We start from the raw sequence: 57671 nt of genomic DNA, 5'->3' as shown, positions 1-57671 counted from the left end.
GCTGGAGCACGACGGGTACTGGGTTAAACAGTCTTTTAAAGTAAACCTTACTAAGCAAGAAAAGCGTGATATTGGTAAGCACTCAATTCCACGACCAGAAGTTGACATTCTTGCCTTTAAACAAGAAAAAAATGAGATCATTGCCTTCGAGGCCAAGTCACACCTCGACTCTCCAGGCGTCAAATTGAGCGAGCTATAGAGCTTCAGCAGAAACACGAAATTCCCGAAGGTAGGTATAAGCTATTCACTTGCGATAACTATCGAAACATTGTTTTTTCACGTATGAAGCAGGACTTAATTGACTTAGGAATGGGTACAAATGAAACAGAAATTACTCTAGGATTAGCCGCGGGCAATGTATATCAATCTAAGTCCAAAGAAATACGTGAATTCTTAAATTCAAAAGGGTGGCATTTCTTGTCGCCAGAGGATATCCGCGAGAAAGTAACTGACTTGGCCTCAAAGGGCTATGAAAATGAGCCTTCAATCATCACTGCTAAGATACTTATGCGGTGATGCAGGTAACGAGTTAATCAACCACGTCCTTAAGGCACCGGGGTTATTTGGTCCCTTCCCTAAAATAAGACAGACTTAATAAGAAATTAATTATCGAATAGGGACCGACAATGCCTCCTCGTATACTTTTTCAACCTCGGCAAACTGAGTTGCGCCCTCAAGGCGCGATAACGTTGTAAGTTTCATTGAATTTTTCATTGGCCGATGTGGAACATTGGTTACCGGTGTCTGTAGCAAGAGCGGCTTGCCTAGTTCGAATAAATAGTACAAATCAGCTGAGTCTGACTGTTTACCTGCTTGATCCTCGGTAATGGTATAACGAGGTACGAGCGACGCTCGTTTCACCGGCCAAAGTTTGTCAATTTTCTTGGTTGAGCTTTGCATCTCTGAAGTCGTTGCCAACGCTAAATACCTAATCTCCTCTGCGATGTGCTGCTTGAACTTGTTAAGAAATGTGCTTTTCGGAAGGTGATACCACTCTGCTGTGCCTTGCTCAAATTTTTCAAAATAGCCTTTATCTCGGCCACGTTGTCCACTCAAAGACGCTGACATAGTTAGATCAGGATAAAGTACTTGTCGCATGCCGTAATACGGTATGCGTGCAGCCTCTTGTACATAGAGTTTTTCAGCCAGACTGGCCAACGGATAATTTATCTTATTGCCTCGCCCTATCGCCGTACTCGGAGCTCTTCCAATCTGAGCTTGCAAGAACTCTAACAACCACTGGTGGCCAGAATACCCGCTCTCATCCTGGCTCGGTAGTAATGCAAATGCGCCAATACCCACTTCTTCTATTGCGGTTGCGTAAGGATTAGGTGTTATGGATTGATCAAAAAATCCGGGGTATAAAGCGAACGCTCCAAAAACAGGACGGCTTTTCTTACTAGGTTGTCCTACAATGGAACCTGAAGCAGAATGCGGCACGCGTGGCTCTGATAAACGTATCAGCGCATCACGATAACGGTGCATTTGGTTAATGGCATCATCTGGGACGTAATCGGTACCTTCAATATCTTCATCACTATCATCAAAGCGACTTCTATCGGTTTTAATACGGTACTTGGCATCAAACAGCCAAACAAACTGCCTTTGTTCCGATGAACCTACAGCTGAGCTCGCGTCTTTTGGCAAAGTGACTTCCAAAACGATATCCGGCTCTTGGTTAACTAAGTAGGAACGAATGGTTTTACCTTTTTTGGTAAATTTAGGCTCGTGCGCCAACCTAGCAGTGACGCCATCACTTCGTTTAAAACTAAAAGCGCCGGCAAAACCATCCTTTAGCTGGTACTCAAAAAAATCATTCTGAGCAAGCTTCGTCGCGTTGTTTTCCACCATCTCAAAGCCAAGGTCGTGCTCTAAAATCTGTTTCAAACACAAAAAGCACCACACTTCGTAAATCTCAGCCACCGATTTAATCGAAATACTCGATTGATTACCAAGCACATCTAAATAAAATTTCAGCTCTTGCCAAACACGATAGGCCGCGCTGTAACCTGTTTTTTGCTGCAGAACTAACGACTCGCTGCTTAACCCAGAGTACGCACCAACCTCTTTTAGAAAACTTTGGCCCAACACTTTTTGCAGCGGTTGCTGCCAACTATGAAGTTCGCTCAGAAATGAATCCGACAACCGTTGCCGCTCTGGCGATTCATTAGTTTCCCTAAGCTTTTGCTCGAACGCTGCTAATTGCCGTTTGCTTTTACTCACCGCCATTTTGATAAAACGGTTTTCTGGGGTGTCGACACTCAGCTGCTTTTTCTCGATCGAGTAGCGCTTATCGTACTGGCCGTTCGCAAAGTCTTGCTTCACTCGCTCGGCTAATTTATGTGACAAACGACCTTTTAACTTGGCGGCCTTTATCTGGGCCACCGTGGGTTGTAAGCGACTATGAGGCGCGGCACAAATCACCTTTAAACCTTGCTCAAAGCGCTCCCTTAATGAGGCAAAATTCGCCAACCACATGAGTGGAAAATTCCCGCGTTGTTGGCTAGCCGCAGCGTCTTGCTGTGTTTTCTCTACTAAACTAAAGCGCCAAAGTGGGTAAACTCTGTCGATGGTTTCGTACATAGCAGGCAAGTCTTGGTGCATTGCCATTTTGGTTGGTAGTACTTCAAACGCTATGTGTTGGGTTTGCGTTTCTCCATTCAACTCAAAAGTAACTGGTAAACTTAACCACCCCACATCGTTGCCAGTATTGATGGTACCGGTTAAACGCGCACTTAATCCGTCTTCACTAGATGTAAAGATAAATGAATCACAAACCGACTTAGAGCGATGATTTAGTCTCGCGCGTTGAGCGTCTTGCAGAAATATCCACTCAATCTGATAAAGCGTATTCTCAAAAAATATAGGAGTATCTATATTCACTTGATCGCAATGATTTAGATCTTCCACTGCGCGCAAAAGCGAACACGCCCCATCGCAAAAACCTCTTGGTGCTTCGCTTAGTTTTAGTGCAGGCTCAACTCTAATAAATACTTCAGAGCCTCCAGAACGGCGTGTGTGCATTGTTCTATTGAAAGTTTGGCTTTTATTTTCAATAGACTTCGATTTGACGGTGAATAAAAATTCGTCTGTTTTAAGCCTTAATAACTCCGGCATCTATTCACCCTCCCCTAGCCAATTGTTTAAGGCCAGAAACTGGTAAACGTGGCACTAGCTAATCGATCACTCATCCACTCCAACTTTGCTTTCGAACGGCAAGTTATGCGAAGTACGTTTTCCTCATCCGTAGCACCATCGGCCACGATTTTCTCGCGATATAAGTCGGGGCGCCAATTCACCTCGTCCGTTTCAGATGTTTCCCAAATCAGAGCTAACTGAGTAGCTAGCACAGTATTAAGCTCTTCCAATAAACCCTTACCATCTGATGTGGTGAGCTTGTCGGTATCACCTTCTATACGCGGTAAAACTTTACACATCATAAAGTCATCCCACACGGCTTTTAGGGCCGCATCATCTTGTGGTTGACTACTGGCAACAGCCAGAAGGAGTTCATTTAAAGCACGGAATGCCAATTCAAAGGGTGTGTTTTTAAGCACTGCATTGACAGCCGATAAAAACACCACCGTTTTTGTACCATCAGTGTCGAAGGTATTGGCTAAGTCTGCTTTATTAGCATTTGACCAAATGGGATAACTTAGACGCTTATTACAACTAGTCGGAGTGAAAAAGTCGTTATAATCGTTCGGGAAAAAGGCACCGAAATCAAAGCTCAGCGCACGATCAATTACTTTTCGTGAGAAGCCATGTGTGGTTTCATCCATATTTACCGTGCCAGCGACAAGCAGGTTAAACGGTATACCTAAACCATACAGGCAAATATGCCCCCACAGCTCATCGTATTGTGTACCTTTAAAGCCTAGCGCTTCGCGTAGCTTTTCTTTATCAGCGACCTCGTTGATAGTGGCAGGTTTTAATAAGGCATCACTGCCGTAGGTGAAGCTCTCGTCGGTCCAACGCCATTCGCGGGTTTCCATTACCGATAAATAGTCAGCGAAATACTGTTCAACGGGGGCAAGATTCATTTCGTCCAAGCACAACCAATAAGGCAATACCCTATTTAATTCATTCCGTTCGCCTGCCACTACTAAACGCTTACCTTGGCCCTCTCTCTCCTGTACTTCAACGGCTAAGCCGCTATCAGTAATGGCACGCCAAGCTTTGGCGATAAACTGCAATACATCGGTGGTAATGTATTCAGCAGCGCCATTTAGGCGCGATATGTAACCAAGTAAATCACTCGGCTCATTCCAGTCGGGTCGTACAGAAGTTAAACAATAGGTTTCAGTAAATTTGCCTGAAGCTTTTGCTTGCTCACGTACAAAGCGGGTTTTACCCGTGCCTGAGATACCAGCGAGTAGGAGAAATGGTTTGGATAAGGTCGTAAATGAACTCGAATACTCTTCATCCAAGAATTCAGCTAGCTTTTTGCAAGCGGCACTATACATTCGATTACCACTTTCATCAGCTTGCATCCATTCAGCTACCTGCTCAAGTTCACCTAAAGCGGCTAATACTTGTTCAGAGTTTAATTGATAAAAACTACGTACATTGGCAGTGATATTACTTGTGAACTTATCGCAGTAGGCGATTCCGGATCCAGAATACGATGATGCGGTTGCTTCAGACAAACCTTTACTTAACATCCATAAGCTAAATTTCTCTTTTATCGCATTAACAATCACATCAAGTTTAACGCTTGGCCTTGCGTATTCAGAAGACAAGTCGAATTTCTCTATAAAGTCAAAGTCATAAATTGATATTATCTTTTTTATTTCCCTAGCTGCATACAAGGTCTGCCCAAAAGGCCCAGCACTCAAATCTCCGGCTTTTTTCTTTACAAAAGTACCATCGAATTTGATGGTTAATGCTTCTTGTGTCCCCCCATAATTACTTAAAAAATCAGCTGCTGTTACGTTGCTGGGTTGATTGAATTCTGATTCATCGAGATCTACTATGAATAGTGACTCTAAAATATCGTTTGGAATTAAACTGGCTTTGGATTCAAGCTCGACAAAGCTGTCTCGCCAAAAAAGTGACTGCATAACTTTATTTGCCGAAACTTTATTTCCTTTGAGAAAGTGATCTCTGACTTGATCAACCCAGTCATTTGTGAGTAATGCAAACCAGTACCTAGCTGAGTACGACGACGGTGCATTAGATAAGTAGAAAGCATCATCCGCAAGCTTTGAAAACCGATTCATATCTGACTTTAGATAAGAACCATTTCTCTTTCTCTCTACGACACATATCAAAAACAACACTAATCCCATAAAGGTCTCGGGCTGTCTTATGTTTTGTTCAACATAGGTTCTTGCGTCTTGGATTTTAGATAAAGACAAGTACGCCATAATAATCAGTCCTTAATTTTTATAATATTCCCAATAATTGCTTGGACAACGTTTAGAGTCACGGAGTTACCTAGTTGCTTATATGCTTGAGCTTTGGAAACTCTAAAATGAAATTCATCAGGAAAGCCTTGGAGACGCAACGATTCTGTTACAGATAGCTTTCGTTGAATATCCCATAATTTCGGGACTCGATTGGCAATAATAGTAGGCGCATACGTTTCTAAGCTAGCGTAAAACGCTTCTTGTATCTGAGTTTTTGCAACGTCTCCAACATGAAACCTAAGAGCGCCATCAGGCTTCAAAAATGAAAATACTCCATGTCTTCCTTTCTTCGTATGAGGTTCATACATTGAGTTGTCATGCTGAACTCTTTCCTGTTTTTCATAATTATCAAAATGATACTTAATTCTATTTTTCTCAAAATTCGTAATTGATAAAGACTCATCATCATCGCTTAAGTCGACTATGTCTTTAAGTTTAGTTTTTCTATCTTTAAAGTCTGGAAATGAAAAATCAGTAATACCGAGATCCTTTCGAATAGCTACGCAGTACCACCTTTCTCGATATTGCGGCACACCATAATCGTAGCTATTCAGAATAGTCCAATGAGGGACATAACCTGCTTCATCTAACGCTTTAAGCGCTATAAACATAGTCTCCCCGTTGTTATGGGATTTAAAACCTTTCACGTTCTCTAAAAGTGCAAACTTTGGTTTTTTTTGCTCCAATATTCTAAGAACATCAAAAAATAATGTGCCTCTCGTTTTATCCTCAAAACCTTCACAGCGCCCTGAATAGCTGAATGGTTGACAGGGGAATCCCGCTAATAAAAGATCGTGATCTGGAATGTTCTTTTCCCGAATGTTTGTTATGTCACCAAATGGGTACTCGCCATGGTTACATGAATAGGTATTTTGAGCGAACGTATCGAACTCCGAAGAAAATACACAAGCCCCACCGTTAGATTGAGCGCCTAATCTGATCCCACCTATTCCCGCAAATAGGTCGATAAAACGAAATTTAGTATCAAATTCAGGCTTCAAATTTAAGCCACCGAAAACATCGTCAAAGAATGTGTCTCGCTTTGTATATAAACCATTATGTTGTAACTGAGTTATTACACTTTTCTTTAGCTGTGCTGGTTTGCAGACATCAGGATTACAGTAAAACTGGCTATCAGTCGCAATGGCGTGCAGCCATTGATCAACTACTGCTGCGACGTTACTGGCTTGTGGCACATGCTCTAGTGCTAAAGGTTTAATAATTTCTTCCGCTTGCAGAAGGATGTCGTTCTTATTTCTCATCATTAACTACTATTAAAAAATTTTGATGGTTGACTGTAGGGCGAAGCATGTTTTTTGTACTTTGCATTTCAACTAAGTTGTACTTGCTCAATGTTTTCAATGTTCTCGACACATTACTAACCGCTCTGCCTGTAAGCGTGGCCAGCTCAGTTACCGACTGCGGCTGTTTCTCAGCAATTATTTTTAACAACTGTCGGTTTTCTCTCGACAGCACATTGGCCACCGATTTCAGCGAATCGAACCAGATATCGATGGGATAATCTGGGTCGGGGCTTTGTCCCTTAATCCCGATTACACAGCGCGATTGTTTAGCGTTTTTCATTGAGTAACTCGTATTGCTTGCTCGAATTATTTGCTTGCTCGCTACTCTCTAAATTCCCTTCCGATGCTCAAAGTGACAAAGCAACAGAGCGAGTGTAAAACAGCGTTTGCTCATTCGAAACAACTGTATGCCTATACATGCCTTCCATATCTTATCAACAACTGATAATAGCGCAAGGATATTTTTCGCCTAGGAAGACAATAAGCCGCGTTTTCATAGGTCACGCTACACGCACTTTAGCCGTATTGTTCGCCTTAGGCTTTAAACTTCTATTGGCTGTCGGTACGCTATGAGCCTACAATCCCACGCTATTTTATTCGCGCTGCTAGCCATCCTTGCCACACTAAAATAACCTGCAAACAACGTAGATATCAAATCCATTACACCCACTCCCTCACCAACAACCGATCCTTCACTCCTCGAACCTGAACCGTCATGGCTTCATACACCTCATCAAAGCTATTCACTTCACCACTTAACCCCGGCAGCGCCATCGCACTTTGAATCATAAAAGTCGATTTGGTTGAGCTGTTATCCCAGGCATCCTGCCACCAGCTGATCACTTGGGCCTTTGCCTTAATGAGCTTAGCCTGACTCGGCACCTTATCGCTCTTACTCAGGTTCTCCTTGGCGGTGGTTGGAAGTAAATTCCAAAGATCATTACTGGGCCAGTGAGCAAAAGGAACACAATGGTCCATATGGTAGTTATCGCTTACTAACTTACCACTCCATACCGATCGGAGATCGTAGCCGTCTTTACGCAATTCGTCGGCGCGTTTTCGTGCCTGAGAGGTATCGTGGTCAGCATCAATCCAAGCCAAGGCGGCGCGGTAGTGTTCCTGGCTGAGTTGTCGTTTAGCGTTAAGCGGGTAGCTTTGCATGAGGGCCACCCATTGATTAACAATCAGCGGTTCAATCCAGCTGCCGAATACCTTAAAGCACTGCCAGAGGGATTCATCCAAGATGAACTCACCAAAGCTTTCGAAGTAGGTTTTATCAAGCACCACTGAATCGGCCTTTCTAACGGAGCGGCGATTCACTTCAAACAGGTAGTTGGTCTTTTCCTTGTGCCACAGGTGCTTAACGGGCATCTCTTTAATAGTTTTTGCGCTGTCACTGAGTAAGGAGCTAATTGCTTTGGCTTCTTCTGCCAGAAAAACTCCCCCAATGTGTAGGTCATCCGCCTGAAGATGGCCTAGAGTACGCCAACCTTCCTTCACAAAACCCAAACCTCGGCTGGTATTCGTGGCCTGTTGAATACCCCAATGGCACGGATCAACCTCGTTGGCATTCACTGGTTTTTGAATGGGGAACTGTAAGAGCTTTTTGTACTGTTTCGCCCAGTACAACGCCACCAAGCCCAGCGGAATAGCTACCCTGCCGTCTGACTTATCTACCACGCAACCCGCATGGGTATCAGCAATACGAACTAGTGATCTGAGTAAGGCCAGCTTATAGGTAGCGGACTTACTGTCGTTCACCAATGCATGACGGACCTTAAGTAGCTCACCTGAGCCGTCGTCCGGTAGTTGCAACACCACCGTCTCCCACCACACATTACCGCGCTTTAGCTGATCCCCATCTGTGCCTACGTGCTTAACCAGCATACCGTGGTGTTTGGCAAAGGCCTCCAGCTCGCTAACGCTTACCCCATGGGTAGTTCTGCCATCAGTGAACTCACCATGACGAAGCGTAATCACTAACTTACCGTTGGGTGCTAAGAGGTTAGTGAGCTTACGAAAAGCACGCTGACGTTCACCCTTGGGAATGTGCATCCACACGGCACTAACAAGAATGAGATCGAAGCGCAGTCCAAGCTGATGAGTTGTGGCCAAACCAGGTAAGGCATCATCCAGCCAAGTTACGTGGGTAGTGGAATTGAGGTATTGCGTGTATTGCTTACCAATTGCGCGCATCGCCTGCGCTGGTTCTACGGCATACACTTCAGCGCCAAGCTCGGCCAACCATTTGGCATCGCGACCGGTACCCGCACCAACGTCCAGCGCGGTAATAGGCTGGTCTTGTGTTGGCCAGTAGTCCTTCCAGCTGTCGTGAACCGAGGGCGCCGCAATCGCATTGTATTGCGCCGCCAGCTCTTCGGCTTGGCTTTCGTAGAAATCGGTCAAACTACGTCAATTCCCTTTTTAGGTAGTTTTTGGTGTTAAGTTCAGTTTGGCACAGATCTCCCAAGATTGAACTGGTTTTAATGGAGCCGTGATATGGCCGTTGTATAAGACAACCTGCTACTGCTCGTGAACATCCATTGATTTAGGAGTGGGAATGAGGCCAATAAAGCGAGCTAAGCTCAGCAACGTCATAAACAAACCAATCATTGCCTGACCTATAACCAGTGAATATGCGAGAACACCAAGCGGGGTGACGTTGTAGTAGCCGAAGCTTGTCATCACCACAAAGCTTGTGTAAACAGCACCTAACACGCTCTCATGAGAACCCTCCACCGCGAATGAAAACATCCCTTGAAAGACAATATATTGCGCCGCGAACCAGAAAATAATTTCGAAATAGTTCTGCATGAGCAAAATAACAATGCGGCGGTAACCTTTTAGCGCATATTCTTTAGAGGCTTTGGTTGCGCGATATTCATCGAAGAGCAGCACGTTGGTTTGATAAACCACCACTTCGAAAACACGTATTAGCGCATAAATAGATATTGCGATGCCAGCCGTCCGATTCTCGATGTACAACACCGCTGGAACTGCTGCAATTGATAGAAAGACATGGCCTAGGGCCCAGACCTCGGAAAAGAACCCCGTTCGAGCTTTTGGAAATATCTTCCTCACCAAGGTGAATAACGATAATTTACCAAGCGCGCTAAATACCAAGGCCCAAAAGTCGACAATGAAAGAATCATTTTTCTTTAGGCGATCCATCTTTAGCGAAAAACTCGAAGCGCCGACCACGCTTTTCGAATTATTTTTCTTCATTATGCGCTCCATGCATAAATTGTCGTTACGGCGCTAGCTATTACTTATTAAGTAAATCTAACCTAAACCTACCCATTTGTGTAGGGGGTACAGCCCGCACGCTCAATACACTCTCAACGCTCATCCATCCGCCCAACTTGACACCAAGCGCTCAACACCGAATAGTCATGTTTAAACATCATAATAACAACAGAATAAGCGCGCCTTCCGTAGGCAAGCATGACAGAGAATATTCGATGACAGCCACCACACCCCCAGTATCATCACGCCTATTCAAGTTACTGCGGTGGCCACTGGCGGCCATCGCTACGCTGGCGCTGTCAGCGCTATTGCTCAGCATTTACATAAAAGACGGCTTGGGTAATACAGCCATTATGAACGGCAACTGGGCCACCCATATGAACATCGGCTCGGAAGAAGCCGGCCCAAGACTGAAAGCCTTGGTTGCTATTGCCGGCTTACTGGCATCCACCCGCGAAGACTCCATCTATTATTCGCTGAAATCACTCAACGGTGAGCCGCTTAAACTAAATTGCCGCTATACCATCACCGGCGATGACTATGATGCAGATTGGTGGAGCATTACCGCCTACGGCTGGGACTTCTATCTCATCCCCAATGAACAAAAGCGCTACTCATTCAACAATGAGAACCTTATTCGCAATGCCAATAACTCTTGGGAAATTACCGTTAGCGCAGCGGCCGCCGAGGGCAATTGGCTACCTATAGGTCCGTCTGGAGGGAGGGCCGAGGATAAGTCCGTGGATAACGATTTTGATCTACTGCTTAGGCTCTACACCCCCGGTGATGACTACCTGCAGCGCCCAGAGTCTGCCTCGCTTCCTCACGTTAAGTTGGAGGGTTGCGCATGATGTATCTACGTTGGATAGTAGCCATCCTGGCACTGGGTTGGTTAGGGCAATTCCCGCTGGCGATGCTAGTACCCCACCTCATCATGGAACGTCTTTATAGCAAAGCTGGCGAAACCATGAGCTACAACACCCTGCATGTTCGCGCCAAGCCCGACGAAAACTTTCGCACTATTGTGCGGCCAAGTCCCGATCTGCTGTACGCATTGTGCATTTATGACCTTGATGAGGGCCCCATTACCATCCGCGCCGAAGTACCGGAGCGCTATTGGTCAATGCAGTTCTATCAAATGGACACCAGCAACTTTGCCGGCCTGACTAACCAGCGTGAACAGCGTTTCCGCATTGGCACTCAGGTTAATGTCACCTTGGTTGGACCTAACAGTAATGTGCACAGCCAAGCGGGCGAAGTGATTCAATCGCCTACCTCTAGAGGGGTTATGTTATTGCGAGTGTCGGCTATTGGTGATGACGAGAATGCCGCAGCCGCCTTGGCAAATAGTAGCTGTGAGGTGGAGGTTTAGGGCCATAATTTGCGAGGTCACCGTCCCATACCGTGGGAAGTGACCACTTTAACCCATACCTCTAGTCTACGGAGCCTCCGACCACTTGCACTAAGTGCTCGGTCGGGGAACCTATACCGCCTGCAATCCCAAATGCTTCACAAACGGCTCGAAATCGCGATCAGAAAATAACAGCGGTACGCCATACTCAATACAATACGTGGCGATAATGACGTCATTTGATTTTCGAACCGTTATTCCTTTCTTGCGGAGATAGCGAAAATTCTCGGAAGCCTTAAGCGCTAATCGGTAATTCAGAAACTCATGTTGCGCTAGTTGCAGCAGACGCTCACGCGCAAGGTTATAGTGACGGTCGTTATTAAACCCTTGAAGAATTTCGAGGAGAATCAGGTCGCCCATCGCCACCACATCATGATCAAGCCTTCGATCTAATTCGTTAACTTGAGGTGAACTTACCCCGTTAAAGTAATCAACCCAAACGCTGGTATCAACAAATATCATTCGGCGCTGCGGAGTTCATTTAGGTCACCCTGCCAATCAAGCTTCCCACGGAGGGATTTGATTGACTGTTGCTGGCGTTGGCGCACGATGAGTTTTAACGCTTCCTCAACCACCTCGCGCTTAGTGCGCAGACCGGTTGCTTTTAGCGCGTTGGCCATGAGTTGATCGTCGATAACAATGTTAGTTCGCATAACCCCAGCCTATACACATAAATTATTAGTTTATACACATTGTAGTTGGATTTAGTGCGCTGAGCAATCACACGAAATAATGGGAAATTGGGCGTTGGGCTTTGCCGCGGGGTTCAATCTATCAATCGGTCCCGACCACGCATGCAGTGCGCGCGTGGAGGTCAATTGGCTGCCTATCGGTCCGTCTGGAGGGAGGGTCGAGGATGAGGGGTTATGTTATTGCGAGTGTCGGCTATTGGTGATGACGAGAATGCCGCAGCCGCCTTGGCGAATAGTAGCTGTGAGGTAGGGGAATTACCTCACAGTTAATAGGTGGGACTCAACGAGCGCTATTCACTTCAATCCAATAGCCGTCGGGGTCTTGAATGAATACCTGCTGCACACCGTCGGCTCGTTGATTAATTCTGCCCTCTTCGCCCGGCCAATCGGAGTAAACAATGCCGTTGGCATCTAGGCGATCGATAAAGGCGTCGAAGTTGGTGGCGGTCAGCGCAAAGTGAACCGCCTTGTTTACCTTAACTTCGTCATTTAACAACGAAATTAGGTGCAATTCTCGGCCATCGAAAAAACGGAACCATCGAATGCCCGCTATCTGTGTTCGATTATTGATTTCCTCAAGCCCTAGTATGTTGTGGTAAAACTCGGCGGAGGCATCGACATCAGCCACCGATAATGCCACGTGATCTAGCTGGAACTCGGGCGCGGGCTCTGCACGGGTGTTTAAACTCGTTAAGATGGTTACTAGGCTAAGCAACAGCGCGACGAGTGATTTGGTCAATCGAAATGCTTTCATGTAAGTGCCTTATAGATTCAGAAATGTATGTTCAAGACCGCGCTATTCAATTTCCACCACCTGACCATCGAGACGTTTGATTCGGACGACGAGTCGTGGCTGCGCTGATTCTTTTACCTCGAGATCTACCCCGAGAATAGCGAGCTTTTCGGTCATCTCGTTAGGATTAGGATGATAGATCGCAAAGCTCACCAACTCGCCTGCAAGCGGAGCACCCGTTGAGGGATGAGGCGTATTACCCCAATCGATGAGTGCAGGAATTGCCCCGCTTGGAGATAAAGCATACGGATCGGAAAGTGCCCAGTGAAGCACCGTACCGTCGGGCTGTTCACGAACACCCGAAGATACTGCACCAATGCCGGCACCGTCATACTTAGCTTCTTGGTTAGCGAGATCATCCACCTGCATAACCCAAGCAATCAGGCGCGAACTATCTAGGCTGTCTATATCGAAGAGCATGCCGCGAATCGGCGGTGATGCCTCAGGGTCGGCCGCAATCACTTCGAAATATTGTCCGTTGCCTAACGACAACAGCGCGTTGTGCGTGCCGTATTGAGGATGCTTACCGCCAATGGCTGGTCTCACCCCAAGTAGCTGTTCGATTTCATCCATACCGGTTTCGAGGTCGGGCGCGGCATAGAGTATGTGATCGACCTGTTTGACGACCGGCGCTGAGTTATCGGATTGCTCTTCGGCAACTGTTAGAGAAGAAGCCGTAAAACCAACCAGGAAGAGCCCGCTGAGTAGTTTTTTAGCCGTAAGCGTTAATCTGTCTTTTGCTTTCATCGTTTCGCTCCCTGAGTGGCAAGATTGCGTTACTTCTTCACCCTATCTTAGTTACCAGCATTTTTCCAACGCCGCTGGTGACTTTAGATTACCCTGCCAACCTGCCAACCTGTCATAAAAACTAGCTATTGGTGCGATCCCGAAACTATACGTATAATGCGTAGAGTGATTTAATGAACTGGCTATTTATTGAATCTACGATTTTTATGAGAATGCGTCGCTCTTATCTGAACGACGGGGAATTTAATGAGCTCCAAAACTTGCTGTTAATGTACCCGCTTACGGGAGATGTTATCCAAGGTACGGGAGGTCTGCGAAAGCTTCGTTTCAAGCGTGGCACATCGGGTAAACGGGGTGGTCTTCGAGTGATCTACTGCCATAGGCATTGCGCTGAAACCATTTACCTACTAGCGATCTATCGTAAAGGCGAAATGAGCGATTTATCGCCTGTGCAGAAGCAGCAAATAAAACGATTTATGGAGGCTTGGCTAGATGAACAAACGTGATTTATTCAACGAGCTGACAAATTCTCTCAACGAAGTAAAGCAGCACAGCGAAGGCAAAATAACCTTGCGCAGCTTGGGTGTTTCAACATTGCCTCAACTTGAAATTGCACCCTACGAAATCATGGATCTTCGCGAGCGCTTGAATATATCGCGGAGCGTTTTTGCGCATTTGCTACGCACTTCGCCTCGCACCCTTGAGAACTGGGAGCAAGGGCGCAGCGTACCCAATGGGCCTGCGCTCACCCTGTTAAAATTAGTGCAACAGCATCCCGAGACGCTGGAGAAAATTAGTTCGCTCTAACGGCTAGATCTAGCGTTCCAATGGAAACAACAGCGAGTCTTCCCCGGCCAATTAGCTATTGAATTGATAGACACTCACGTTCGCGTTGGTCGAACCTTCTAATCGCAGTGAACACTCTCCCCAACTACTTGGGATGGTGAAGGCACCTTGACCGGTATAATCGTAGCGTTTGAATTTACCGCTGCAGCGCAGTTCAAAGGCCGATACTTCACCCTCATTAACCGCTAGCTCAAACACGGGACGAGCCAGTTTTTTCGACCACGCCCCGCGTTCGCCCAAGCTTGCGTTAGCCACCACATACTCGCGCTGTTCAAGCTGAGCATTAATCTGATCACCCAGTGCAATCACTTCCATAATCTGTGGTACTTCCCGCCATTCCTCAGGAATACCCGCTGCCCAATCCACGGCGCCAACATAATCTTCGGTATCTAAGAGCAACGCAAAGCCCTGTTTAACCACCACTGCGGCATTATCCATGGATAAGCGTTCAACCCCCCAATTTACCGCCTTCTGGTATGCCTTCAACGCTTCCGTTGGCTCATTTCTTAATTCCAAATCTAAGCCGTTTAGCATTTGGAAGTTAGCCTCTTCGTAGAAACTACCGCGAGAGATCTCTGCCAGCTCGGCTACCGCCGCGCTAAACTCAGTCCAATTCGCTTGCTGATAGGCCTCCACGGCGGCGTTGTTCGCTGTTCGATAACGACGGGAGCCACCATCGTTCGATGGGCTGCCATCACTATTTTGAAACTCGAAGGTGAACATATTAGCGTTATCACAGGACTCAATGGCTTCACCATTTAGTGTTGCCGGTTCGTATTTCGCCTTAAGCGCCGCGGCAATGGCCGCACGCTCGAAATAACGACTGCCACTTGAATCATCAATGACGGCATTGACCACATTCCCCTGTGTATCCACAACGTAACTGACAACGGCCCACCCTTCGCGACCCTCCCTTAATTCCTGCCGGGGAAACTGCGGTGCAAATTTTTGTATCGCAACCGGTGCCACAAATTCACTTTGAGCGGAAAGCTGGACAACATGCTCACTTGGCGTGGTGGAGATTGACTCATCCTGTTTAAGTTCAACTGGATTAGTGGCTGCGGTAGCCAATGAAAAAATAAGGCTAGTTAACATAGAAGTCCTTTTCTGTGGACATCCATTCTGGTGGAAGTCCTTTTCTGGATAGACCGAACAGGATAATAACCCTGCTGCGTTGCCGATGATTAGTTAAAACAATAAACCACTATCTTACTAAGCCAGTGATTGACTGCGCAAGCGCCGCTATTTGCGTCTCGATCTTTCTATGGAGGAACGCCTCCAGCTCGGCACCCCGCCGAGTCGCGCTAACCGGTGTCGTGCCCTGACATCAACATGAACATCGTTAGGTTTGGCAAAGAACTACCTATTTGGGTAGTTACTAGTTAAGCCAATGGGCAGATCATCATGTTATACCCCCCGCGCCGTATGACGAACCAGCCATCGAGCAATCGCCACCTGATGACAAAAGGCACACATACGTGTATGATAAGCTGCACATGAAGCTATTCAACTGGAATGCAGTAAAGAACCAATCACTCATTGAAACCCGCGGAGTTTCATTTGAGGAAGTGCTGTTTTTTCTGCAAAACGGTGGCCTATTAGATGACCTTAGGTACCCCAACAGCCAAGACTACCCCAACCAAAGTGTGTTCGTGGTTGCACTGAATGACTATGCTTACCTTGTCCCTTACGTTGAGTCTGATAGCGAAATTTTCTTAAAAACTATTATACCTAGTCGCAAGCTCACCAAACGTTACCTACGGAGTTCGGAGTCATGAAAGACCAACTGCTTAGCAATGAAGAACAGTCGCTACTGGACGAAGTAGAAGCTGGTAACTTTGAATCCAAACTGTCGGAAGCTCGTCAACAGGAGCTCTCCACTGCCGTGGAGAACACCTTTAAGAAGGATAAGCGCATCAATATCCGTATTTCTAGCCGAGATCTACAGGCCATTCAGTCTCGCTCTCTTCAAGAGGGCATTCCATATCAAACACTGATCTCCAGCGTTCTTCACAAATACGTTTCGGGATCATTACTTGATGTCACCGCCAGCAAAGTGAAATCTTCAGATTCATAACCTAAACACTTCACGGAGAGCTCATTCTCGGTGGCCCTCGTCCAAGAACCAAAAATTCCCGCACCTGAGAGGGCACGGTAGTATCGCGAATCTTCGCCTGTCGCCCTTACCCCCAGCAAACACCTAACAACCCTGTGGGTAACTTCCCGATAGCCGGTATTCACGGGCGTTGGGAGCAATGGTTGGCGAATGACCAGTGATTAAAAAGCAGCCTAAAACTTGAATTAAACGCCAACAGTCAAGCATTTTATTGCGCTATTTCAGCATCAATTGCCTGTTGTACAGCGCGATAAAATGCTAGCCGTTCCGGAATTTGCGTGCGATCACTGGCGACTTCCCAGTTACCGTTTGAGGCAATAACTAGATTTCGCGCTGGATCAATGAAGATCCCTTGGCCGAAGATACCGCGAGCCATGTAAGCACCGTTATCAAGCGTCCACCACTGGTAGCCGTACCCGGTTTCAGCCGTATCGCTTCCCACCTGATTGGTGGTAGCGTTAACAATCCAACCGTCCGGTAGAATGGATTCGCCCTGAACTTCACCCCCGCCTAGCATAAATAAGCCCATCCTAGCGAAATCTCGCACCGTTGCTTGGATACAACAACCGCTAATCTCCTGCCCAGAGGAACTGAGTAGCCAGCTTGCATCCGCTTCCATGCCGAATGGCGCCCAGATTTTTTCCGAAAGATACTCGGCAAGGGTTTTGTTAGTTGCCGTGCTAACAAGCAGACCAATAAGGTTGGTTTCACCCGTTTTATACACCCACTTTTCCCCCGCCGGGGCTTCGCGCTCAAGACTGCGCATATAAGAGATTGTGGTATCCACACCCGGTTCAGGCACGTGGTTATTAAACTTGGCCACATCGGACTCAGGATCACCATAGTCTTCATTCCAGCGGACACCCGAGGTCATGGTCAGCAGTTGGCGAATTGATACGCCGTCGTAAACTGAGCCCGCCAATCCCGGTAGATAGATGGCTATATTGTCATCAATGCTGTCAATATAGCCGTCTTCAATGGCTGCACCCACGAGCGTTGAGGTAAATGACTTGGCTACCGAGAAACTGGTCCAACGCCCATCGGCGGTGAACGCATTTTGATAGCTTTCATAGCGAACCGCACCCTTGTGGATAATCACCATACCGGCGGCACGCTGAGCCGCCATGTAGGCGTCCACGTCCACATCCAATGCCAATGGCTCGCCTTCAGGCAGCGCCAAGACATTGTCTCCGCTTGCTATCACACGGGACTTGGCTAACAGTGGTACTTTGTCCAAGGCTCGGAAGGCATAATCGCGCTGTTCGTTTGTCCAGAACAGCAGGTCTTTGTTGGTTGGGAAGGTCAAGATCAGACTGCGAACATCGCGATCAATAGTTTGCCAATAGTAGGTACCAGACCCCAATATCACTACTAGTACTGCTAGAAACCATTTTTTCATGTTTGTTACTCATTATTATTTGAACGCTTACGTTACACCCTAGCTAGGCCTGGAGCAATTTGCGGAAAGACGAGAGTAGGCCCCACGGGCTAACCTCACTGCTCCTAATATCACTTAGCTTACCGTCTTGCGCTCTGTTCCAGTGAGCTCGTTACAAGACACTGTCACCTGCGTTACTAGCTATTTACCTATCCTTACCGCACACTTTAAACACTAACTAATCACGGAGTTTGCAATGAATAATTTCTTTAGTGTGGCGGGAAAAGTAGCAGTAGTAACCGGCGGTTCACGCGGTATCGGTGAGATGATAGCCACCGGCTTACTTCAGTCTGGCGCCAAGGTTTACATCACTGCACGTCGTGCCGAGGAACTCAATGCCACCGCCTCCCGCCTTAGTGAATTCGGTGAATGCATTGCCATTGCCTCTGACCTCTCAACAACGCAAGGTATCAGTCAATTCGTTGCGGCGGTGAGTCAGCGCGAGACCAGCATTGATATTCTCGTGAACAACGCTGGGGCGGCTTGGGGCGACACCATAGATAACTTCGCCGAGGAAGGTTTTGATAAAGTCATGGACCTCAACGTGAAATCAATCTTCTTCCTAGTTCAGAAATTCCACCAGCAACTCAAACAAAGCGCTACCCAAGCGGACCCTGCTAGGGTGATTAACATTGGATCCATCAACGGTTTAACCAACCCGAAGATGAACAATTACAGCTATTCAGCCAGTAAGGCCGCAGTTCACCAGCTAACACGTCACTTGGCCGCTGATCTGGCCGAAGAGTTCATCACGGTCAACGCCATTGCGCCGGGGTACTTCCCGAGCAAAATGACGGCACACATTATTGAAGCCGATGACGCCCTCAAGGAATCGGTGCCGCTCAAACGTCTGGGGAGTTACGAAGACGCAGCAGGTACCGTGATCTATTTGTCTTCACGCGCCGGTGCTTACGTAACTGGGCATACGCTCACTGTGGATGGTGGCATGGTGGCCGCTGCAGGTTAACCGAGTAGCTCAATATTGAGTTGAAATTGCTCTGAGGCCTGTACCGATACTCGCCACTCAAAGCGATCTATTTTTGTGCCCACGGTGAGATAACTCAGTGTATGATGAAGCTGAACTTAAAGGCGTACCGACTATGTTTGAAGAACTGGATTATCAGGAAACACCGCTTGGCTCTATTAGCCTGCGACGTCGTAGCGAACCACGGTTGAATAATCGTATTGTCTACGAGGTGAAGATGAATGATGAGTTTCTGATGTCTAGCCTTTTCTATGAGGCCGAGTTACAACTTTCCTATCTTGGCTTAGCGGCACTGGATCGCGATGAACTTAATGTGGTGGTGGGCGGCCTAGGGCTTGGCTACACCGCCGGTGCGGCGCTGGAAGATGATCGTGTTGCACAGCTGCGAGTCATTGATGTCATGGCGCCAGTAATTAGCTGGCATCAACGCGGCCTAGTCCCGATGGCCAAAGCGCTAACTTACGACGAGCGCTGTGAATTGGTGCTCGATGACTTCTTTGCCTGGGCACTGGATGGCGAACGCGATCAGGCCTGTCTAGACGCGGTATTGCTGGACATTGATCACACCCCTGCACATTGGCTAACGGCCAGTAATGAAGGTTTCTACAGTGTGCAAGGGTTACGCGCTATTGCCGATAAGCTAAAACCTGGTGGCGTTTTCGCACTTTGGTCAGACGATGATCCCGACCCTGAATTTATGGCGCTGTTAGAAACGGTATTCAGCCGTGTAGAGGGCACTCGGATTACCTTCCCGAATCCCTACCAAGAGCTCGATGCCTCAAATGGTGTTTACGTAGCCATTAAATAGCCTTTGATAGCGGCTAAAGTCCGACTAAAGGCTATTTACACCACATCACAACCTTGCTTAATTTAGCGAATCAGCCCAGCTTCGTCACCGACATCGGTGCCAAAACGAATAATAGGGAAATGAAGAGGTAATGATAGACAGTAAACGGAGGCAATGTCGAGCGCTAGCCGAATGATCTCGGCTAACGCTCACAACGGAGCTGAGGATTAGCTCACTAGCAGTAATACGATGGCGGCGCCAACTGCACCACCCGCCAATACGCCGCCAATTAACTGGGCGAAACTATAGCTTTGAACCACTTCGACCACCTCAAAAGCTTGATCCGAAATGATGGTGCTCGCATCAATATCCAGCGCTGCCGCAATACACAAAACGGATTCACTTGCGCCGGTGCCATAGCGTTCAATTCGCTGGATAGTTCGCAAACTAAGCCCCGACGTATCAGCAAGCTGCTGTTGCGTCCAAGCTTTCGCGGAGCGAAGTGCTTTAAGTTGTTGAGCGTCGATATTCATCCCAACGCTCCCTACTTAAATAACAATTCAAAGATCATTACACCGCTAAAGCCTACTGCAGCGCCTGCCAACAAACCGGTGGCCAATTTTTTCCAGTCAAACTTACCATTCTCGTCACGATAGTAGTTGAAGGTGACCGTTTTCAAGTGGGCGCCATCTTTAACCACGCTCACCGAGACATCACTCTTGTAAGCTTTGGTGATATCTAGCTCAACCTCATAATCAACGCCGTCTACGCAAAAGGTGTGCACGGTTTTAAAACGCAAACTCAGCTTTTTCGAAACTAGTTTTCCGTCTAACCACACTTTCTCCATACCGGTCCAGCTAGAGCCCCATACAATCAGCTCTTGGCCATCAATATTAAAGTGTGCGGTAACGCCATTAAGTACTGAAACTGATAATGGCTTATTGGTTATTTCCTGTGACATGTTTTTCTCCTTGATGAAAGTACGATGCCAGATTCACATAACGCTGTCATGTCCGAAACGACACCAATATGCCTGTCACAAGGCTGACAGATAGCTGTCACCTCACTGTCAGCGCCAATTTCGCTGTGACAGTGAGGTGTCACATTGCCTAGAGCCATTGATTTTATTGACCTAGCGTTATTTCTCTAGCGTCCGGCAGATGAGGCTTCGGCTTCAGCTCATTCAGCGTTGAGGCCAACAGAAGTCATCGGGACTTAGCTGAACTTCTCCTTTCGGGCGCTCTGTGCCCAAAAAACTCTTGCTCTCAAGGTGTAATTTATCCATATTCTATAGTTGCATAGGCAAACATATTGAGTCTTCCATGAGGAAATTGGTAGTCTGCTGCGATGGCACGTGGAACGATGCTACCCAAAAAGGTAGTAATGAGTTTGAAACTACCAACGTTGCCCGCTTCTACAACCTACTAGATCAGGGTCAAGCCAACCAACGGTGCTTTTATCAGCCGGGCGTGGGCACGGGTGGCTTTTTTGATCGGCATATTGGCGGCATGTATGGCCGAGGTTTGGGTAAACAAATCATGGCTTGCTACCAGTGGTTAGTCACCGAATACCAACCGGGCGACATCATCTATCTCATCGGGTTCAGCCGCGGTGCCTTTTGTGCTCGAAGTTTGGCCGGACTCATCAACCGCTATGGGATATTATGTAATCGGTTTGACTCGGCCAAGGCACTTTCAAAAGCCGTGAAAACGCTCTATCGCAAGGGCTATCAGTACGGACTTGAGGACTACCAACTGCCGAGGCCGATGGATTTTCACCCTCACTCTACCGCTATTGGTTTTGTAGGCGTTTGGGACACTGTAGGCGCTTTAGGCATTCCCGATGACCTAGTTCTCTTCGATCTTTTTGATGCCCCGAGGCGTTATCGCTTCCACGATGTTGAACTCAGTCCAGCCGTACTGAATGGCAGGCACGCCCTTGCCATCGACGAACAACGCTCTAGTTTCTTTCCTACCCTTTGGAGTAATAAACATCATCCGTCCGTGAAACAGGTTTGGTTTGCGGGCGCACATGGGGATGTGGGTGGCGGCTATGCCGAACGCGGGAGCGCCGACATTAGCTTGGCATGGATGATTGACGAGGCTTGCAGCCCCCACCTAAATGGGGAGGTTCCCGCTTTAAGTTTCAGCCATGACGTTACCGCGATATTAGCACCGAACCCCGAAGCGCCTATCCATAACACCTACCAAGGCATCATGCGCTTTCTGTTACCCCATCCACGCAGCATTCCCAATCTTGCCGATGAAGTAACCGTTCATGACTCGGTGAGACAGCGTCAGAATGCCGACCTACATCCTATTTACCGCCCCGAATGCGGTGTTTGTACCAGCGGCGTAAGTCTAACTATTTCGGCCAATGAAGCCTGGAACTGGACCGGCGTTTACATTCAAGCGGGTGTTAGCTATCGCATTCAATGCGCCGATGAATGGGTAGATGCGCCCTTAGAGGTAGCATCAAATGGGATTAGGTTGCCGCAGATGCGGCTACGTATTTTGCTCCAACTTGGCGGTTCACTGATTGACCATCTTGAATGGGCGGTTAAACGCATCATCAACAAACAGCGTGCCGACTTGTTCCTCTCTCGCCGTATTCCCAAGGAACCTTGGTTTTGTGTGATGGCCGCCATTGCTGACGCCCCCAATCCAAGCCACGATGGCACGCCTCCTCATCATAAGGTACTTAGAGTTGGCAAGTCGCTAACATGGACCGCCGCTAGCAGCGGCTATCTCTATCTCTTCGCCAATGATGCCTGGGCTCATTATGGTCACAATAGTGGGTCACTTGAGGTAAATGTGGAACAGCTTTCTGATACTGAGTCCGCCGTGTTTGGCGAGTCTGCTGCACCTTCTGCGTCTGCCGAGTCAGCCGGTTCTGCTGATACTCTTGAGACTGTTGATACTGTTGATACTGTTGATACTGTTGAGGCTCTTGATACTCTTGATACTCTTGAGGCTGTTGATACTGTTGAGACTCTTGATACTCTTGATACTCTTGAGGCTGTTGAGGCGGCTGAATCCACTGAGACGATCAAAGAGAGCGAGACTAAGACGGAAACTAACAATAGGTTGTGAGTAACTCTTCAGCGCGCTCCTTCTCCGTGAGTTTATTATGCACAGGCTGATATCCCACTGTTGATTATCTAATCATTCTGCACCCTATTCGATCAACTTTAGGGCCTCGTTTCTTCGCTGGTCAAAAGCTAACCGCTAGCGCCAAGCCCTGACATAGCTTACTGAGGAAGACATATCCTTGAGTTACACACAGCTCTTTACACACTTAATGTGGATTAAAGTTTCTAGCGGTTACTATTTCTTGGCAAACGAAAGCGCTTCTACGTTAGACTAAATTTAAAGGTTGCTCTGTCAGGCAAATACTTCCTAATAGAATAGGTCAACTACTATGGAACATCGCTCCGAGCTCAAACTAAAACGAAACATCGGGACAGGTTTACTGACGCTTTATGGTCTTGGGACTATTCTGGGCGCAGGTATTTACATCTTAGTTGGGAAGGTAGCGGGTTACGCTGGTATCTACGCGCCAGCGGCCTTTCTTTTAGCAGCACTTTTAGCAACCTTGAGTGGCTATAGCTACGCCAAACTCAGTGCCCGCTACCCCAAAAGCGCAGGCGAGGTGGTTTACGTTCAGAACGCCTTCCACCTTAGCGCCCTGTCTCGAGCGGTAGGCTGGTTAGTGGTCCTCACTGGCGTGGTGAGCGCCGCTACAATCACTCGAGGCTTCGTTGGCTACTTACAGGTGTTTATTGACGTGCCTTACGTATTAGCCATCACCGGGTTGGTACTAATCATGACTTTGCTCGCTATCTGGGGGGCCGCCGAATCAGTGATTGCCACGTCGATAGCCACCATACTGGGGCTGATTGGGCTGGCTATTGTTTTGTTTTATAGTGCACCACACCTCATTAACCACCCTGAATCGTTCGCTCAGCTCATCCCCCCTGCCCATGACTCCAGTTTGTGGTTTGGTATCGTATTGGGTGCATTTCTCGCTTTCTATGCGTTTATTGGCTTCGAAGATATCGTCAATATGGCAGAGGAAGTGAAAGAACCGGAAAAAGCCATGCCAACCGCTATCATGCTAGCCATTATTGTTAGCAGTTTGCTCTATGTCTTGGTTGCCATTGCCGCTGTGAGTCAGCTGAGTATTGAGGCGCTTAGAACTAGCAGTGCGCCGCTAGCGGATGTGATGCAGCAACACAGCCCCACCGCTGCACGTGTGGTCAGTTTGATTAGTTTAGCGGCCATCATCAACGGCGCTTTGGTGCAGATTATTATGGGCTCTAGGGTTCTATTTGGTATGGCATCTCAAGGATTAGCTCCCCAGCAGTTTGCTGTCATCCATGCTTCACGTCGTACACCTTATGTCTCCACCGCTGTGATCGGTTCCGTTGTCTGGGTTTTGGCATCGGGATTTGAGCTCACCCTGCTCGCTAAAATCACTAGTTTTATCATTATTGTGATCTTCTTTTTGGTTAACGTGTCATTGCTACGCCTAATCAAGCGCGACCCTAGCCTAGAGGCTAACCCTCTGATTCCAGCACTTGGCGCACTAATTTGTATCGGCTTTCTCGCCAGCCAAATTTACCAACTTTTCACCACTGGCTTCATGGTCTCGCATTAGCCGATTTTCAGACTTGGGATTCGTTGCCAAGCCACGTTGATAATTCGCCGCAACGGTAAACAATAGGCGGAATAGCCTGCGAATCGTTTTACATACATGCGTTCTGGCTAAATAATTCGCGCCAAATGTGATATTTCTAAACTTATATCGCTATACTCCCGCTACCCCAATCACCCCGAGAACGCACATGTCATTTTCTGAACTAGGCCTAAAGTCTTCCATCGCTTCCGCTGTAACCGAGAAGGGCTACAACACACCAACGCCTATTCAAGCCAAGACCATTCCGGTGATTCTAAAAGGGCGTGACGTGATTGCTGCGGCACAAACTGGCACCGGTAAGACTGCTGGATTCGTGCTACCTATTCTCCAGCAGCTGGATAACGGTCATAAGCTAAGAGGTAAGCGCATTCGCTCGCTAATCTTGGTCCCCACCCGTGAATTAGCCATTCAAGTTCATGATAACGTTGTTGCTTACGCCAAAAACCTAAGCTTAACGTCAATGGCGATGTACGGTGGAACCGACATTGACGCACAGAAACAGCGCCTTATAGAAGGTGTAGATGTGTTAGTGGCCACACCTGGTCGTTTATTAGATATGGCTCATCAGCGTGCTTTGCATTTTGATGAGCTTAAGATCTTAGTGCTGGATGAAGCAGACCGAATGCTGGACATGGGCTTCAGCAAAGATATCTATGACATCATTGACCGCCTACCACAGCAACGCCAGAACCTGCTGTTTTCAGCCACCATGTCAGATGACGTTCAGAACTTAGGTGATGACCTCACTCACTACGGTACTAATGGTGACGTGATTGAAATTCGTATGTCCGCCAAGAATGAGGCCGCGAGTAGTATTGAGCAATGGCTCATCACGGTAGATAAAGACACCCGATCTGCGTTACTGAGCCACCTTATTAAGGGGGGCAACTGGGATCAGGCACTCATCTTTACTGAACAAAAGCATGTTGCCGCCAAGCTCGTTGCTCAGTTAGGGAAACGCGGCATAGAAGCCGATTGTATTCATGCAGATCGCAGTCAGGCACAGCGCGAAAAGGTACTTGCGCAGTTCAAATCAGGAAAACTTAAGTATTTGGTAGCCACTGGTGTCGCCGCGAGGGGCATTGATATTGGCAAGCTATCGAGAGTAGTTAACTATGATTTACCTTTTAAGCCCGAAGAATACATTCATCGAATTGGCCGAACTGGTCGAGCAGGTGCCGCGGGTGAAGCCATTTCACTGGTCACATGGGGTGACTTCAAGAAACTCTGCGCAATAGAAAGCAGTCTTGGCCATCTTATCGAACGCAGAGAGGTGGAAGCGTTCCCGGTTCGCAAAACGGTACCGATCTCCATCCTTAATTACGTACCCAAGAACCAACGTCGCTAATTGCCGCTGTCATGAACCCCGCTATGCTAGTTGGCGCAGTCTACTCTGTGCCAACTGGGGCCCCGGTGCAATTTAAAGCCACCTCTTTGAGGTTTAATTCTACTACCCTCTATTGCGCTAGTTTTGAGATGGCCTGCGCGAACTAATATCATGCATTGAACTTGCGCTAGCGCTAGCTTGACTATACTCAGGCTATTCCAATTAAAAATGAGCTAGTTGCTAATGCCTCGCAGAATATCGAAGAGTTATTTGATGGTCGCTATGATATTGTCGATCTCGGCGTGCGATAACAGTGCGTCCTCTCATGCTCCGGCAGATCAAGAGGTCGTATCAACACCCGAACTAAAAGGTGGCAGTATTTCTCCGTTGCCCACTGCACACTTCCAGGACGAAGACTTAGCTGCACTCGGCCAGCAACTATTTCATGACACCGCATTAAGCTCTTCCGGCACTATCTCCTGCGCTAGTTGTCATGATATTGATCGTGGTGGAGTTGATCGACTTCCTAGATCTCCGGGAGTCACTGGTGAGCTATCGCAGGTTAATTCACCAACCGTTTTAAATTCTGGTTTTAATTTTCGACAGTTCTGGGATGGCCGAGCTGAGTCTCTTGAAGAGCAGGCCCACGGGCCGTTAACCAACCCAATTGAAATGAACAATACTTGGGACAACATTCTGGCCTATCTTGAAAAAGACGGCGACTACGTTCAACAATTCGACAACCTCTTCCCGGACCAAATTACCCCAGGTAACGTGGTTGCTGCCCTCGCCGCGTTTCAGCGCACCTTGATAACCGCTAACAGCCCCTTTGATCTGTATTTACGTGGTGACGACACAGCACTCAATGACGAGCAACTCGCCGGCTATGAGCTCTTTCAGGACTTGGGTTGTGTCAGCTGTCATCAAGGCATAAATATTGGCGGAAATATGTATCAACGAATTGGTGTGATGGGAGATTATTTTGCCGATCGCGGCAACATAACTGAAGCAGACTTTGGCCTCTACAATGTCACCGGAATAGAGACTGATCGCTTTAAGTTTAAAGTACCGTCACTAAGAAATATTGCAGACACCGCACCCTACTTCCATGATGGTTCCGCAACTACCGTAGAAGACGCCATTCAAACCATGGCACAGTATCAACTCGGAGTACCTTTAAGCAGCGGTGAAGTCCATCTTTTGGCCGCATTCTTAACCTCGCTCAGCGCACCCCCGCTAGAAGTTCGGACCGCCTCAACAGGTACTGATACCAGCGCCAAGGATGACGGAGGTCAACAGTGAAAACTCAGCGTAGCCAAGGAACTTTTCTCGCCGCCATGGTATTGGTGGTTTCGCTAGGCGCTCTGCTTTGGCAACTCTCTAACATTCGAGAGATAGACGGCATCAACCGTCAGCTGAACGCATTTCAAGCGAATTATGCGGAACTTAGAGTGACGGTTTTGAATTTATACTTCGGCAGACAAAACAACTACGACACCCTCAATCAGGTTCAACGAGAAATGAATCAGCAACTCGTTGAGTTGATGGTAGCTCTCGAGCAGCGTGGCGGCGAAACAGAGCATCGGTTAGCCAATGAGCTTGCATCCTCCTTTCAAGACACCTCAACCAAAGTTGAGAATTTCAAAGGCCTCGATGCCATTTCTCGTAACGCTAAGCGCTTCCTCTCCTATCGCGTAGATCTCATCAATGAGACCTGGGAAGCACCCCCTGTACTAGTAAGCAATTTAAACGAAAGCCTTTTGCGCTACCTAGGTGATAAGTCTTCAACCAACTCAGAACAGGTTAGTACCGCAATTTTTGCCGCCAAAGCACAGGCCAGCGAACACAGTCTAGCCGAGCTAAACCTACTAGAGAGGCAGTTCAACTATGTCTTAGAAGCTGATACACAGGCTGATTTAACATTGACCGAGATTGATAACAACCTCAGTTCTGGCAGCGTCTCGGCTCTCGCAAGCCATCTTGAGCAGGCGAAGAGCGCTAACTATCAGCTGCTAGTCGTCCCCTTCGCCCTTGGTATCCTAAGTCTTCTCGTTATACTTTCTCAAGTCGTCAAACTCACGCGCAGTCTTCAAGCAAATAACGAGTCCTTAGCTGACCTCAATCACTCCTTAGAGGCCAGAATTTCTGATGCGACCGCCGTTATCCGCCAACAGATGGAAGTACTTGAGATTGACCGCAAACGAGCCAATGAAGCGAATGAGGCAAAGAGCTCGTTCCTCGCCAACATGACGCATGAACTGCGGACCCCTCTCAACGGCATTTCCGGAATGGCCCAAGTTCTGCAGAATTCTGATCTCAGCGATGATCAGTCAAAGTACGTGGGTACGATTCTGAATACCTCAAGCACGCTAGGAACCATCATCAATGACATTTTAGATTTCTCTAAAGTGGAAGCCGGAAAGATTGAGATTGAGAATGTTGAGTTTGAGTTACTCGAATTGGTGGAGTCTACCATTGATGAACTCACCCACGCCGCCAATAGGAATCAATGCCAGCTAGTTGTAGAGCTGGACCCAGAACTGCCGAGATCATTAACCTCAGATCCAACACGTATCGCGCAGGTTTTACGCAACCTTCTCTCCAACGCTATTAAATTTTGCTCCCATGGCGTGGTAACTGTCAGTGTCAAGCAAGTGACTGAAGATAACGGCGATCGCCGAGTAAGAGTTGTGGTTCAGGATACCGGCATTGGTATTGCCGCCGACAAAATTGACACTATCTTTGAGGCCTTCTCTCAGGAGGATGAATCTACCACACGCAGATTTGGCGGAACGGGATTAGGCCTCGCGGTCAGCAAGCGACTAATTGAACTAATGGGCGGTGAGATATCCGTCTCCAGCAAAGTGGGTTTCGGCAGCAAATTCCGTTTCTTTATTCCCCTTCAGTATGGGGCTTCTGAAGAAACGATTCGCGCCAAGCGAGGCCCCCTCACGCATATTAAGCCCGTTATTTACGACACCAACGAAGTGCGCGGCAGAGCGCTCTTGGATCACCTCAGGAGCTGGCACCTCGTCTGCACCTCCTTCAGCAAAGAGAGCGCCTTCGTGGAGTACCTTCAGAAGCTCTCGGTTGGTGAAACCGATTACACCTGCGTGATTGCCGAAACAGAGCATCTTCCGACTGAGACCTTAGAACAATTATCACTGCTCAATAAACATCTGCCTGTGGTAGAGCTAACGCCGCTCTTTCATCAAGATATCCCAGCCGATGAACTCCGCTTTAGTGGTTACATCTCAAGTCCCATAAAGCCCTCTGCACTAATGGATTCATTGGCTAGTATTCATGGTGGTACGCTCCGAACAGAGCGTGAGGAGAGCCCTCAAGTTTCCTTTGATTTCAGTGGCAGATCTGTGCTCCTGGTGGATGACAACGACGTGAACAGAATGGTGGCAGAGCTTCTACTTGATGAAGTTAATGTCTCATTAGATATGGCCGAAGATGGCGTGGAAGCCCTAGCCATGGTGCAGGAGAAGGATTACGAAGTGGTCTTTATGGATTGCCAAATGCCCAACATGGACGGCTACGAAGCTACTCGACGCATAAGAGCCCTAGCAGGTGAAAAGTCTAAAACACCCGTAATCGCCATGACTGCTAATGCGATGAAAGGCGACAAAGAAAAATGCTTCCAAGCCGGAATGTGTGACTATATTTCCAAGCCCGTGGATGCTCAGGAGCTCTATAAACTACTGAATAAGTGGCTCAATGAAGCCCCATCACAGAACCAAGCCAGCTCTCTGTAGCCGAAGATGTGCCGCTACCAATTAGAATTAGGCATGATTAGTAGAAGAATCTGGACGCTTCAGTGTCGCAAAAGCTAAAACAATAGCATATTGGCTTAGTGGCTTAGTGGCTTAGTTGACCAAGCTAATATTGAGGTTGCATAGATGGTGTTGTTGCAACTATAACGAAAGTTAGGGACTAAAAATTATTACTTAAGTTTAACGATTCTTTGAGCCAGTTTGATTCGCTAAAACTATCCATAATTAATTTTCGTCAGGAGATGAGACATGAAAGGCGTTGTATTTACAGAGTTCTTTGAGTTGGTCGAGACGGCGTTCGGTGAAGATGTTTTGGACGATATGATCGACAACGCTGATCTCGATTCGGACGGTGTTTACACGGCCGTTGGCAAGTATGATCATAATGATATGGTGAAGCTTGTGGTAGCACTCTCAGCTGAAACGGACATTCCCGTTCCCGACCTCATAGAAACTTACGGAAAACATTTGTTCGGTCGATTCGTGGTGATGTACCCAGGCTTCTTCGAAGGGGTTAGTTCTACCTACGCCTTCCTAGCGAGGATTGATGACCATATTCACGTAGAGGTGAAAAAGCTCTATCCCGACGCCGAACTACCCGTCTTCGACGCAAAGATTGAGGGCCCAAAAATGACCATGATTTACGACTCAAAGCGCCCCTTTGGTTACTTAGCAAAAGGTTTACTAAATGGTTGTATTGAACACTTCGGCGAGTCCATCGAGATTACTCGTGCGGACATCTCCGAAGACATGACCGCAGCCACCTTTGAGCTAGAGGCTCACTAACTCCATGCCTGCAGACTCTTCAGACCTAGAGGCTAAGTATAAGCGGCGCGTTCAGCGTGAGCGTGCGGCGCGGAAAGAGGCGGAAAAGCTACTTGAGGAGAAGGCGCTCGCACTCTATAACACCCTTCAAGAAGTCGAAAAGATCAATGAAGATCTTGATGAAAAGGTTCAACAGAAGACATTGGAGGCCGTGAATGCGATGGAGGCCGCTGAGCGGGCAAGCAAAGCCAAAAGTGAATTCCTCGCCACCATGAGTCACGAGATTCGCACACCGCTCAATGCAATCATTGGCTTCATTCAATTACTTGAGCGGGCTGATTTGGGGAAGCGAGAGCAAAACTTCCTCAACAACATGAGCACGGCCTCGCAGGGGCTACTCGCGCTAATCAATGACCTGCTCGACATCTCCAAGATTGAGGCCGGTAAGTTAACCCTGGAAAGTATTGCTTTTCCCCTGAATAAAACGCTTGAAGAGATCATCCACCTCTACGCGGCAAAAGCCGACGAACTGGGAAACAAGCTCCATTTCGAATCCGTATTTAGTAATGACCTAGTGGTGATAGGTGATCCCTATCGGCTCAGCCAAGTCATCAAAAACTTCATTTCTAACTCGGTCAAATTCACCAAAGCTGGACATGTTACGCTAGGTTTGGATGGCAAAACGCTTGACGATAATACTATTTCATTGAATATCGTGGTGACAGATACCGGTATTGGGATCACTGAGGCACAGCAGAAGACGCTGTTCGAAAAATTCTCCCAAGCCGACTCAAGCACCACTCGAGAGTATGGCGGCACCGGTCTGGGCCTGGCAATTTGTGCTCAGCTCGCCACGCTTATGGACGCCAACATCGATGTAAGCTCTGAGCAAGGCATTGGCTCTACGTTCACCATCAGCCTTACACTCCCAATTGATCAAGCTGAATACCAAACTGACGAGACCCAAGCGAACAATGCCGACCTTTCTGGCTTACACATTCTATTGGCCGAAGATAATCCGGTTAATCAACTACTCGCTGTGAGCTTACTTGAGGACAACAACGCAACCGTGGAAGTAGCAGACGATGGCCTTGAGGCTATCGCGATGTGTACCGATAACGAATCCTTCGACGTTATTCTAATGGATGTTCAGATGCCAAATATGGACGGACTTACTGCTAGTCGAGCGCTTAGAGATCAGGGAATCACGTTGCCTATTATTGCCCTGACCGCCAATGCGACACCTGAGGATAGAAAGCATTGTCTTGAAGCAGGCATGAGCGAATTTATGACTAAACCCTTTAATGTTTCTGAGCTGCTGAGTGTGATTACCAAGGCAACTCGAGGGAATTCACGGACGAATTTAGCAGATTAAGCGTTGCCGAAGCGATACACTCAAGTAACGAACTCTCAACCAACGAGCCTAAACCATGTACAGAGTATGCTTACTTATCACATTGCTATGCCTTGTAGCCAGTCAAGTCCAGAGTGACACCCTTACAGCCAATCAAGTCCAGAGTGACTCCATTGCAGCCAATCAAGTCCAGAGTGAGTCCATTGCCGAGGTAAATATCCCCTGCGATAAACTCCCGTCTACAGAGATCAACTTTAATCACGACACGGGCCGTTTTACCATCACGGTAGGTAGACAAACGCTCAGCGCTACAAGTATTCGCTTCAGAAAACTCGAGGAAAGCACTAACGCGTGTGCGGTAGAACTTGCCAACTTCACCTTTATTAGCGAAGAACCTTTGGCGTCGCTTGAAGATGAGTAATGTGCTGGGTAAGCTTCATTAAGTGTTTGCACCCTTTCGAAATAAAAAAGCTAATCACTAATTAGTAGGGCTTATGAACAATTACTCTCAACAACACCTTTCTTCGTTTCGTGCTCTTTTTCGCGCTGCCTTGGTCGCCATTACTACCCTGCTCGCGGCACAAAGTTGGGCTCAGGCGCCGGCGCCAGTGTTTGATGATGATTGGGATTGGATCAAGTTAACTTCCGACGAATGGCTAAAGGGTGATTTCATCGCCATGTATAAGGAGGTTCTAGAGTTTGATAGTGATAACTTAGGCGTTGTCGAGATTGATTGGGAAGATGTTGCCGAACTGCATACTAAGGGCTATCAGAGTGTTCGTATTGACGATAACCGTATCATCACTGGGCTCATTACGTTTAAGGATGGTGAGCTGACTATTACTGCCGCAGGTCTTACTACCACTATTGCGAATGATAAGCTCGTTTCGCTGGCTCCCGCTCAGGGAGATAGACGCGGCTACTGGGACGCAAAAATCACCTTAGGTTTGGACACTCAAAGCGGTAATACCATTCAATATAGCCGGACGGTTACGGCCACTGTCAAACGACGAACAGCCTCATCCAGGGTTCAATTGGACTACAACCTCAACTACAGCGAATCCACTGACCGAGACTCTGGCGACGAGACCGTCATTGCGGATAGCGTTCGCTTTAAAGCCATTGCTGATTACTATTTAGACCAACGTTGGTTCGTTCGCTTTGCTGACTACGAGTACTTTGATGACCGCTTCCAGAATATCGCCAAGCGCTCAACCTTTGGGGTCAAAGCGGGTTATACCGCCATCGATACTTCCACTGTAGACTTAGAATTTTCTGCAGGCCCCGGCTACCAGGCTACCGAGTACGTGACGGTACAACCGGGCGAAAACAAAGAAAACGAGTCCAAAGTCTTTTCCATGGAAACCGCCTGGGAGTGGGAGTTTATTAAGGACTTTACTTATATCCTCAAGTACAGCTACACCAACGTTAACGCCTCACTTGGCGAGTCACTTCAACACTTAGAGACGGGCTTCGAAATAGAGCCAATTGATGACTTTACGGTCAACTTCACCTATTACGTTGACCGTACTGGAGAGCCCATTCCCCTAGAAGACGGCTCGCTTCCTGAGCAGGACGATACCCGCTTTGTGGTTAGTATTGGCTATGAACTCTAGCGCCAGCTCGTCACTCTGAGTTCTGAATTCTGAGTTCTGAATTCTGAGTTCTGAATTCTGAGTTCTGAATTCTGAGCTCTGAGCTCTGAGCTCTGCGTTCTGAAAGAGACGAAAGAGAAGAAAGCCTAAGTACCCAAGCGTAAGTTGACTGGGCTACTCAGGCTTTCAGTGAGGACTACAACTGAATCCGCGGCTCCGTACCCATTCCAGGACCCAGCACAATGGCATTAAGTAAGAGGCGCTGTGTACCTAGCGCGGCGCCACGGAAGTTAGCCTCATTAGCAAACATGATAACTTGACCACTACCCACTTGCTCACGCACCAAATAAGCGGTGTTAACGATGCGCTGAGCCGCTTCCGGCCAGAGTAAGCCGCTCATACGGACACTCACCTCTGAGTCTTCTGGAACCGCTGTCCAACCTACGTTCTGCCACGCACCAGTGAGTGCCTCAGAGAGACTCCCTTGCGGCGCACGATAATGCCCCGCACGAATCACTGCCTCAGCAGAGCCACTAGGCATCAGCAGCGTAGCACTGCTATAAAGCAACGGCATTTCGGTGATTGCTCCGAAGCTCAACCAATGGTCGGCATCAACGCGCCCGGTAATGAATGAACCACGGGGCATAAAACGGGCATTCCAGCGATCTCGCTCAACAATCTGCGCCACCGGGGGATAGCTCACATCACGCACCCAAGGTGCAACAACATCCATAGATAGTGTGTGAGATTTAGTATCACTTAGGTCGAATTGATGATGCTCGGCCATTAACTCTTCGTAGACCTTCCGGTCGTAGGGTTCTACGGATTCCAGAGAGTCATTCAAGAGCGCAGTTTGGGTAAAATCTGCGCTGGCAAACTGACGGGATGCCCCACCTAAGCTAATTAGCGTTCCACCTTGTTCTACCCAGCGCTGGAGCTCGGCAAGCGAACCCTCGGACAAGCCTGATCCCCAAGACGGCGGTACAATAATCACGTTATAACGGCGTAAATCCATATAACTCAGTTGCTGATTGTGGATTTGAGAGTGCCTAATCCCCAACATACTGTCTATTGCGAACCAAGTAGATCCTGTGACATAGGGACTCATTGGCATATGAGAAAGTAGGGCTATCTGCGGCTGTTCCAGCAGTGGAAAATGTCGCCCTCCCCACTCGGGTAGATCACCCTGACCGAAGCCCGTATTGATACGTTTAAGCGTTAGGCCAAGTTCATTCGCTACATCCACCAGCTGCGGCACCGCCAAGTTGGGGTTATCAGCAAGGGTGACCATCACGGAGCCCGGATTGAAACTGTCATTGCCGTAGGTTGAGGAAATATTGCTAGCCCTTACCTCTACGCCCTGCTCCATAAGGCGAGCTGCGTAGGCAAGAGACAGGTCGTCAGCACCATCCACCACAAAAGCAATGCCTTCGCTAACCTCGTTGCGTTCCGCGGGTTGGATTTCATAGCGGGCGAGGCCAGAATTAATGTGTTCGCTAACAACTACCGACTCTAGACCATACATCATGGTTAAGTTCCACGCTGTGGTGTCATACATTAACGAAGACTCACCTTGCAGCAGCGCATTACGCTCACCTCGAAGTACTTCATCATTAATGTGCGCATCGAACTCCATGATCGCCGCAATTAAGCGTGCTTCCGGTTGACGGTTGGGAATCACCAAGCTACCGGCAGGAATAGTATAACGTCTTTGCACACGGCCACTCTGGCTTTTGGTTTCGCCAACGGAAAGCTCCCGTTCGGCGCGAAAAACCTGAATATCCTGCGCATTCAGCTTTTCAACCAACTGATTTAATCGCGAGGTATTATCGGTGGGCAAAATCACATAGGAGCGATTTGCGTACTCGCCTCTAGAGGCCGTAGCAACGCGTCTCAGCTCAACAAAATCACGATAGATAGCTTTACTATGAGTAGCAAGTGACGCCAAGTTCGCGAAGGTACTGACATATTGATGGTGAACCGATTCAGCATAGGTTTGCACCGTACCCTCGGGCCTACGAACACCGTCTTCTGCCATCCGTGACTGTTCGTAAAGAATATGAATCGAACCTCGGTATTCGGCATAATTCGAGTAGCCGGTATAGAGGTTTTCAAACCATTCACCGGTGTAGTAGCGCCAACCATGGCGATCAAACGCTGCGGCTTGTTCCTCGGCAAACTGATCAGACCAGGTGCGAACGCTAGCCGGGACGTGATTATTAATAGGCTCCCTAGGTGGCCCCATTAAAAAGGTATCTTGAGCACCCATTTCATGGCCATCAATCATCAGCTGCGGATACCAATCATTGATCAGAGCTACGCGACCACGAGACTCTGGCTGAGTAAGGTAAAAGAAGTCTCGGTTAAGATCGAAGAGGTAATGATTCATTCGTCCGAAGGGCCAGTCGCCACTGTGAAGGAGTGACTGATCATCAACATTAGGGGCCGTTCCTCGGAACTGTTCCAGGGTTTTAGAGAAGCGAGCACGGCCGTCTGGATTCATCATTGGATCAATCATAACGATCATATTTGCCAAGAGCTGCTGGGTTGCTTCACTCTGATCCGCAATTAAGTGGTAACTTGCCGCTACCGCTGCGTCCGCACCTGAGGTTTCGTTACCATGGATAGAGTAAGCCATCCAGGCTGTAGCGGGCATTTGCTCAATTAGGGTGTCTACTTCGGTTCCCGAGAGCTCGTCAGGGTGCGCCAACTGCTGCGCCATCTGCTTAAACTCGTCTAACTTAGCGAGGTTCTCTGGCGAGGAAATATAGGCCACATAGAGCGGTCTGCCCTCGTGACTCGTTGCGTACTGAACCAGTTTCATGCGTTCCGACTCAGTATCCCAACGATTAAATAGGGTACTAATTTGTGCCGGCGATGCCATACGATGGTAACCAACGGGGTAGCCCAATACGTCTTTGGGAGCGGTGATATTTAGGTGATAGTCACCGTCTAATATGGCGGTGGCATATTCCAAGTCTGGGTCTGACTGAGGTGGCATAAGGTTATCAGAGCCCCATGCCGCAGAAGTTACTAGGCAGAGTGATAGTACCAGTGATGCCCGTGAAATGATCATAATGATTCTCCCTGAATTGGAATTGCTAAATCCGTTTGTTAGCACGTCGCCGCGGCACCAAGATTTCTGTGACGCCTAGAATAATGAATGCAATCTCTCTACTGTATGATTTTCATACTGCCATTACAATAAACTCTGAGCTGAGTACCAATAATCTGTAAATAACGAGAGCAGAAAGTCTAAAGAAGATCGGAGCATAGAATGTATAGAAGCTCGGGGTAAAAGTTCTTTAGAAAACCGGGGCAAAAAAAAGGTGAGCTGTTTAGCTCACCTTAAGCGTTGTACTGAGCAACTATCAGTCCGTTAGATTGATATGAACACGATCAAGACGACCGGTATATTCAAACGGGTCAGTATAGAGTTTTGAAACTTGGGTACCGTTATCAATACCAATATCAAAGGTCTCAGCTAGGGAGTAGGTTGAAATATGCATTTGCGGCATTTCAACGGTATCCACTAGTTCGCCGTTAATGTACAGCTTACCGATACCCGCAAACTCACCCGTCTTCTGGAAATCAAACAATACATTCACTTCGCCATCTCCAATAACAGGAGACTCCAAGATATAGTGAACGCCGTCTAGGAAGTTATAGTCGTAGTAGACTTTGTCATCCTGAATGAACATTGAATAACCACCGGTCATGCCGCCTACCGCGACGATCACACCTTCATCACCCGACGCATAGTCAATGGATGTTTCGATAGTGTGCGAGCGATTCTTCACCGGTGCAGAGGTTTTCTCAGCGATACGAACCGCACCCGGCCAGTAGTAGGTGAACTCAGTTTGATCACCAAATAGACGATCAGACTGTTTCGCCAAGCGCTGAATCATATCGTCATACAGTGGGTAGACGTTGTACTTCCAGGCTTCTTCCTCAAAGATGGCAATCATTTCCGCCAACTTCTCTGGATACTCATCAGCAAGGTTATTCGCTTCCGAGAAATCCTCTTCAATGTTGTAGAGTTCCCAAACGTCATCTTCGAACGGAGACACCGAGTTGGTAATCCAAGGCATGCGCTGCCCATGTAACGATACAGCCTTCCAGCCTTCAGCATAAATACCGCGGTTACCGAACATTTCATAGTACTGACGTGTTCTCTGCGACGGTGCTTCAGGGTTATTGAACGCGTAGCGCATAGAGGTTCCATCCATAGGCTGCTGCTCAATACCGTGGTACTCAGCAGGCACTTCAGCGCTGGCGACATCCATAATGGTTGGCGCGATATCAATGATGTGGTGGTATTGAGAACGCACCGCTCCCTTATCTTCAATCCCATTCGGCCAGTGAACCACTAGGAAATCAGACTGTCCGCCACGGTGAACCGATTGCTTAAAGTATTGAAACGGAGTGTTACCGGCCAACGCCCAACCAGCGTGATAGTGCGGATAGGTATTCGCTTTACCCCAATCGTCAAGGTGACGAAGGTTCGCTTCCAGTTCGGTTTGCAAACCATTCAACACGTAGGTTTCATTGAAAGTACCCTGAAGACCACCCTCACCGCTAGCGCCGTTATCGGCGGTCACAAAGATCAAGGTATTGTCCAATTCACCAATGCGTTCAAGCTCATCGACGATTCGGCCAATCTGTTCATCCACCAATTCTAACTGTGCTGCGAAGACTTCCATTTGACGCGTATACAAACGCTTTTCTTCATCGGGAAGTGAGTCCCACGCAGGAATCGCTTCAGCGCGCTGAGTAAGCTCAGTGCCCGCTGGAATGACACCCATCTCTAGCTGTCGCTGGTGAATTCGCTCACGAACAACATCCCAGCCTTCGTCAAACACACCCACATACTTATCCAGATAATCATCCGGTGCATGGTGAGGTGAATGCATAGAACCAGACGCCCACAACATCATGAAGGGGTCTTCAGCCTTTAACGACTTATGCCCCGTCACCCACTCAATAGCGCGGTCAGCGAGATCTATATCTAGGTGACGACTGGTACGATTTGGTTCAGGTGAGTGATCATTCCACATTACCGGAACGAATTGGTGAACATCTGCAGCCATGAAGGTATAAGCATGGTGGAAACCTTCACCGCTTGGCCAGCGATCAAAAGGGCCTACCTGGGAGACTTCATAAAGTGGCGTGTGATCCCACTTACCAATTGCATAGTTTACGTAGCCTTCTTCGCCTAAGTAGTTAGCCACTGACTTAGCTGACTCTGGCATCACCGCGTTATAACCTGGGAAGCCCATGGCGGTTAGCGCGTGACTACCCAAACCAATTGAGTGCGTATTTCGACCAGCCATTAATGCGGCGCGTGATGGAGAACATAACGCACCGGTATGGAAATTATTAAATCGCAGACCATTGGCCGCTAAGCGGTCAATATTTGGGGTATTTACGAGGCCGCCGAAACTACCAATCTGCGCGAATCCTACGTCATCGAGTACGATCAACAGTACGTTGGGCGCATCATCCGCCGGTCTAGGCTCTTCAGGCCACCATTCTTGAGAATCTTCGTAGCGTTCAGCAATAACCCCACCGAATCCTTCGACTTCCTTCACCATGACGCCATCAGCATTAACGCTGACTCCAGAATGAGCTGCGCTGTCATTAGGCGCCGGCTTATTATCATCTTGGGGAGAACATCCGGTGAAGGCAACTAAGCACCCAAGTGCCAATAGTGTCTTCTTCATTTTTACTACTCCTTGTTGGTCTGCTTCGTAAATTCGGGCGTCTCTCGCATGAAGCTTGATTAAGCACCTGAATCCCCGCACACTGATAATAGTCCTAAAATGCTAAGATTTTCCAACTTTTCGACGTCTTTTTTATCGTTTTTGGTAGTTTATGAATCAGTTAATGCAACGGTCACAGCAATTTGTGAATACAGTCTTAGTGGTGCTTGCGCTCCTAGCAAGCAGCGTTTCGGCTGACGATTACGCAGGAGCCGAAAGCTGTAAAAGCTGTCACAGCAATGAATATGCGGATTGGCAGGCTTCTGATCATTATAGAGCGATGGCTATGCCGTCGGAGCTGACAGTGCTGGGCCAGTTCGATGGTTCAACACTAAGCCACGATGATACTCAAACCCAGTTTTTGACTGAAGATGGTAGTTACTGGCTGCAGACCACTGATCAAAACGGCAACGCTATTCGCTACGAAGTTGTCTATACCTTCGGTCACTATCCACTGCAGCAGTATGTGGTCAAAGTCAGTGAAAGCCGGTATCAGGTCACAACACTTGCATGGGATAGTCGGCTCCCTGAGGAAGGCGGACAACAATGGTTTAACAGCCACCCTGAGGCCAACGAAGTTATTGAGCACTCAGACCCGCTGCATTGGACGGGCACCTACTTTAACTGGAATACCCAATGTGTTGGCTGCCATGCCACCAATGTTGAGAAAAACTACGATGTCCGTCGTAACGAATTCGCTACCACATTTAGCGAAATCAATGTGAGTTGCGAAAGCTGCCATAGCCCCAGCGCAAATCACGTAAGGTCTGCTCTCTCGGGCGAGAAGCCGCTGGTACGCCCGGCCAACATGGCCTCTGAAGTTCAGTGGCAATTCGCATCTGATCACCATACTGCCATGCCGATGAATAGCATGCCGGAATCATCCGAGCTTAATGTCTGTGCGGATTGTCACTCCCGTCACGTAGATTTAGGTGCAGACAATCAACTGCCGCGTTTCGAAGATCGTGCCGCAATTCGCCTTGCTACCCAACCGCTCTATCACGCCGATGGGCAGTTGCTGGAAGAGACGTTTGTTATGGGCTCGTTTCTACAATCAAAAATGCATGCCGCCGGTGTCACCTGCTCCAACTGCCATAATCCTCACTCAGGAAAATTAGTTGCTGCGGTAAACGCCACCTGCGCTCAGTGCCATAGTCCAGCTAAGTTTGAGCAAACGGAACACACACTTCACTCCATTCTGACGGATTCGGCTCCCCAGTGTGTGGACTGCCATATGCCTGCCACCACCTACATGGGAGTCGATGATCGTCGAGATCATAGCTTTCGCATTCCGCGTCCTGATCTCACCGTCTCTCATGAACTTCCCAATGCCTGCCAGAGCTGCCACGAAGATACGCCTGCCCGCGACTTGAGCCAGTTCCTAGCCAGCCAACTTCCTCAACAGGTAGTAGGTGATCAGACGGTTGACCGGATTCTTGCTCGCTTTGAGGGTACTTTAAGTGCACAGGATTTCGTTGCGCTCACTACCGATGAACGGGTCCCAGCAATGCAACGCGCGATGCTACTTAGCTCGGCCCCCAACACCAATAGCGAACGGGCACTGTATGTTCAACTGTTAACTGGGGAGCATCCTGGCGTAGTGAAACTTGGCGCAATTGAGGGCCTAAGCCAGCTGCCAATCAATATTCGCTATGCCGGACTCATGAGCTGCCTTGATGACGAATATGCCAGTGTGCGCTTTGCCTGCGCAAGCGGTTTAGTGGGGGCGCTCAATTTCGGCATACCGTCACAGGACCGAGAACGCATCACTCACGGGCTAAATGCCGTATTAGCGGCCTACCGCAGTGACTATGATAGTCCGTCTTCAGCCACGTTGGTGGGCACCTTAGAGTTAGATCGAGGCAACGTCCCGGCCGCAAAGCTTGCCTTTCAACAGGCTCTAAGAGTGAGCCCTGGTCACTCGGCAGCACTTCTGAATCTATCGAGCATTGCGCGGCAAGAGGCTAACGTTACTGATGCATTGCGTTATGCAACCGAGGCACTTAGCTATTGGCCAAATGACCCAGCAGCTTGGTATAGCTTGGGTATGGCTGAAGTGTTAAACGAAGGCTATCTAGCCGCTGAAACGCCCCTTAGGAAGGCGAGTTCAATTGCCCCAACGAACCTCGATTTTAGCTTGGCTTACATCTTAATCCTTCAGCGCAATGGAAAGATTGTGGCAGCGCAAACCGAGCTGGCTCGAATTATGGCGCTCTACCCCAACTCGGGCGAACTTCAGCAACTGAGCATTGAACTCTCTAGCTCTTAGCTCTCAACGAGCAACGCTCAACGTGCAACGTGCAACGTGCAACGTGCAAATAGTTCCAACCTACACAGCGTAATTGGTGGACTATCTAACGGGCTTGGAGGTTTAGAGGTTTAGAGGTTTAGAGGTTTAGAGGTTTAGAGGTTTAGAGGTTTAGAGGTTTAGCACCTCGAGAGAAATCGTCATCAATTTGTCACCTTCTCGTGCTAAGCTAAGCCGCTTAAATTCATAGATTTTTTTATTGTTCCTGGAGTTTTTGCGTGGGTGTTTTTGAACGTTATTTGTCTGTTTGGGTTGGCTTGGCAATTGTTGCTGGCGTGCTACTGGGCAGCTGGTTTCCTCCAGTTTTCGCACACATAGCCGCCCTGGAGTGGGCTCACGTCAACTTAGTCGTCGCGGTCCTAATTTGGATCATGATTTACCCAATGATGGTACAAATTGATTTCTCATCCATCAAAGATGTTGGCCGAAAACCAAAGGGTTTGGCGCTGACATTAGTTATAAACTGGCTGATCAAACCATTCAGCATGGCTGCCTTGGGCTGGCTATTCTTCAAGGTGTTTTTCGCCGGCTGGGTTAACCCAGAAACCGCCAACGAGTATATCGCCGGAATGATCCTACTTGGTGTGGCGCCCTGTACAGCTATGGTCTTTGTCTGGAGTCAGCTGACCAAAGGTGATCCGAATTACACGCTCATTCAAGTCTCGGTGAACGACGTTATCATGGTTTTCGCCTTCGCCCCACTCACCGCGCTACTACTGGGGGTTAGTGATATTACGGTGCCTTGGGAAACACTATTGATTTCCGTGATCCTCTACGTACTACTGCCGCTATTGGCGGGGATCGCCACGCGAAAGCTATTAGACAAAGGAAATGATCATGCCAAACTTGATCGTCTTCTCACGCAACTTAAACCTTGGTCAATGATTGGTCTGCTAGCAACAGTAGTATTACTATTTGGCTTCCAAGCCACCACCATTCTGGCGCAGCCCTTCAACATCGTACTGATTGCCATTCCGCTAATGATCCAAACCTATGGTATCTTCGCCATTGCATACTTTGCCGCCAAGTCTTTGAAACTGCCGCATAACATTGCCGCCCCAGCTTGCATGATCGGCACCTCAAACTTTTTTGAGCTAGCGGTGGCAGTAGCTATATCACTATTTGGCCTTCATTCAGGTGCTGCACTGGCAACCGTTGTGGGTGTTTTGGTTGAGGTCCCGGTGATGCTGTCGTTAGTATATTTCGCCAACAAGACACGCCACTGGTTTACCGGGTAATTGGTTTACCGGGTAATTGGTTTACCGAGTAATTGGTTTACCGAGTAATTGATTTACCGAGTGATTGATTTACCGAGTGATTGATTTACCGAGTGATTGATTTACCGAGTGATTGATTTACCGAGTGATTGATTTACCGAGTGATTGATTTAACGAGCAATTACCTACCACTTAGCGCAGTTTTATCTGGCAGCCTGAGAACTATGGTTTATAAGCGCCTAGCATAGAGTTTGGCGCTTATAAACGGTGTTTAGGCTATATTAGCGCAGTAACGGCGCTACTCAGGAAGATGACCAACTTTGACGTAGATGAGTGCACCATCCTCCTTTGTAAAGGGGTTGTGAGCACTCAAGTGAGGGCTTCGCAACCAACTTCCAGCGGGATAGCTACCATGCTCATCGTGGAATGTACCTTCAAGCACAAATATTTCTTCGCCCCCCCAGTGCCTGTGAGGCTGAAACTGGGTGTTCGGAGCCCATTTAACCAGCGCGACACTCTCCCCTTCAAATTGATGGAGTGACAGGACACTCAGGCCGGGAACCAGTCCCGGGCTGAATTCTTTCTGCTGAGTAGCAACGCTGAATTGTGCTTGATCATCCGCTGCAAATTGCTGCAACTTAACAAAGATAGTAGCCCCTTCGGCACCAATGCGAGGGGTGTGAGCGGTACCAATAGGATTGCGGACGTAAGTTCCCGCTGGATACTCGCCGTGTTCATCAGCAAATACCCCAGCCAGCACAATGAACTCTTCCCCACCCGAATGAACGTGTGAAGAGAATTCCGAATTTGGTGCGTAGCGGACTATAGATGTTGCTCGCGCTGATTCCTCACCGATACGATCGAGCATCATCCGCTCCACCCCCGGCATTGGTGATGGAACCCACTGGTAATCCGCTGGAGTAACTACCTCTCGGCGCCTGAAATCACTTCTTAATTGCATGGTAAACCTCGAATTATTCGCAACACATCCTAGCATTCAAGGAATTTGAGAGAACTGCTGATAACCGAAGCGGCGTTTAAGAAAATCCTCAGGCGTGTACGAAAGCCCTGGCATCGAGCCATGTTGGTGAGCTGGGCACAGATTAGCCAATCGCAGCAGCAATGAGCAGGCCGCATACAAACTGATAGCGAGCGGAAATAAGAAAAGGTAGTGGGCAGGAGAAAGACTAAGCTGTGACGGAGAACTGTGGTTCTAGAAAGGAGATAGGGAGCGGCCATCAACCGAAGTGGCCGCTTCCTAGAGCCGGCTATTCGTGAAGCCAAGCCGCATGTTTTGGTGCTTTTTTAGTCTCAGCCCATTCTTCAATCATCGGCTGAGCAACGTCCTTTAGGCGTTTCATCATTTCTGGCGTGCCAGTATTCACAGCAACCTCAAGACGATGCCCGTTAGGATCAAAGAAGTAGATGGACTGAAAGATAGTGTGATTGACTGGTCCAATCACATTCAAACCTTCAGCCACTGCCTTCTCCTTGGCAGCCAACAATGCGTCCATTGACTCAACCTCAAAGGCGATGTGCTGAACCCACTCTGGTGTATTACTATCTCGGCCCATACGCGGTGAATTTGGAATTTCGAAAAAGGCTAAAACATTACCCATTCCCGCATCCAAAAAAACGTGCATATAGGGATCTGGCTCCTTCGTTGAAGGCACCTCGTCCTCGGCAATAGCCAGCTGGAAGTCCATTCCCATTACACGCTGGTAGAACTCAACGGTTTCCTTGGCATCATTACAGCGATACGCCACGTGGTGGATTCGTTTAATATTCATCGTCACTCCTTGCCCTAGTCGGCAGAGATTACGCCACGGTTAAGCTGATCGCGCTCAATGGATTCGAACAGCGCCTTAAAGTTACCCTCGCCAAAGCCATCATCTTTCTTGCGCTGAATGAATTCGAAGAACACTGGGCCAATAAGTGTTTCAGAGAAAATTTGTAGTAACAGACGCGGGTCACCATCTTCCGTTGAACCATCCATTAAAATTCCCCGAGACTGAAGTTCTTCAACCGGCTCGCCATGTCCCGGCAAGCGAGTTTCTAACATCTCGTAGTAGGTATTCGGAGGGGCCGTCATGAATGGCACACCGCGCGCCTTAAGGCGATCCCACGTATCGATAATATCGTCACAGTCAAAGGCGATATGCTGAATACCTTCACCGTTATAGGCCATCAAGAACTCTTCAATTTGACCCGTGGTCTTCGACGCTTCTTCGTTCAGCGGAATGCGGATCAAACCGTCCGGTGCTGACATCGCTTTGGAGAATAGGCCGGTGTATTCGCCCTTAATATCGAAGTAGCGAATTTCACGGAAATTGAACAGACGCTCATAGAAGTCCGCCCAGTAAGCCATCCGACCGCGATAAACATTGTGCGTTAAGTGGTCAATGATCTTTAAACCGCAGCCCTCAGGGTTGCGATCTACGCCATCAAGGTAAACGAAATCAATATCATAAATGCTATTTTGATCACCATAGCGATCAATCAGATACAGCGGCGCGCCGCCAATACCCTTAATAGCAGGCAAACGAAGCTCCATTGGGCCTGTTGGAATATCAACTGGTTGAGCACCCATTTCGAGGGCTCGCGCATAGGCTTTCTGCGCATCCTTAACGCGGAATGCCATACCGCAGGCCGACGGTCCATGCTCTTCGGCAAAATAGGCTGCGAAGCTATTTGGCTCGTTGTTGATAATGAAATTGATGCCACCTTGGCGATAGAGCACTACGTCCTTTGAGCGGTGCTTAGCTACCAGTGTGAAGCCCATCAGTTCGAAAACAGGTTCGAGCACACCTGGCTCTGGCGAGGCGAATTCAACAAATTCAAAGCCGTCTAGGCCCATTGGATTTTCAAATAGATCTGGCATTTCTTATCTCCACTTATACGCCATCTTTGCATTCGGCTTGGTTACATATGAAACCAACATTAGTTTCTTGTGTAACTAATGTCAATACTCCGCAGTCAGTATCGCCGTGCGCCTTTAGCCGCCCCAAGTCGGCGTAACTAAAACAGGTGGAGCTATTCGTCAAGCTATGGTATTTTAGTTTCACCTGTAACTATAAACCAAGTGGGAGATGTCCATGAAACTCGCTTCACTCAAGCACGGCCGCGATGGCAGCCTAGTAGTTGTATCGAAAGACTTAAGCCGAGCTACCTCAGCTAGCGCCGTGGCGCCAACGCTTCAGGCCGCCTTGGATGACTGGGCTAACTGTGAGCCGAAGCTCGAAGCGCTTTACGAGGAATTGAACGCGGGTTCTAGCGAGAGCTTCGCCTTCGACCCAGCGGCCTGTGACGCCCCGCTTCCTCGCGCCTACCACTGGGCTGATGCGAGTGCTTACGTCACCCACGTAGAGCTTGTTAGAAAGGCGCGCGGTGCGGAATTACCTGAGTCATTCTGGGTAGACCCACTGATGTACATGGGCGCATCCGATGCCTTTATTGGTCCACATGATGACGTGTTGGTTGAGAGCGAAGACTGGGGTATTGACCTAGAAGCTGAGGTCGCCGTTTTCACGGATGATGTACCAGCCGGCACACCCGCGCATCTTGCGGGGAAGCATATTAAATTGGTCGCTCTGGTTAACGACGTATCGCTACGCAATCTAATCCCAGCAGAGCTGGGGAAGCAGTTTGGTTTCTATCAGTCAAAACCTTGGACTGCGTTTACGCCCGTAGCCGTGACGCCCGACGAACTGGGCGACGCATGGGTTGATAACAAGCTGCATTTGCCATTGATCGCCAAGGTAAATAACGTCCAGCTAGGTGCGCCAAACGCCGGTGTGGACATGACATTCGACTTCGCCCAACTTATTGCTCATGCTGCCAAGTCTCGTTCGTTGATGACCGGCACCGTTATTGGCTCAGGAACCGTTTCCAACAAAGGTAGCTTACTGGGTTCGTGTTGTTTAGCTGAGGTACGCTGCCTTGAGACAATTGCCAGTGGCAAGCCAAGCACGCCGTTCTTGAGTTTCGGCGACTCAGTTCAGATTGATATGCTTGATGAGGAAGGTAAGAGCATCTTCGGTCAGATTGATCAGAAAATTGTTAAGCACACTCCGCCCGAGTAAAATTGAGCGCGCTTAAGCCCTACAATTCCTAATGGATGTGGGGCTGGGCTTGCTCGCTCAAATTCCCTTTTTCACTTTTTTCTTTTTCCCTTCTTCTCTTTTTCTCCTTCACCTACTGGCAGGCGCGGCAAATTGGTTCACTCAGCCTAGGGCACTAAAGTTGTGAGGCAAAGCTTAGCTTATCCGCTATGTTTATTAGCTAGTATCAGTAATTAACAATTCGGGGATATCTACTATGATATGGCGCACTCTACTTTTAGCGATTGGCTTAGCGCTTCCACTTGCGGCCTCAGCCGAGAATCAATTTCGTATTGGCGGTGAGTTCACGCTAGCACGCGAGGCTGACAACGTATTTGGCGACTCTACTGCTGTCCAAGCTCAGTTCGTTGGTGAATATGTCTTCAACCAAACCATCGGCATCAATATCGAACTTGGTGAATACGTAAACAGCTCAGACGATTTTGACCTCGATGTCAGGGCTAGGTTAGTGCAGAGCTTCGCCACTTTATATTTGCCTGTAAACGATGATCTCCGATTTTATGGCGGTGCGGGCTACTACTGGATGAATGACATCGATCTCTGTGACGCCGACAACTGTATTGATCTCGACGACTTTAGCAGTTCTGACTATGCGCTTCAGGGTGGCATTGAATTCAGTGATTTTGACGGCTGGGCTTTTGCGGTGGAATACGAAGGGCTTCGAGGAAAAGACGATTTTGAGAATTCGATTGGCTTTCGCTTTGGTTACGCGTTTTAGCGGCCAAACTTCGATCTGAACGCTGACTCAACTCAATAGCTTAGTGACCTGTTGAAGCGTTCAGCACTCGCGCTCGTCAGCATTAAGATAATACATAAAAGAGGAAAAGCGTTCTTGGGGGAAAGAACAGATGGATGGAGATAATCAGAGTATTCGGGCAGTTTCAACCAAGGCTAAAGCTGCCCTATCTAAGCCTTCTTAGAATCGGTAACCAAGCACTACCGAATAGCTTTCTGTCTTCGTGTCAAAATCTGCGTACTGGTACTCGGCCGCAATCTCGAACGAATGATTAATGAAGAATCGCATACCTAAACCATAGACCGGATCGGTACCCGAGTTTTCCTGAACAATCTCTCGGTCAAGGCTAGGGAAACTCAATACTTTTTCCGAATTCCAACTCATCGCGCCAACTCGAGCATCAATAAACCATACTTTATTAAGCGGGAGTGTGAAACGTGCTGAAGCGCCGTAAGCATCTCCTGAACCAGGAATACCGTTTGCTAAAATAGCAGGGAGCGCATCGGGGTCAATCACCTGACCAACTAATAGCGTCCGCGTACTGGAATAGTCCTGATAGAGCGCTTCAAGTGCCAGATAATCATTAAACTCATAGCCACCACGAAGGAAAAAAGTGGTGCTTGAAGTATCGAAGGACACATCGGTTACATTAACGCCGGCGTCACCAATCAGCTTTAATAGTCGGCCTTCATCGGTGTCAACGTTTAGACCACCCAAACCAAAGTTGACATACATATTGTCAGCGGCCGATGCCGTTGAACAGATGGCTGTGGTGGCCAATACACAAGCGGCTTTGATGCTAAGGCTACGCAATTTAGTCACGGATTTATTCAAACGAGTTAGTGCCACGGTTTATCCTCCAAGATAGATCAGCGTGTGCTAGCACGCCATATTACCCCCACTATAACTTGATCACCGTGTTAGCTCCATGAAAAATTGGTTCATTGAGGGCACCCTGGCTCCGAATGATGAAAAGTACTATAGAGAGCTATTGCTTTCCCAGACACACTAAAATTCAACATTTTCAACAGCCTAGAAAATGTCGTCTAAAATCTAGAGAGACTTAACTTAACTGCGCTGAGAAGCAACGGGGAGGAAGAGTCTATTAATAGGAAGCTTTTTGCCGAACTGGCTAAATGGCCAGCTTTCGGCGGATGATGACTTAACCATTTAGGACTTTACACAGATGCGAATGAAAATAATATTTATTTGGCTGGCGGGATGTTCCATGGTCGTCGCCGGCACTGCTGCCGCTTCAAACGAATCAAAACCTGCAACGGAATATACCCAATTTGCTAACCAGCAAGTCTTGGAGTCACTCCCCTTCAATGACAAACAGGACTTTGAAGATGCCAGTCGAGGTTTTCTCGCAAGACCGGACACCTTGACCATTCGCAATGAGGACGGCGTGGTGGTTTGGGACCTAGAGCAGTACAAACAATTTATTTCCCTAGATACGGCGGCTCCTGATACCGTCAACCCCAGCCTCTGGCGAAACACCCAATTAGGTATGGAGCACGGCCTTTATGAAGTGCGTGAAGATATTTATCAAGTTCGCGGCTTTGACCTCACCAACATTACCTTTATTGCCGGCGACACGGGCTGGATTGTCTTTGACCCGTTAATTTCCGAGGAGACTGCTGCCGCAGCGCTCGCCTTTATTAATGCCGAGCTGGGCGAAAGGCCCGTGAAGGCCATCATTTACAGCCACAGTCACATTGATCATTACGGCGGTGCGCGCGGACTTCTGCTGAACCAATCAGCTGAGGACGTTGTTGTCCTTGCTCCTGAGCATTTTACTGAGCATGCCGTGTCCGAAAATGTCATCGCCGGTAACGCTATGGCGCGCCGAGCTATCTACATGTACGGTGCACTTCTACCTCGAAACGCTCAAGGCGGTTTAAATGGTGGCCTTGGCATGACCGTCTCTACCGGTGCAGCCGGCTTACTACTGCCAACTCAAGATATTATCGAGACGGGTGAGTCACATACCATTGACGGCGTGGAGATGATTTTTCAGATGACGCCAGGCTCCGAGGCACCAGCTGAAATGAATACCTACTTCCCCGAGTGGAAGGCGCTCTGGATGGCGGAGAATACCACCAATACCATGCACAACATTCTAACGCTTCGTGGGGCGCTAGTTCGTGATCCGCTCATTTGGGCTACCTTCCTAAATGAAACTATCGCCATGTGGGGTGATGCGGTAGAAGTGAAATTCCAGAGTCACCACTGGCCTGTCTGGGGCAATGATCGCATCATCCCCTACTTCGAGAAGCAGCGTGACATCTATAAGTTCATTCACGATCAGTCAGTTCGACTAATGAATCTAGGCTATACGGGTGAAGAAATTTCCGAGATGCTCCGCCTGCCGCCAGAACTTGAAAATAACTGGGCAACACGCGGTTATTACGGCACGCTTCGCCACAATTCAAGAGCGGTATATCAACGTTATATGGGTTGGTATACAGGTAATCCATCTGACTTGAATAATCTGCCGCCAAAGTATGCCGCAGAGCGATATGTTGAGTTCATGGGTGGTGAGTCCGAAACCCTCAGAAAGGCACAGACTTCGTTCGATCAAGGTGATTACCGCTGGGTGGCTGAGGTAGGCAAGCATCTCGTCTTCAACAACCCTGCTAACACCAATGCCAAACACCTACTCGCCGATGCCTATGAGCAATTGGGCTATCAAGCTGAATCAGGCCCATGGCGTTCAGTATATCTTCAGGGGGCCTATGAGCTTCGCAACGGTGTACCTACATCTGGCGGCACGACTACTGCGTCCCCGGACACCATTCGCGCCATGACGCCAGAGATGGTCTTTGACTATCTAGCCGTCCGTTTGAATTGGGAAAAGGCCGCGGGTAAAGCCTTCAAGATTCAAATTGAGCTCACTGATCTTGATGAGAGCTATCAGCTTGAAGTTAAGAACGCCGTGCTTAATCATTCACAGAACCTCAGCGATGATGCGGATGTTAGTTTGAAGATGACCACCGAGGTAATGAACCGAATTCAACTTGGTGAAGTCACGCTTCAAGAAGCAATCGATAACGGCGACCTATCCGTCACCGGTGATCAAGACGTGCTAATCAATTTCTTCTCGATGCTTGATAACTTCGAAATGTGGTTCAATATAGTTACCCCATAAGGGCTATTCATACTTGGAAACGCGGAGTGGCTAACTTGAGCCTCCGCGTTTTTTTTCGTCTCCTAAGTGATGAGCAAGCCGAGGGACACTTGATAAAGCAATTAGCTCACTGCAGAACCGCAGACTCTCTGCATAACCGTAAACTAACAGTAGACCCAAGTACTCGCTACCCAGCTGCCTACTAACTGGGAGGGTCAATAGATCGCCCTGAAGAAGTATTCACCCTAAACCATCCTGCAATAGAGTATCTATCAACCTTTGCTGGTAGGACTTCATGGGGAAACTCATCGCTTAGAAATACCACTACAGTACCCGCTTCCGGTAGTACCGCAACCCCACGTTGATCCGCTTCATCTTGGTAGAGAACAAGCTCACCGCCATCGCTGGACTGCCAGCCTGAGTTCAGATACGTAACCAACGACAAAACGCGGTTAGTCCGTCCCTTAAAAGCATCTAGGTGACGACCGTAAAATCGACCGGGAGCATAGTGTGCAAAATGACATTCAAAGGAGAATAGACCCAGGAATAGGCATTGATTTAACGCGGCTTGCAGCTCACTGCACCAAGCTAGCCATGCCTTACCTGGCTCCGAACCATCATCTATCCAGTCAATTTCATCCGAACGAATTGAGCGATCTTGCTGGTGTTGATCAGCTCTTCCTATTCCCGCTTGACGATATTTCCGATCAGTCTCGGCTCGCGCAGCCTGCGTCAACGTCGTACAGAGTTCTGCTGGCAACGCATTCGGCAGGATACAGTAACCCACTCGGGCAATTTCGCTGGCGATCTGCTGAGGGATATCGATCATGGGTATTAGGTCCTTTGCTTTAGTACGCTGGCGCTAAATTAAGCCAACCCTCATCTGTCCTAGAAAATCGCGTTTACCCAGCGGCACGCCGTCAGCACGAAGCAGGTTGTAAACGGTAGCAGCATGAAAATAGAGATTTGGTAACGTAAAGGACATCACGAAATTCTCCATGGTAAACGGCAACTCTACTCCCGTCATTCGAAAGTACATTGGCTTTCCACTGAGGGCATTAATCTCTGCCGCGGTGATGGCAGCTAATTCCTCACGATCGGCAACAAGATGTCCTATAGCACCGTTCAAATCTGTCTCCTCCACATCCTTGGGAGGATTAAACTCACCGCGAAGCAGGCCGCGAGCAGCGTTGAGGCTGTGGTGACGGACCGAGTGTAGTTGTCGTCGCAATTCCCACATATCTTCTGCTACGCGCAGTTGTAACGCTTCATCACCGCTCAGACCCTGTTGTTCATAAAAGGCCTGAGCCTTCTTCATGGTAGCAATGGTGCCATCTAAAACTCTTAGGTAGCTAGCCACGCTTAGCTCATACAGTGCCGTCATATCTGTTTCCTATCTTTAGTTTTGGAGGGTAAAGCTTTCAGTTTAAGATATCGTTAACGAATTGTCTCGAAAACTCCAGTTCTCTCAGCCAGCGGGGTATGGGATAATCTTGCCATCACACCTAATTGTTGAACGTTTCTGCGAGGCCAACCATGAAGAAATTGTTAGTGGGATTACTTGTTTTTCTGTTAGTAGGTTTTGTGGCTGGCGGCTTCGTCGCCAAACAGAGACTAGATCAGTTCTTGAATAATGATCTCGCGCCGCTAGTGAGCGAATCAACGGGCCTTCAGGTTGACATTGGCGCTGTCGCGTTAGATCTGTGGTCGGGAAGCATTGAGATTGCTGATTTCACTATCGCCAATCCAACAGGATATAGCGCTGATAGCGCGGTGCGTTTCTCCACCTTAAAACTCTCTTTAGTACCTATGACGCTTCTAAATCAACCCATCCATCTCCAAGAATTTCTACTGGCTGAGCCAGCAGTGCTCGTTGAAGTCAACAGTGCCTATAGAACTAATATCCAGGTCATGCTAGACGAATTGGAAGCTCGCTATCCCAGAAATTCTGGGACATCTGAGGTTACTGAGCCAGAGCAAGGCAGCTCGGACGTTAAGGTGAGAATTGATGCTTTCACAATCGATGGCGCACAGTTGACCCTCGATGCCTCAGCCCTTAATCAGCCCTCTCAGTCAATTCGTCTTCCCGCGCTGAGTATTGAGCCCATTGGCAATCCGGATGGCGTTTTGGCAAATGAAGCGGCACGTATTATCGTGCTAGCCCTACTTCAAGATGCTAAAAGACAAGCAACGCAAGCACTTAAAGATGCTGCGGAGGAACGGGCCAAAGAAGAGCTTGAAGAGCGAGCCCGTGGGTTACTTGAGGATATCTTTAAGCGCTAACTCATTGGCGTGAATGAACTGATTAGCCAGCGTGCACCCAGCTCGCTACTGTGGTTATTAGGTCTGAGAATTACGAAGTTAAGGTTGAGCCATGAGTTTAAGTATTGCCCAAAACTTTCTACAGCAGGGTGATCTGCAATCTGCGCACCGCGAAACGATGCGTATTATTCAACATAACCCGCATGATCTCGGCGCATTAAAAGTCCTGTTAACTATTGCCTTCAGAACGCGTACACCGCTTAAAATTGCCCAAATTCTCAACCAAATCAACAAACTTGAGCCAACGCAAGCTACGCGCTTTGACGAAGCGTTAGCGTGGCATCAGCTTGAGCAACCTCACTGGGTTCTCAGCGCTCTAAAACAGCTAGACCCTGGGGAAATTAATGAAGCGAAGCTTAGCGCCTCAGCAATGAATCTCGCATCACAGTATGATCAACACAAATTAGGCACCGCACTTGCTCAGCGCACCGTTGAACTTGCTCCTAAGATGGCTAATGCGCACTTCGAATTAGGGCGCTGCTTTGTATTTTCAGGTGATTTTGACAACGCTAAGCAGAGCCTTAGCAAAGCACTGGCGCTCCACACGGGCCATCCCTTAGCCTTGCAATTACTCTCCACGCTGCCGAAGGCCTATTGGCCTCATGAGCTGTTAAACACCATTACGACAGCCATTCAGCAGACCAAGGAATTAGCCGGACTGAAACGGCTTCACGAAGCTAAGTACCGTATTTTAGAGTCCCTGGGTGATTATGAAGGCGCTTATCAAGCGATTGAAACTGCGAATAACCTGCATCGTCAGCAGCTGGGACCACGCTTGAGCGATCCGAAACAAAAACTTGAGTCTATTATGGCCACCTTCGAACAGCTCACGGTGACTGAAAACCTCGATAGTAGTGAAGCGACGCCTATTTTTATCGTAGGTTTACCTAGATCTGGAACCACCCTGCTAGAGCAGATTCTCTCAGCACACAACGATATTGAAGCATTGGGTGAATTGCCTCAGCTACCCGCCATCATTAATCGCGCCATTAAGCACGCGAAAGCCAATAACCAAATTATTGACAGTCGATTAGTCGCCAAACACTATTTTGAACAAACAGCCCCGCTGCGCGGTACGGCCAACTACTTTGTGGATAAGATGCCGCTGAATTATCAGCTTGTCGGTTTTATCGCTCACGCATTTCCTACCGCTAAGATTATCCTCATGCGCCGGGACGCTATGGATGTTTGCTTTGCTCAGTACCGACAGATTTTCGCTGACGATGCTCGTGCAATGGACTACAGCTACTCCCTCGAGGAGCTGGCTAGTTACTATCAAGCGTTTAGTAGGCTCATGTCTAAGTGGGATGAGAAATTCCCCAACCGTGTCTTTCGTCTGGACTACGAACAGCTAGTTGATGACCCAACTACCGCATTACAATCATTGAGTAGCTACTTATCACTCCAACTGCCTTCACAATGCCTGGACCTTCAGCTAAATCAACGCGCGGTTTCTACTGCCAGTGCCGGGCAAATTCGTGAACCTATCAGCAGTAGTCACCGAGCTCGCTGGCGTCATTACGAAGGGGCACTCTCGGCACTATCAAGCATCCTCAGAAAGGAATAGATGAACCCCAAGGCTCACATCTCTTTCGGATCAAAAAGCTGGAAGTGACGGCAATGGGGCGGTATCGCGAATCGCGAGCGCGAAGCTGGGCGAGAATGTTCAACCGGTAGCGAAACTTATCATCATTCCCACAGCAAGTCGTAATTAAACTGCTATCCTTTTCTTAGTCATCCAACAACAAAAAAGATGTGTCAAGCAGAACCTATTCCACTGCGTTTTGAAGGTCTTTTAAAATCAGGAATCACTAGAGCCTCATGCAGTTTGTGTCAGATTATCAGCTTGCCATGGTGTTAGCTATTACCCTTTGGGCTGTCGTTGGTCTAGGTACGTTTATAATCTCCGTATTCGTAAAACGTCTAGTCCACTCCAGTGTCTTATGCATAATAATCTCTGGAGCTAGTTTGGCTGCTTGCTACTCGCTTGGAGCAACCGCGATATTGTTAACGCTTGCCTTCTTCTCCACCATAGTACTCATCGGCATTGGCTTTCTGGGACTATTTTTATCGGGTTCCCAAAGCCACTTCCAACTCACTAACTCTGAAGATGATCAGGAAATACTACCGATTAAGTCAGAGCTTCCGGCAGACTTTCCGAGTGATCTGCTCACGCCATTTTTGCTGGAGGGAACTATCTGCGGCATCTATATTTTTGATGTTTCAACTACAACTACCGTCTACGTCAATTCACAGTTCTCAAAGATTACAGGCTTCAGTCTAGAAGAACTTAAAGTTGTTCAAAGTGGGTTAGGCCTTCTACATAATTTCCATAGAGATGACCTCAAAGACGTAGAGCAACATATCCAGGCGCTAGTATCCTCAAAACCTGGCGCATGCTTCGACATCCACTGTCGCTATCGACACAGAGACGGAAGTTGGATTCATTGTCTAGCACGTGACATTGTGATTCACACCAATGCGGGGAAAGCCAAGTATCTGATTGGCACCTTCGTGGATGTTTCCCAACTACACCAGGAACGAGCAGAATTAGACAAGCTTAGCGCTCGGTATTCGGCCACCTTTGAATATGCACCAGTAGGTATCGCACACGTATCTTTGGACGGAAAGTTTTTGCGTGCCAATAGCACACTCAAGAAACTTCTTGGCTACAGTGACACTGAGCTAGATAACCTAACCTTGATGGATATTACGCACCCCGATGACCTCAAAAAGGATTTAGACCTTCTTAATTCACTTATCGAGGGGGAAATCCCGCGGTATAAGATGGATAAGCGATACTTCAATGCTCGAAACCAAGTCATATGGATTGAACTAACGGTAGCAGCGGTCCGTCAAAATAATGGTGAAGTGGACTATTTTATTAGCATTATTCGAGATATTACCCACCACAAACTTATCGCCCATGAGCTGAAGGAAGCGAATTCTGCTTTTACGCGATTCGTAACCTCTTCTCCGTTCCTCCTAGAGCAACCTATCGCTGCTATTGGCGCCATGGCAGCTCGGATTGAAAACAAAATTGTCCAGCGCCAGAAAGACGAAGAGTTATTGTTCATTCCTGGTGTGGCCCAAATCTCAAAAGTGACTGACGAGCTCACTAATCGCCTGAATAACCTACTAGACTTGGTCAGATTTAATCCGCAATTGATACAAATCGAGAACGCATCGCTCGAAGAGATCATTAAGTTCAGTAGAACTCAAACTGTCTTAGCACCCGGATACCCCAGATGTCGAGTCAACTGCGACGAGAACACCCTTGTCCCTGTGGATAGAAGCTCTTTCGTCAAATTGATTAGCCATCTAACTATGAATATAGAGCAAATGCGGACTTCAACTGACAGTCAAATCATGGAAGTTAATATAAGTTGTTACCCCGAGGAATGGCATCAGCGAATGGTAATAGAGCTTCGCTGTACCGGATTTGAGCTGACTCCTGAATTCAAGCAATTAATGCTTAGAGCCTATGATTTTCAGGACGAAAACCAATTAGATGAGGTAGGTCTTAGATTTGCCATTATTCGACAGATAGTGCGAGCCCATAAAGGTCAGCTGAACGTAGATACGGATAACTCGGATGGCTTTTCGATGACCATCGCCCTTCCTACTGGGACGCCACTGCCCAACTAATAAGCTGATAACTGACTAAGCCAAAGCCAGCTATCAGCATCATGAATTAGTCAGCTTCTGCGGCCGGGATTTGACCAAGAATAGTATCCACGTACTGACGAACCACCACGTCTAACTCCTCTGGTGTCCACTCACGAACTGAACGAGTGCCCACTCCTCGCCACACTGCCTTACCTTCCTTCGCACTGGCAATATCGATAATCAACGTGCCCTCAGTGTACTGACTCACATCTACCGACTGCGAAGGGTAGCCCATATAGCCGCGATGATAAGGGGCGTAGCCGTACGAGCCATAGTAACCATAGCTATTGTTATAGCTCGTCACGCGAGTTTTGTCTTGAGTGGTAACGTGAAAACTTATTAGCGCATCAGCCTCTTCACGTGAAGCCTGAGTAAGTCCTCTTGCGGTTAACGATGCCGCTATATCAGTACGAATTCGGGCGTCCAATAGAGGATTCGTTGGGATCCCCAGCACCTCAACCGCGTCCGGAATCACGTAAAAGGTCTTTAGCGTTGAAAAGTCGAAATTCGGATCATAGTCCATGTTAACGCGTGGCAACGTAGTACAAGCGGATAGTACAGCCATACAGACAAAGGTTATTAATAGGCGTGGGAATTTCATGCGGTTTACTCCAATTGTTGTTCGCTGAGCTAACACTGCAACAGTGCACGTCAAATCATCATTTAGTTTCTCAAGTTATACCATGCTTATTCGAATCAGTTAACTAATAGATCACTCATTCACGCTCAGCGTTGAGTTCTTGCTAAATTCCACTTGATAGCATTGTGAAAACAAGAAATAGTAGGAAAAAAACAGGATCTCAGACCATGAACTCACTACTCGCCGAAGAACTTCAACTGCCCTGTGGAGCAACTTTACCGAATCGGATTGCTAAGGCGGCCATGACAGAAGGGCTCGCAGACCCCCTAGGCCGCCCTACTGAGGCACTAACCAACCTCTACCGCGTTTGGTCCGAAGGCGGCTCTGGATTGCTGTTATCCGGCAATATTCAAATTGACAGTCAACATTTAGAGCGCCCTGGAAATGTGATCATTGAAGGCCCTCCATCAGAGGAATTAAAACGTTCTCTGGCACAGTGGGCCGCGGCGGCAACCGTAAACGGCAATCACTT

49 protein-coding genes and 1 pseudogene (2 of these 50 running past the window's edge) are annotated in these 57671 nt (G+C 48.1%); 27 read left to right on the top strand and 23 right to left on the bottom strand.

The genetic code is table 11. The annotated features are described in order from the left end of the window. Positions 1-199, top strand: partial view of a hypothetical protein gene (locus DFR27_RS12635; RefSeq protein ID WP_211327542.1) — the 3' portion only. Its footprint begins 32 nt before the window's first position; 199 of the gene's 231 nt are visible here — the last part of the coding sequence; its start codon lies off the left edge, out of view; its stop codon occupies positions 197-199. Between the two features lie 407 nt (positions 200-606). On the opposite strand, the gene DFR27_RS02885 is transcribed toward DFR27_RS12635, so the two are convergent. The 6 genes from DFR27_RS02885 to DFR27_RS02860 all read right to left on the bottom strand — a co-directional run bounded on the left by DFR27_RS02885 (position 607) and on the right by DFR27_RS02860 (position 9940). Continuing rightward, complete coding sequence (locus tag DFR27_RS02885; RefSeq protein WP_121875944.1) at positions 607-3117, bottom strand: restriction endonuclease-like protein; 2511 nt, start codon at positions 3115-3117, stop codon at positions 607-609. 26 nt (positions 3118-3143) lie between these two features. Further along, a complete protein-coding gene (locus DFR27_RS12630; RefSeq protein ID WP_211327541.1) occupies positions 3144-5369 on the bottom strand; it encodes an McrB family protein in 2226 nt (741 codons plus the stop codon). Positions 5370-5374: 5 nt separating this feature from the next. Continuing rightward, positions 5375-6676, bottom strand: coding sequence for a DNA cytosine methyltransferase (locus tag DFR27_RS02875; protein ID WP_245962589.1), 1302 nt, complete (start codon positions 6674-6676; stop codon positions 5375-5377). Beyond that, the gene (locus tag DFR27_RS02870; protein ID WP_121875942.1) at positions 6663-6995 is read right to left on the bottom strand and encodes an HVO_A0114 family putative DNA-binding protein; all 333 of its coding nucleotides are present in this window, start codon (positions 6993-6995) and stop codon (positions 6663-6665) included. The genes DFR27_RS02875 and DFR27_RS02870 overlap by 14 nt, the downstream gene beginning before the upstream one ends. A gap of 380 nt (positions 6996-7375) precedes the next feature. Then, complete coding sequence (locus DFR27_RS02865) at positions 7376-9121, bottom strand: methyltransferase (protein WP_211327540.1); 1746 nt, start codon at positions 9119-9121, stop codon at positions 7376-7378. Between the two features lie 117 nt (positions 9122-9238). Then, positions 9239-9940 (bottom strand): hypothetical protein, encoded by a 702-nt coding sequence (locus DFR27_RS02860; RefSeq protein ID WP_245962588.1) that lies wholly within the window; start codon positions 9938-9940, stop codon positions 9239-9241. Positions 9941-10176: 236 nt separating this feature from the next. On the opposite strand from DFR27_RS02860, the gene DFR27_RS02855 reads away from it, so the two are divergent. Both DFR27_RS02855 and DFR27_RS02850 read left to right on the top strand, forming a co-directional pair. Then, the gene (locus DFR27_RS02855) at positions 10177-10812 is read left to right on the top strand and encodes a DUF1214 domain-containing protein (RefSeq protein ID WP_170150760.1); all 636 of its coding nucleotides are present in this window, start codon (positions 10177-10179) and stop codon (positions 10810-10812) included. Further along, entirely contained in the window at positions 10809-11333 is a 525-nt protein-coding gene (locus DFR27_RS02850) for a DUF1254 domain-containing protein (RefSeq protein WP_121875940.1), read from the top strand. Before DFR27_RS02855 ends, DFR27_RS02850 begins: the two co-directional genes overlap by 4 nt. Positions 11334-11444: 111 nt before the next feature. Here the strand turns inward: DFR27_RS02850 and vapC are convergent, their stop codons facing one another. From vapC to DFR27_RS02830, 4 genes are all read right to left on the bottom strand, one after another. Further along, positions 11445-11834 (bottom strand): type II toxin-antitoxin system VapC family toxin, encoded by a 390-nt coding sequence (gene vapC, locus DFR27_RS02845; protein ID WP_121875939.1) that lies wholly within the window; start codon positions 11832-11834, stop codon positions 11445-11447. After that, positions 11831-12025, bottom strand: a complete 195-nt coding sequence (locus tag DFR27_RS02840) for a type II toxin-antitoxin system VapB family antitoxin (RefSeq protein ID WP_121875938.1) — start codon at positions 12023-12025, stop codon at positions 11831-11833. Before DFR27_RS02840 ends, vapC begins: the two co-directional genes overlap by 4 nt. A gap of 319 nt (positions 12026-12344) precedes the next feature. After that, positions 12345-12818 carry a VOC family protein gene (locus DFR27_RS02835; protein WP_121875937.1) on the bottom strand — a complete coding sequence of 158 codons (474 nt, stop codon included), beginning with the start codon at positions 12816-12818 and terminating at the stop codon, positions 12345-12347. Positions 12819-12860: 42 nt separating this feature from the next. Continuing rightward, positions 12861-13604, bottom strand: a complete 744-nt coding sequence (locus DFR27_RS02830) for a VOC family protein (protein ID WP_121875936.1) — start codon at positions 13602-13604, stop codon at positions 12861-12863. A 173-nt stretch (positions 13605-13777) separates the two neighbouring features. On the opposite strand from DFR27_RS02830, the gene DFR27_RS02825 reads away from it, so the two are divergent. Continuing rightward, positions 13778-14110, top strand: a complete 333-nt coding sequence (locus DFR27_RS02825; RefSeq protein WP_121875935.1) for a type II toxin-antitoxin system RelE/ParE family toxin — start codon at positions 13778-13780, stop codon at positions 14108-14110. After that, the gene (locus tag DFR27_RS02820; protein WP_121875934.1) at positions 14097-14411 is read left to right on the top strand and encodes a helix-turn-helix domain-containing protein; all 315 of its coding nucleotides are present in this window, start codon (positions 14097-14099) and stop codon (positions 14409-14411) included. The genes DFR27_RS02825 and DFR27_RS02820 overlap by 14 nt, the downstream gene beginning before the upstream one ends. A gap of 51 nt (positions 14412-14462) precedes the next feature. Here the strand turns inward: DFR27_RS02820 and DFR27_RS02815 are convergent, their stop codons facing one another. Further along, the gene (locus tag DFR27_RS02815; protein WP_121875933.1) at positions 14463-15545 is read right to left on the bottom strand and encodes an energy transducer TonB; all 1083 of its coding nucleotides are present in this window, start codon (positions 15543-15545) and stop codon (positions 14463-14465) included. Between the two features lie 383 nt (positions 15546-15928). On the opposite strand from DFR27_RS02815, the gene DFR27_RS02810 reads away from it, so the two are divergent. Further along, positions 15929-16228 (top strand): BrnT family toxin, encoded by a 300-nt coding sequence (locus DFR27_RS02810; RefSeq protein ID WP_245962587.1) that lies wholly within the window; start codon positions 15929-15931, stop codon positions 16226-16228. Next, positions 16225-16527, top strand: coding sequence for a hypothetical protein (locus tag DFR27_RS02805; protein ID WP_121875932.1), 303 nt, complete (start codon positions 16225-16227; stop codon positions 16525-16527). The genes DFR27_RS02810 and DFR27_RS02805 overlap by 4 nt, the downstream gene beginning before the upstream one ends. 247 nt (positions 16528-16774) lie before the next feature. On the opposite strand, the gene DFR27_RS02800 is transcribed toward DFR27_RS02805, so the two are convergent. Then, positions 16775-17965, bottom strand: coding sequence for a serine hydrolase domain-containing protein (locus DFR27_RS02800; protein ID WP_121875931.1), 1191 nt, complete (start codon positions 17963-17965; stop codon positions 16775-16777). Positions 17966-18200: 235 nt separating this feature from the next. Here DFR27_RS02800 and DFR27_RS02795 point away from each other — a divergent pair, with 235 nt between their 5' ends. Next, positions 18201-18971, top strand: coding sequence for an SDR family NAD(P)-dependent oxidoreductase (locus tag DFR27_RS02795; RefSeq protein WP_121875930.1), 771 nt, complete (start codon positions 18201-18203; stop codon positions 18969-18971). 133 nt (positions 18972-19104) lie between these two features. Continuing rightward, on the top strand, positions 19105-19797 hold the full coding sequence (locus DFR27_RS02790) for a polyamine aminopropyltransferase (RefSeq protein ID WP_121875929.1): 693 nt from the start codon (positions 19105-19107) through the stop codon (positions 19795-19797). A gap of 206 nt (positions 19798-20003) precedes the next feature. Here DFR27_RS02790 and DFR27_RS02785 read toward each other — a convergent pair whose 3' ends face one another. Together DFR27_RS02785 and DFR27_RS02780 are read right to left on the bottom strand one after the other, a co-directional pair. Continuing rightward, positions 20004-20309, bottom strand: a complete 306-nt coding sequence (locus DFR27_RS02785) for a helix-turn-helix domain-containing protein (RefSeq protein WP_121875928.1) — start codon at positions 20307-20309, stop codon at positions 20004-20006. A gap of 11 nt (positions 20310-20320) precedes the next feature. Next, positions 20321-20737 (bottom strand): hypothetical protein, encoded by a 417-nt coding sequence (locus DFR27_RS02780; RefSeq protein ID WP_121875927.1) that lies wholly within the window; start codon positions 20735-20737, stop codon positions 20321-20323. A 361-nt stretch (positions 20738-21098) separates the two neighbouring features. On the opposite strand from DFR27_RS02780, the gene DFR27_RS02775 reads away from it, so the two are divergent. From DFR27_RS02775 to DFR27_RS02735, 9 genes and pseudogenes are all read left to right on the top strand, one after another. Next, positions 21099-22868 (top strand): DUF2235 domain-containing protein, encoded by a 1770-nt coding sequence (locus tag DFR27_RS02775; protein WP_121875926.1) that lies wholly within the window; start codon positions 21099-21101, stop codon positions 22866-22868. A gap of 328 nt (positions 22869-23196) precedes the next feature. Then, positions 23197-24435, top strand: a complete 1239-nt coding sequence (locus DFR27_RS02770) for an APC family permease (protein ID WP_121875925.1) — start codon at positions 23197-23199, stop codon at positions 24433-24435. Positions 24436-24622: 187 nt separating this feature from the next. Then, positions 24623-25639 (top strand): annotated as a pseudogene (locus DFR27_RS02765) (DEAD/DEAH box helicase); the annotation flags it as partial. Between the two features lie 435 nt (positions 25640-26074). Next, positions 26075-27103, top strand: a complete 1029-nt coding sequence (locus DFR27_RS02760; protein WP_170150759.1) for a cytochrome-c peroxidase — start codon at positions 26075-26077, stop codon at positions 27101-27103. Further along, complete coding sequence (locus DFR27_RS02755) at positions 27100-29562, top strand: ATP-binding protein (RefSeq protein ID WP_121875922.1); 2463 nt, start codon at positions 27100-27102, stop codon at positions 29560-29562. The genes DFR27_RS02760 and DFR27_RS02755 overlap by 4 nt, the downstream gene beginning before the upstream one ends. 267 nt (positions 29563-29829) lie before the next feature. After that, on the top strand, positions 29830-30366 hold the full coding sequence (locus DFR27_RS02750; protein WP_121875921.1) for a heme NO-binding domain-containing protein: 537 nt from the start codon (positions 29830-29832) through the stop codon (positions 30364-30366). A gap of 4 nt (positions 30367-30370) precedes the next feature. Beyond that, entirely contained in the window at positions 30371-31720 is a 1350-nt protein-coding gene (locus DFR27_RS02745; RefSeq protein ID WP_121875920.1) for a response regulator, read from the top strand. A gap of 55 nt (positions 31721-31775) precedes the next feature. Next, positions 31776-32120, top strand: a complete 345-nt coding sequence (locus DFR27_RS02740; RefSeq protein WP_121875919.1) for a hypothetical protein — start codon at positions 31776-31778, stop codon at positions 32118-32120. 73 nt (positions 32121-32193) lie between these two features. After that, on the top strand, positions 32194-33315 hold the full coding sequence (locus tag DFR27_RS02735) for a DUF481 domain-containing protein (RefSeq protein WP_121875918.1): 1122 nt from the start codon (positions 32194-32196) through the stop codon (positions 33313-33315). A gap of 175 nt (positions 33316-33490) precedes the next feature. On the opposite strand, the gene DFR27_RS02730 is transcribed toward DFR27_RS02735, so the two are convergent. After that, on the bottom strand, positions 33491-36370 hold the full coding sequence (locus DFR27_RS02730; protein ID WP_121875917.1) for a M14 family zinc carboxypeptidase: 2880 nt from the start codon (positions 36368-36370) through the stop codon (positions 33491-33493). Positions 36371-36665: 295 nt separating this feature from the next. Further along, complete coding sequence (locus DFR27_RS02725) at positions 36666-39017, bottom strand: arylsulfatase (protein ID WP_121875916.1); 2352 nt, start codon at positions 39015-39017, stop codon at positions 36666-36668. A gap of 151 nt (positions 39018-39168) precedes the next feature. Between DFR27_RS02725 and DFR27_RS02720 the strand changes: the two genes are divergently transcribed. Both DFR27_RS02720 and arsB read left to right on the top strand, forming a co-directional pair. Further along, positions 39169-41325 carry a multiheme c-type cytochrome gene (locus tag DFR27_RS02720; protein WP_121875915.1) on the top strand — a complete coding sequence of 719 codons (2157 nt, stop codon included), beginning with the start codon at positions 39169-39171 and terminating at the stop codon, positions 41323-41325. A 257-nt stretch (positions 41326-41582) separates the two neighbouring features. Beyond that, a complete protein-coding gene (gene arsB, locus DFR27_RS02715; RefSeq protein WP_121875914.1) occupies positions 41583-42602 on the top strand; it encodes an ACR3 family arsenite efflux transporter in 1020 nt (339 codons plus the stop codon). A 277-nt stretch (positions 42603-42879) separates the two neighbouring features. Here arsB and DFR27_RS02710 read toward each other — a convergent pair whose 3' ends face one another. From DFR27_RS02710 to hppD, 3 genes are all read right to left on the bottom strand, one after another. Next, positions 42880-43542, bottom strand: coding sequence for a cupin domain-containing protein (locus tag DFR27_RS02710; protein ID WP_121875913.1), 663 nt, complete (start codon positions 43540-43542; stop codon positions 42880-42882). Between the two features lie 307 nt (positions 43543-43849). Further along, positions 43850-44371: a VOC family protein gene (locus DFR27_RS02705; protein WP_121875912.1), complete on the bottom strand. Its 522-nt coding sequence runs from the start codon at positions 44369-44371 to the stop codon at positions 43850-43852. 14 nt (positions 44372-44385) lie between these two features. Then, positions 44386-45462, bottom strand: coding sequence for a 4-hydroxyphenylpyruvate dioxygenase (hppD, locus tag DFR27_RS02700; protein WP_121875911.1), 1077 nt, complete (start codon positions 45460-45462; stop codon positions 44386-44388). A gap of 214 nt (positions 45463-45676) precedes the next feature. Between hppD and DFR27_RS02695 the strand changes: the two genes are divergently transcribed. Beyond that, positions 45677-46663, top strand: coding sequence for a fumarylacetoacetate hydrolase family protein (locus tag DFR27_RS02695; RefSeq protein WP_121875910.1), 987 nt, complete (start codon positions 45677-45679; stop codon positions 46661-46663). Between the two features lie 235 nt (positions 46664-46898). Next, positions 46899-47420, top strand: coding sequence for an outer membrane beta-barrel protein (locus DFR27_RS02690; protein ID WP_121875909.1), 522 nt, complete (start codon positions 46899-46901; stop codon positions 47418-47420). Positions 47421-47618: 198 nt separating this feature from the next. On the opposite strand, the gene DFR27_RS02685 is transcribed toward DFR27_RS02690, so the two are convergent. Further along, positions 47619-48287: a porin family protein gene (locus tag DFR27_RS02685; protein WP_121875908.1), complete on the bottom strand. Its 669-nt coding sequence runs from the start codon at positions 48285-48287 to the stop codon at positions 47619-47621. A 343-nt stretch (positions 48288-48630) separates the two neighbouring features. Between DFR27_RS02685 and DFR27_RS02680 the strand changes: the two genes are divergently transcribed. Then, complete coding sequence (locus DFR27_RS02680) at positions 48631-50589, top strand: alkyl/aryl-sulfatase (RefSeq protein WP_211327539.1); 1959 nt, start codon at positions 48631-48633, stop codon at positions 50587-50589. Between the two features lie 181 nt (positions 50590-50770). On the opposite strand, the gene DFR27_RS02675 is transcribed toward DFR27_RS02680, so the two are convergent. Then, a complete protein-coding gene (locus tag DFR27_RS02675) occupies positions 50771-51397 on the bottom strand; it encodes a 2OG-Fe(II) oxygenase (RefSeq protein ID WP_121875906.1) in 627 nt (208 codons plus the stop codon). Between the two features lie 33 nt (positions 51398-51430). After that, complete coding sequence (locus DFR27_RS02670) at positions 51431-51952, bottom strand: DUF1993 family protein (protein ID WP_121875905.1); 522 nt, start codon at positions 51950-51952, stop codon at positions 51431-51433. A 152-nt stretch (positions 51953-52104) separates the two neighbouring features. On the opposite strand from DFR27_RS02670, the gene DFR27_RS02665 reads away from it, so the two are divergent. From DFR27_RS02665 to DFR27_RS02655, 3 genes are all read left to right on the top strand, one after another. Then, complete coding sequence (locus DFR27_RS02665) at positions 52105-52851, top strand: DUF748 domain-containing protein (RefSeq protein ID WP_121875904.1); 747 nt, start codon at positions 52105-52107, stop codon at positions 52849-52851. A gap of 91 nt (positions 52852-52942) precedes the next feature. Beyond that, entirely contained in the window at positions 52943-54457 is a 1515-nt protein-coding gene (locus tag DFR27_RS02660; protein WP_121875903.1) for a tetratricopeptide repeat-containing sulfotransferase family protein, read from the top strand. 254 nt (positions 54458-54711) lie between these two features. Then, complete coding sequence (locus DFR27_RS02655; RefSeq protein ID WP_121875902.1) at positions 54712-56538, top strand: PAS domain-containing protein; 1827 nt, start codon at positions 54712-54714, stop codon at positions 56536-56538. 46 nt (positions 56539-56584) lie between these two features. On the opposite strand, the gene DFR27_RS02650 is transcribed toward DFR27_RS02655, so the two are convergent. After that, positions 56585-57160, bottom strand: coding sequence for a DUF4136 domain-containing protein (locus DFR27_RS02650; protein WP_121875901.1), 576 nt, complete (start codon positions 57158-57160; stop codon positions 56585-56587). 206 nt (positions 57161-57366) lie between these two features. Between DFR27_RS02650 and DFR27_RS02645 the strand changes: the two genes are divergently transcribed. Then, positions 57367-57671, top strand: partial view of an NADH:flavin oxidoreductase/NADH oxidase family protein gene (locus tag DFR27_RS02645; RefSeq protein WP_121875900.1) — the 5' portion only. 1003 nt of this gene lie beyond the right edge of the window; 305 of the gene's 1308 nt are visible here — the first part of the coding sequence; it begins with the start codon at positions 57367-57369; its stop codon lies beyond the right edge, outside the window.

The sequence above is a fragment of the Umboniibacter marinipuniceus genome, from assembly GCF_003688415.1.
Lineage (GTDB): Bacteria > Pseudomonadota > Gammaproteobacteria > Pseudomonadales > DSM-25080 > Umboniibacter > Umboniibacter marinipuniceus.
This window is presented reverse-complemented; position numbering and strand designations above follow the sequence as displayed.

Coding starts and splice junctions, on each gene's coding strand:
- DFR27_RS02750 (WP_121875921.1), top strand. CDS start 29,830: ATGAAAGGCGTTGTATTTACAGAGTTCTTTGAGTTGGTCGAGACGGCG.
- DFR27_RS02740 (WP_121875919.1), top strand. CDS start 31,776: ATGTACAGAGTATGCTTACTTATCACATTGCTATGCCTTGTAGCCAGT.
- DFR27_RS12630 (WP_211327541.1), bottom strand. CDS start 5,369: ATGGCGTACTTGTCTTTATCTAAAATCCAAGACGCAAGAACCTATGTT.
- DFR27_RS02660 (WP_121875903.1), top strand. CDS start 52,943: ATGAGTTTAAGTATTGCCCAAAACTTTCTACAGCAGGGTGATCTGCAA.
- DFR27_RS02720 (WP_121875915.1), top strand. CDS start 39,169: ATGAATCAGTTAATGCAACGGTCACAGCAATTTGTGAATACAGTCTTA.
- DFR27_RS02800 (WP_121875931.1), bottom strand. CDS start 17,965: ATGAAAAAATGGTTTCTAGCAGTACTAGTAGTGATATTGGGGTCTGGT.
- DFR27_RS02780 (WP_121875927.1), bottom strand. CDS start 20,737: ATGTCACAGGAAATAACCAATAAGCCATTATCAGTTTCAGTACTTAAT.
- DFR27_RS02820 (WP_121875934.1), top strand. CDS start 14,097: ATGAACAAACGTGATTTATTCAACGAGCTGACAAATTCTCTCAACGAA.
- DFR27_RS02675 (WP_121875906.1), bottom strand. CDS start 51,397: ATGATCGATATCCCTCAGCAGATCGCCAGCGAAATTGCCCGAGTGGGT.
- DFR27_RS02695 (WP_121875910.1), top strand. CDS start 45,677: ATGAAACTCGCTTCACTCAAGCACGGCCGCGATGGCAGCCTAGTAGTT.
- DFR27_RS02665 (WP_121875904.1), top strand. CDS start 52,105: ATGAAGAAATTGTTAGTGGGATTACTTGTTTTTCTGTTAGTAGGTTTT.
- DFR27_RS02840 (WP_121875938.1), bottom strand. CDS start 12,025: ATGCGAACTAACATTGTTATCGACGATCAACTCATGGCCAACGCGCTA.
- DFR27_RS02745 (WP_121875920.1), top strand. CDS start 30,371: ATGCCTGCAGACTCTTCAGACCTAGAGGCTAAGTATAAGCGGCGCGTT.
- DFR27_RS02760 (WP_170150759.1), top strand. CDS start 26,075: ATGGTCGCTATGATATTGTCGATCTCGGCGTGCGATAACAGTGCGTCC.
- DFR27_RS02680 (WP_211327539.1), top strand. CDS start 48,631: ATGAAAATAATATTTATTTGGCTGGCGGGATGTTCCATGGTCGTCGCC.
- DFR27_RS02775 (WP_121875926.1), top strand. CDS start 21,099: ATGAGGAAATTGGTAGTCTGCTGCGATGGCACGTGGAACGATGCTACC.
- DFR27_RS02805 (WP_121875932.1), top strand. CDS start 16,225: ATGAAAGACCAACTGCTTAGCAATGAAGAACAGTCGCTACTGGACGAA.
- DFR27_RS02785 (WP_121875928.1), bottom strand. CDS start 20,309: ATGAATATCGACGCTCAACAACTTAAAGCACTTCGCTCCGCGAAAGCT.
- DFR27_RS02655 (WP_121875902.1), top strand. CDS start 54,712: ATGCAGTTTGTGTCAGATTATCAGCTTGCCATGGTGTTAGCTATTACC.
- DFR27_RS02705 (WP_121875912.1), bottom strand. CDS start 44,371: ATGAATATTAAACGAATCCACCACGTGGCGTATCGCTGTAATGATGCC.
- DFR27_RS02870 (WP_121875942.1), bottom strand. CDS start 6,995: ATGAAAAACGCTAAACAATCGCGCTGTGTAATCGGGATTAAGGGACAA.
- DFR27_RS02885 (WP_121875944.1), bottom strand. CDS start 3,117: ATGCCGGAGTTATTAAGGCTTAAAACAGACGAATTTTTATTCACCGTC.
- DFR27_RS02835 (WP_121875937.1), bottom strand. CDS start 12,818: ATGAAAGCATTTCGATTGACCAAATCACTCGTCGCGCTGTTGCTTAGC.
- DFR27_RS02860 (WP_245962588.1), bottom strand. CDS start 9,940: ATGAAGAAAAATAATTCGAAAAGCGTGGTCGGCGCTTCGAGTTTTTCG.
- DFR27_RS02690 (WP_121875909.1), top strand. CDS start 46,899: ATGATATGGCGCACTCTACTTTTAGCGATTGGCTTAGCGCTTCCACTT.
- DFR27_RS02830 (WP_121875936.1), bottom strand. CDS start 13,604: ATGAAAGCAAAAGACAGATTAACGCTTACGGCTAAAAAACTACTCAGC.
- DFR27_RS02850 (WP_121875940.1), top strand. CDS start 10,809: ATGATGTATCTACGTTGGATAGTAGCCATCCTGGCACTGGGTTGGTTA.
- DFR27_RS02855 (WP_170150760.1), top strand. CDS start 10,177: ATGACAGCCACCACACCCCCAGTATCATCACGCCTATTCAAGTTACTG.
- DFR27_RS02790 (WP_121875929.1), top strand. CDS start 19,105: ATGTTTGAAGAACTGGATTATCAGGAAACACCGCTTGGCTCTATTAGC.
- DFR27_RS02710 (WP_121875913.1), bottom strand. CDS start 43,542: ATGCAATTAAGAAGTGATTTCAGGCGCCGAGAGGTAGTTACTCCAGCG.
- DFR27_RS02875 (WP_245962589.1), bottom strand. CDS start 6,676: ATGATGAGAAATAAGAACGACATCCTTCTGCAAGCGGAAGAAATTATT.
- DFR27_RS02650 (WP_121875901.1), bottom strand. CDS start 57,160: ATGAAATTCCCACGCCTATTAATAACCTTTGTCTGTATGGCTGTACTA.
- DFR27_RS02825 (WP_121875935.1), top strand. CDS start 13,778: ATGAACTGGCTATTTATTGAATCTACGATTTTTATGAGAATGCGTCGC.
- DFR27_RS02770 (WP_121875925.1), top strand. CDS start 23,197: ATGGAACATCGCTCCGAGCTCAAACTAAAACGAAACATCGGGACAGGT.
- DFR27_RS02735 (WP_121875918.1), top strand. CDS start 32,194: ATGAACAATTACTCTCAACAACACCTTTCTTCGTTTCGTGCTCTTTTT.
- DFR27_RS02795 (WP_121875930.1), top strand. CDS start 18,201: ATGAATAATTTCTTTAGTGTGGCGGGAAAAGTAGCAGTAGTAACCGGC.
- DFR27_RS02725 (WP_121875916.1), bottom strand. CDS start 39,017: ATGAAGAAGACACTATTGGCACTTGGGTGCTTAGTTGCCTTCACCGGA.
- vapC (WP_121875939.1), bottom strand. CDS start 11,834: ATGATATTTGTTGATACCAGCGTTTGGGTTGATTACTTTAACGGGGTA.
- DFR27_RS02670 (WP_121875905.1), bottom strand. CDS start 51,952: ATGACGGCACTGTATGAGCTAAGCGTGGCTAGCTACCTAAGAGTTTTA.
- DFR27_RS02815 (WP_121875933.1), bottom strand. CDS start 15,545: ATGTTAACTAGCCTTATTTTTTCATTGGCTACCGCAGCCACTAATCCA.
- hppD (WP_121875911.1), bottom strand. CDS start 45,462: ATGCCAGATCTATTTGAAAATCCAATGGGCCTAGACGGCTTTGAATTT.
- DFR27_RS02730 (WP_121875917.1), bottom strand. CDS start 36,370: ATGATCATTTCACGGGCATCACTGGTACTATCACTCTGCCTAGTAACT.